The organism is Azospirillum brasilense, from assembly GCF_022023855.1.
Classification (GTDB): Bacteria; Pseudomonadota; Alphaproteobacteria; order Azospirillales; family Azospirillaceae; genus Azospirillum; species Azospirillum brasilense_F.
In genome coordinates, this window is record NZ_CP059455.1 from 1 (window position 1) to 54,188 (window position 54,188).

Consider the following 54,188-nt stretch of genomic DNA (forward strand, 5'->3'; position numbering starts at 1 on the left):
TCGCCAAGAATTTTAGGTAAGGGCAACACTCCGATCACTTCCGTTTTTATTCTGATTTTTTCGCAATTGCGAGAAGTTGCTTTCTGGAGCGAGGGGGTTGAAGGGGTGTATCGCCTGCAAAGGACTGAGAAAAACCACAAATCACAAGGCGGATGCTGATGAGGTCACTGAGCAGCTCATCGTCCGTCCCGCTGGGAGCATGGAATCGGTCCGGCGCCCTTGCGACATCCCGCCGCGGCTCACGGCGTGAACAATGCCGCCGCACAGGATTGCCGCGCCATGCAGCACCCTTCGGCTTCGAGAACCGCGTTCGAGGACACTCGGTCGTTCCATCCTATCCTTTTCCGCACTGGCCCAACGGTCCTGTTTGCGCTTCCACTGGTGTTGGACGCGTAACCTAACCGTGTAACGATAGCAGGGGGAGGTGATGGCCGAGCGGTTCACGAAATCAGCGGCGCGCAACATCTTCTACGGCGGGTCGCTCTTCTTCTTCGTCACCTTCGTCGCCCTGACGATTCACAGCCACTACTACATTCGAATGACCAGCACGGACGAGGCCACGCTGTCCGACAGCGTCGCACGCGGCAAGCACGTGTGGGAGAGGAACGCCTGCATCAACTGCCACTCGCTGCTTGGTGAGGGTGCCTACTTCGCCCCGGAGCTCGGCAACGTCTGGGTCCGCTACGGCGGGCGGGAGGACGCCGAAGGCGCGCGCACGGCGCTGATCGCCTGGATGCAGTCGCAGCCCAGCGGGGTCGAGGGGCGCCGCCAGATGCCGCAGTTCAACCTGACCGACGCGGAACTCAACGACCTCGTCGACTTCCTCGAATGGACCAGCCGCATCGACACGCAAGGCTGGCCACCGAACCAAGCGGGCTGAAGGGGAGGCATGGCATGAAATACGCGACCCAACGCATCGCCTATTGGTACTTCGCCTGCGCGATGGCCCTGTTCGTCGTCCAGGTGCTGGTCGGCTCGCTCGCCGGGACCGTCTACGTCCTGCCGAACTTCCTGTCCGAGATCCTGCCCTTCAACATCCTGCGCATGATCCACACCAACGCGCTGATCGTGTGGCTCCTGCTCGGCTTTTTCGGCTCGGCCTATTACCTGATCCCGGAGGAGGCGGAGCGCGACATCGAGAGCCCGATGCTCGCCTACGCCCAATTGGCCATCCTGATGGTCGGCGCGCTGGGCGCGGTGGTCGGCTACACGCTGGGCATCCACGAGGGGCGCGAGTTCCTCGAACAGCCGCTGTGGGTGAAGATCGGCATCGTCGTCGCGGCGTTGATCTTCCTCTACAACGTCTCGCTGACCGTGATCAAAGGCCGCAGGACGGCGATCACCAACGTCCTCCTGCTCGGGCTGTGGGGAATCGCGGTCTTCTTCCTGTTCGCCTTCTACAACCCGACCAACCTCGCGCTGGACAAGCTGTACTGGTGGTACGTCGTCCATCTGTGGGTCGAGGGCGTGTGGGAACTGGTGATGGCCTCTGTCCTCGCCTTCCTGGTCATCAAGATGACCGGCGTCGACCGCGAGGTCGTGGAGAAGTGGCTCTACGCCATCGTCGGCCTCGCCCTCTTCTCCGGCCTGCTGGGCACCGGCCACCATTACTACTGGATTGGTGCTCCGGGTTATTGGCAGTGGATCGGCTCGCTGTTCTCCACGCTGGAGGTCGCGCCCTTCTTCGCCATGGTCGTGTTCGCCTTCACCATGGCCTGGAAGGGGCGGCGCGACCACCCGAACAAGGCCGCTTTCCTGTGGACGCTCGGCACCCCGGTGATGGCCTTCTTCGGTGCTGGCGTGTGGGGCTTCATGCACACGCTGTCCTGGGTCAACTACTACAGCCACGGCACCCAGGTCACCGCGGCGCACGGGCACCTTGCCTTCTTCGGAGCCTACGTGATGCTGAACCTCGCGATCATCAGCTACGCCCTGCCGAGCCTGCGCGGCCGCGCGCCTTACAACCAGGTGCTCAACATGTGGAGCTTCTGGATCATGACCTCGGCCATGGCCTTCATGACCTTCACGCTGACCTTCGCGGGCGTCGTGCAGGTCCATCTGCAGCGCGTGCTGGGCATGACCTACATGGAGGTCCAGGAGCAGCTGGCCTTGTTCTACTGGATGCGCCTGGGTTCCGGCATCTTCGTGGTCATCTCGGTGCTCATGTTCGTCTATGCGGTGTTCGGACCGGCGCGCGGGCGGGTGCCCGCGCGCACCCAGCCCTCCGTCGCGCCGGCCGAGTGATGGCGGAGGAGACGTCCTCCCAGCATGGGACGGCGGGCGGCGCCGTCCCCTTCTACGCTCCCACCGGCAACGAGGTGGCGTTGTTCGAGCATGCCCACCGCAACCGTCTGCCGCTGTTGCTCAAGGGGCCTACCGGCTGCGGGAAGACCCGCTTCGTCGCGCACATGGCCGCAAGGCTGGGGCGTCCGCTCCACACGGTGTCCTGCCACGACGACCTGACCGCCGCCGACCTGACCGGCCGCTACCTGCTCAAAGGCGGCGACACGGTCTGGACCGACGGCCCGTTGACCCGCTCGGTGCGCGAAGGCGCGATCTGCTACCTCGACGAGGTGGTCGAGGCGCGCAAGGACGTCACCGTGGTGCTGCACCCGCTGACTGACGACCGCCGCCTGCTGCCCCTGGAGCGCACCGGCGAATTGCTGGAGGCCCCGGCGGCGTTCATGCTGGTCGTCTCCTACAACCCCGGCTACCAGAACATCCTGAAATCGTTGAAGCCCAGCACGCGCCAGCGCTTCGTCGCCATCGAGTTCGGCTTCCCGAAGCCCGATGCCGAAACCGGGATCGTCGTCCAGGAAAGCGGGCTGCCCGCAGACCGGGTCGCTCCGCTGGTGCGGCTTGGCAATGCCCTGCGCGCTCTCAAGGGGCAGGATCTTGAGGAAGGAGTGTCGACCCGGCTGTTGGTGTATTGCGCCTCCTTGATCCGCGACGGCATGCCTCGCGACGAGGCGATCCTGGCGTCGATGATCGAGCCGCTCACCGACGACCCGGAGGTCAAGAAGGCGCTGCTTCGGGTCGCCGAACTCACGCTGGGATGATCGCATGGCCTCCATCTGGGAACCCGAGGAGTTCGTCGGAGCCCTGTGGCACCGTCTGGTCGGTGACGCCGCGTCCTACCCGCGTCATCCCGACGCCGCGGTTCGCCTGGACGCGATGCGGGCGCGCCTCGGCGTGCTGTTTCGGGCGCTCGGCGGCCCCGGTGCCGTTCGCATCGCCGGGACCTCCGCCGAAACCTCCGGGCATCGCCTCGGTTTGAAGCAGCGTCTTGGTCTCGGGACGGAAAAGCTGGAGCGCGCCCGCTACGACGGCGTCACCCTCCAGCTTCCCGACCGCGTCGATGTCTTCCCCTCCCGCGAGGACAACGCGGCGCTCTACGAATGGCTCGCCATTTTTTTCGTCCAGGCCGAACCGCCTCCGGCGATGCCCGACGACCCGCTGCAGGCCGACCTCGTCCGCCTGCGTTCGGCCCGTCGGGCCACGCAACGGGCGCTCGATGAATGGCCGGGTCTGCGCCCGCTGCACGTCCGGCTCTGCCAAGCCATGCGCGCGGCCCGGCCCAAACGGCGGCTGCCCGGACAGGAGGCCGCCGTCGAGGCACTCGTTGGAACGCTCATCGGCAGCGGCGGCCCAGCCGATCCGGACCTGCTGGCCGCGGTCACCGACGCGACGGTCCCGCTCGACCGCTTCCGCGCCGCCTCCGGCTATCGGCCCTTCCTGCCGGTGCCGCTGTGGGGCGAGGTGTCCGCACCACCGGAGGGCGCCGCTTCCCCCGAGACGGATGAGGAGGGCGGCGCCGGGGCCGAAGGCGACGGCAAGCGCCGCAGGGCCAAGCGCCGCGACAACGACCAGACCCGGCGCGACGACCCGCTGATGCTGAACCGCTTCGAGAAGATTCTCGGGCTGGCGGAGATGGTCAATCTCAATCGCAAGGTTGAGGACGACGACGAGGAAAGCGCGCGCAAGGCCGCGGAGGACTTGGACGAGATCTCGGTGGGTCAGCACGAGCGCAAGGCGTCGACCAAGCTCAAGCTCGACCTCGATCTGGCCTCCGAGGACGCCGACGTCGCGCCATTGCGGGCGGAAATCACCTATCACGAGTGGGACTGGAAACGCCGTCTCTATCATCCCGACCATTGCCGCGTGATCGCCGAGCCGGCCGCGCTGGAGGGGGAGGAGTGGCGGCCCGACGACAACGCGCTGCGCCGCATCCGCCTGGTCCGCCGCCAGTTCGAGGCGATGCGGCCGCGCCGCCAAATGATGACCGGGCAGCCCGACGGTGATGACCTCGACCTGTCGGCTCTGGTCCGCTCGGTCGCCGACCGGTGCGCAGGCGGCATCGGATCGGATCGGGTCTACACGGCGGTGCGCAACGTCGCCCGCGACCTGTCAGTGTGCGTGCTGGTCGACGTCTCGCTGTCCACCGACAGCTGCATCGAGGATCGGCGCGTGCTCGACGTCGAGAAGGAGGCTCTGCTGGCGTTGACGCACGGGCTGACCGCCTGCGGCGACGAGCACGCCATCCTCACCTTCACCTCGCACCGGCGCCACCGGGTGGACATGCGCACCGTAAAGGACTTCGAGGAGCGGTTGGACGCCCGCGTCGTGCGCCGCATCCAGGCGCTCAAGCCGGGCAGCTACACACGTATGGGAGCGGCGCTGCGCCACGCGACGGCCCTTCTCAAGGACCGCCCGCACACACACCGGCTTCTGCTGGTGCTGACGGACGGCAAACCGAACGACACGGACCATTACGAGGGCCGCTACGCCATCGAGGACACGCGCGTGGCGGTGCAGGAGGCGCGCCGTGCCGGATTGCGGCTGTTCGGCGTCACGGTGGACGAGAAGGGGCGCGATTACCTGCCCTACATCTTCGGCCCCGGCGCCTACGCCATCTTCCCGCACGCCGCCCGCCTGCCCGCGGCGCTGCCCGCCATCTACCGCCAGCTGACCGGCTGAACGCTCAAGAAACAGGAGGCATCATGCTCAGGATCATCCTTGCCGCCATCCTCGGAGCCGTCCTGGTGTCCGGCTCTCCCTGGGCGCAGGTCAACATCCGGCCGGACACTACGCCCCGCCTGCCGCCGCAACCGGGGCAGTCCCTGCCCGTCGAGGATGCGCATTTCCTCAAGGAGGCGGCCGCGGCCAGCCAGAGGCAGGCGGAGCTCGGGCGTCTTGCGGCGGAGAAGGGGCCGGACGAGGCGTTCAAGACTCTGGCCAAAGGAATTGCGGAGACCCACACCACTTTGGGCGAGTCCCTGAAGCGGCTTTCTTCGGCCCGCCCCCTGCCGCCGGCTGACCAGTTGAAGCCGGAGCGCGCTGACGCCTTCGGTGCCGCTGGGGCGGTGACCAACCCGGCGAACGCCCAGGAGGGCATGACGCCGGACGCCGTCAAGGCGCTGTCCGGGGCGTCGGGCGATGCCTTCGCCAAGGGCTACATTGAGGCGCAGCTTCGCATTCATGACCGCATCGTCGACCTCTACCAGACCGAGGCGTCGAACACGCCGGACCGCGAGCTTGCCACCTTCGCGATCACCAGTCTGGTGTCCATCCAGAAGGACCGCGACGCCCTGCGGCAGATGGCCGGCCGCTTCGGGATCAGCGCTCCGGCCACGGGCCAGCCGGTCCAGTATGGCGATCCGACCAAGGCCCGTTGAGGCCGGCGGCCGCCATGGCGAACGGTGCGCCGCCGGTGACCGGGCAGTTTTCGTGCGTTTGCCCCTGGGCAAAGACGGCGACAACGCCTCATGTCATGATCCCCTCCGGTCATCATTCCAAGGACAAGCGAGGCGGACATGACGGAAACGCAACCACAGCCGGCAGCGCTGCTCGGAACCCAGGTTGCCGAGGTGGACGGAGCTGGGGATCTCGTGTTTGACGCCGCGATCGTGGGGTCGCTCCTCGGCCTCGAACCGGGCGCCTTCATGGAAGAACTGAAGAAGGGCATGGTCCATCAGGTTCATGAACAGGGAACGGGTGTGGACCATGGTCGGAGGCGGGTGACCTTCCGCTACCGGGCACGGCAATCGGTGCTGGTTCTGGACGCGCAGGGCCATGCACTTCATGTTGCATGAGGTCGAGGTGGATGGGAGGGCGCGAAGAGCGCGGCCATGTGAGCGGCGTGAGCCCGGACGACGGGTCCGTCGATCAAGGACCTCTGTTCAACCCCACACGGCAACCCGATCGTCGCGGCTTCACGGCGGTCGTCCCCTGACGATGCCAGGGTTGGGTCAGTAATCCCGATCCGGGTGATCGGACCAGTCGCCCAGATTCATCACGGCGACAGCCATCGCCACACCGCCAAACGTTCCGCAAACCGAGCCGAAGAGCAGGATGAAACCGATCAGCCAGTAGTCGGAGCCAAGGAGCAGTGTACGGAGACTGGCGACATCCAGCGCGAGAAGGCCGAGGCAAACGACAACGCCGGCCACGACCCCAATCGCCAGATGGGTCAATAGGAATGACACCAGATTATGCTTCTGCAAGAAAGCGGAGCGCCGTGGATTTCGAGGCATTACAGTGACTCCCTGCAGAGCAAAGGCGCATGGTGGCAATTGGAAGGCAGCATGCGCCGCGCCCTTGGCGGTCCCCCTGAACTGAATCGGCGCACGCCCTGAAACCTCATACGGCAAGCAGTTCGTCCGCTGGGCCAAAGAACTCGTAATGGATGCTGCCCAATGGCACACCCCGGCCGGCGAGGCCGCCGACCATAGCGCGCAGGAACGGTCGAGGGCCACACAGATAGTAGGCCGCCTCCTGCGTCGGGGTGTTGGCCACGATCCAATCCATGCTGATGAAACCTCGCTCATCGTAGTCGCGCCCCTGAACGTCGGCCGGGTCAGGGGCGTTGTAATAGGTGCGCAGCGTGATGTTGCGAGCCTGAGCGGCCAGTGCCCGGGAATGATCGCGCATCGCATGAACGCGGCCGTTCTCGGCGCCGTGGATGTACCAGGTCGGCCGGCCATCGCCGGAACCGACAATGCTCTCCAGCATGCTCATCATCGGGGTCAGCCCGACGCCGCCGCTCAGCAGAACGACCGGCCCGGCGGAAGCCTCGTCGAGGAAGAATTCGCCGGCCGGAGGCGCCACCTTCAGCACCGTGCCCGGCTTGACGTGATCGTGCAGCCAGTTGGAGGCCAGCCCCGCCGGCCTGCCCGAGCCCTCCTCCCGCTTGACGCTGATGCGGTAGGACCGGGAATCCGGAGCGGAGGAGATGGAATAGTTGCGCTTCAGCACACCGGCTCCCGGCATATCCAGCGCAAAGGTCAGATACTGACCGGGGCGGTGGCGGATCACACCGCGCCCGTCCGCCGGAACCAGGATGAAGGAGCGGATGATGTCGCTCTCCGGCGTCACGCTCTCCACCGTGAAGTCGCGCCAGCCGTTCCATCCGCCCGGCGCCGTGGCGAGCCCGGCGTAGACGCTGGCCTCCCGCGCTTTGAGCACGTCCGCCAGAAACCAATAGGCCTCGCCCCAGGCGTCGAGGACCTCGTCGGTCGCGGCGTCGCCCAGCACGTCCTTGATTGCGCCGAGCAGGGCATCGGCGACATAGGGGTAATGTTCGGGCAGGATGTTCAGCCCGACATGCTTCTGCGTGATCCGCTCCACCCGCGAGGCCAGCACACCCAGGTTGTCGATGTTGCGGCCATAGGCGATGATTGCCGCCGTCAGCGCCTTGGACTGCGACCCGGTCTCGCCATGATGAGATTGATTGAACAGGTCGCGGATTTCCGGGGTGCGGAACAATCGCTGATACATGCGGTCGGTGACCGCGGTGCCGCCTTTCTCCAGGACGGGAACCGTGGCCTTGACGATGTCGATGGTTCGGTTGCTGAGAGCCTCCGCCATGAATTGTCTCCGTGCTGCAATGGCGATTCAACCATCCGCCAATTCAACCGGTTCCGGCAAATTCCCCGGAACCGGACCGACCTCAAAAGGTTACGATTGCCCAGGCATAGGTCGTCAACGGCGCTGGAGTTCCTGCTGCGGAAGCGGCTTCCATGCGCTATATTTCGGGGTACGAAGCGCTCGTCCGCTTCTTCACGCCAAGGACTGTTGGCGTAACGAACCGCCTGGGAACCGTGGCTGATGCCCGCTGCCGATACCGATGCCCTGCAACCGTCCGCCCTGCGCGATGCCGACCATCTGACGGCGCTCGTCGATCTCAACGAACGCCTGTTCTTTGCCCATGACCTGCCGGCCGTGGTCTCCATCCTCCGGGCGGCCGCGCGCCGCCTGACCGGCGCCGACGGCGTCACCATCGTGCTGCGCGATGGCGACCTGTGCCATTACGTTGAGGAGAACGCGATCAGCCCGCTGTGGAAGGGGCAGCGGTTTCCCATGGGCACGTGCATCTCGGGCTGGGCCATGCTGACCGGGCAACCGGCGGTCATTCCGGACATCTACGCCGATCCGCGCATTCCACACGAAGCCTATCGCCCCACCTTCGTGCGCAGCCTCGTGATGGTGCCGGTCGGCGCGCCAGAGCCCATCGCCGCCATTGGTGCCTATTGGGCAGCGCGGCACACGCCCGACACGGGCACCGTCACCCTCCTGTTGGCGATCGCCCGATCGGCGGCCCTGGCGCTGTCCAACGTCCGCCTGCTTGAATCGTTGCAGGAGGCGGCCGAAGCCGCACGGACGCAGGCCAAGGAACTGGCGCGGGCCAACACGGCGCGCACCCGGCTCCTTGCGACGTTGAACCATGACCTGCGCCAACCGGTCCATGCCCTGACCCTCGCCACCCACGCCCTGTCGTCCCGGGTCACAGACCGCGGGGAAATCTACGTGTCGACGATGAAGCACTGCCTGGGCGTGGTGAAGCGACTGATGGATGGCGTGCAGGATCTGGTGGGGATGGACGACGGCACGATCGCCGTCCGGATCGAAGACGTCCCGTTGGACGATCTGATGACGCACGCCACAGCGACGTTCCAACTGGCCGCCGCAGCCAAGGGGCTCGACTGGCGCATGGAAGGGAGTGGCAGAGGGGTGACGGTGCGCACGGACCGGCTGCTTGCGTCGCGCATTCTCCACAACCTTATCGACAACGCCATCAAGTACACCGACCGCGGGGAAATCCGAATTGTTTGCCGCACTGCCGGCGGCAAGGTATGGGTCGACGTCTCCGATACCGGCCGAGGCATCCCGGAGAGTTCCCTGGCCGACATTTTCGAAGAGTTCTACCGCATCGAAGCCGGAGATGAGGTCGTTGGCCTGGGCCTTGGCCTGTCCATCGTGAAGACGCTGGCGGATCACCTCGGCTATCCGATCACGGTGGAATCCCGCCCAGGGGCGGGAACAACGATCAGCGTCGCCCTGCCAGTGGCTGGTTCTGTCGCACGTCCATAGGCGGGCGAGCGAGAGCCCTTGCCCGAGGGGGCACCGTGACCAGCGTCAGCGGCCAGCCACTAACCCGCTCGAAGGGGTATCGCAGAAATGCTGCTGGATGGCCGCGATGGCGCTCATGTCTGCAAGGAGAGCCGCGACGCAGTCCGGATTGAAACTTCCGGGCCGCCTGCTTCCAGAGGAAAGCCGCCGCGGCCTCGTTCGTCCACGCTCCCTTGTAGGGACGTTCCGACGTGAGCGCGTCGAACACGTCGGCGACCGCGACAATGCGCGCTTCCAGTGGAATGGCCACGCGGAAAGGCCGTTGGGATGCTCCCAGAACGCGCTTGGCGGCATGATCAATGGGCATGCCCTTGCCGTGCACAAAGCGAAGGCGTTTCCACAACGGCGTGATACGAGCAGGACGGCCTTTTCCAAACCCGATGCGGATCGAACCAACTCAGCGACAAGGTTGGATCAACTGCCGAGAAGCTCCTGCACAGCGGCAAGGAGTTGATTGGAGGCGACGGGTTTGCGGAGGAATGCCACACCGAGGGCCGTGGCGTGGCGTTCGCTGTCAGACCCCGTATCCCCGGTCAGAATGATGCCGGGTATCGGATGGCCAGCCTGTGCGCGGATGGAGGCGACGGCGTCCGTTCCGACTTCGCCTCCTCGCAGTCGATAATCCGCGACGACAAGGTCCGGCGCACGCGGCATGTCTCGCAGACCTTCGAGAGCCTGCGCCGCGGACCCGGCGATGACGACCTCGTAGCCCCACTCCATGAACAATGTCCGCAACCCGGAGAGCACGATCACGTCGTCATCGATCAGAACAGCCAAACGCCGTTGCCCGTCGGCCGTTACAACCGGCTTGGGCCGGGGCGGACTTGTCCCCGCGGCGCTCGCAAGGGGGACATCGACCGCAAAGGTCGATCCACGCCCCGGTTCGGAGCGTACGGTCACCGGGTGATCAAGCAGTTGGGAGAGCCGCTGCACGATGGCAAGCCCCAGACCCAACCCTTGGCTCCGGTCGCGTTCCGGGTTGTTGACCTGATGGAACTCTTCGAACACCCGACCCATCTGCTCGGCGGATATGCCGATTCCACTGTCGTGAACCTGGATGCTCACGCGGTCGGGAGCGATGTCGCAGACGACCCGCACATAGCCTTCAGGGGTGTAGCGCAAAGCATTCTCGACCAGATTGCGCAATATGCGACCGAGCAGCACCGGATCGCTTCGCACCGCCAGAGTTGGTCCGGGGTCGGTGACATGGAGTTCCAGACCCTTGCTCGCCGCGATCGGTGAATAAGCGGCTCGCATCTCATCCAGCAGCGACGCAAGCGGCATGTCACGGACCTGAGGCACAATCGTTCCGACATCCAAGCGAGAAACGTCGAGCAGGCTGTCGAGCAGGGCCTTCAACGTGTCCAAGGCACGCTCCAGGGCCATCAACGAGCGGCGGCCCCGGTCCTCGAGGGCATGAGACTGCAAAACGCCAGCGAACAGCAAAGCCGACTGGAGCGGTTGCCGCAAATCGTGGCTGGCGGCGGCCAGAAATCTGGACTTGGACTGGTTGGCTTCATCGGCCAGGGTCTTGGCATCCCGTAGAGCCTGCTCCATTGCCCGACGCTCGGAGACGTCCATGTTCATGCCGCTCAGGCGGACTGGACGACCGCTGCCATCATGTTCCGCCCGCCCCACTCCCAGTAACCAGCAGACCCCCTTTCCCGGATGCGAAATGCGAAACTCCGCCTGGTAAACCGGCCGCCGGCCTTCGAGCACGTCCTGCACGGCCTGCCGCAACACCGGGTGATCGTCCGCAACAACCAGGTCGTAGAACGCGGGTTCACTGGGGTGGAACGTCGTCGGATCGACACCCAACAGACGGTACATGCCGTCCGACCAGGTCACGACGCCAGTGCGGAGATCAAGATCCCACAGACCGGCGTTTGCGGCGTTCAAGGCAATGGCGAGATTACGTTCGCTCCGCTGCAAGGCCGCCTCCACGGACTTGCGCTCGGTGATGTCGATGTTCAGGCCGCTCATGCGCAACGGCGTGCCGTCCGTGTCGTAGTGGACACGTCCGGTGGATAACACCCATCGGACCGCCCCATCCGGGAGCATGATGCGGTATTCCAGTACGAGATAGGGCTTCCGCTCACCGAAGAGCTGCGCCTGAGCCGCGGCCGTGATGGTTTCGACATCGTCCGGTTTCACTGTACGGAGCCAGGACTCCAAGCAGGGAGCATCGCTCTCCGGGTCCAAGCCGAACAGGCGATAACTGCCCTCCGACCAGTGCCCGCGCCCAGTGCGCAAATCCCAGTCGAAACTGCCGGCCTGAGCCGACTGCAGGGCCAAGCTGAGGCGTTCGTTGCTTGCCCGAAGTTCCTCTTCGGCCATCGTCCGTCGGGAAATGTCCAACAGATGGACGGTCAGGCCCCTCGGGGTGGGAAACGCTCGGAGCCAGAACCAGCGGCCGGTCTGCGGACCGCGGAATTCGACGTCCACCGGAACCCGTTCGGTCATGGCCCTGCGCAACTCATCCGCCAGTTGGCCTTCGGCGAGTTCGGGAAAAGCGTCCCACAGCCGCATGCCGAGCAGGTCGCGGCCTTGAGCGACCAGGGTCCTGGCCATGTCGTTGAGTCCGAGGAATCGCCAGTCCCGATCGAACTCGATGATGCCATCCACGGTGTTGGCCAGCAACACGCTGACTTTGCGGGCGGAGTGCTGGGCCTCTTCGCGCACTCTCAGAAAACGGCGTATACCCCACAGGGCGCCGAGGCCCGTGGTCAGGAGCAGCCCAAGAAAGATGGCCACGGTCCAGAAGGTTGCGGTGTGGATGGGACGCATCGCCGTCGCTTTGTCGAGCCCGACGTGCAGATACAGACCCCGGGCACCCGACGTTGCCGGTGAATAGGCAAACACCCGTGGCCGACCGTCCATCCCCGCCAATTCAACCACACCTTTGGTCGCCTCGCGCAACAAAGCACCGAACGGTTCCGGCAACAAGCGGCCGGCCAGTTCCGGTGCGTCAGGGATGGTTGCGAGAACCGTTCCGTCACGGTCGGCGACAAGGAGACAGGTGTTGTCCGGCAAAGAGTCCTGTGTGAGGGACTCCCGCAGCCAAGCGGTGTCGAGAAGTGCCGCAATCACTCCATGATAATCTCCATCCTCCCGGCGATGGGCACGGGCGAAGGGAATGGCGGGTTGTCCCGTGATCGGCGATCGCATGGACTGGCCTGTGACGATGCCATCGGTGCTCGCCGCATCCTGGAGGAGCCGACCTGCAATCACCCGCCCCACCGTCATGGAGTCCGTCGAGCACCATACGGCACCGTTCGCGTCGGAAATTTCCATTGCCATGTAGCTCGGATACTTGGCCCTGATCCGGGACATGACCTCCTGGCAGGCCGTGGCGTCCATACTCCCCACCCCCGCTTCGGTAAGAGCGAACAGGATGTGATGGATGTCCTGTATGATCCGTCTTTGTTCCGCGTCCACAAGGTCGAGAAAGTGGCTGGCATCCTGTCGAAGCTCGGCCTCACGGGCCGTATGAAGCTGCATGATCGGAAAGAGCTCGAACGCCAGCAACGGAGCAGCGATGAGCAGGAGGAATGACAGCAGGCGGTTGGCTTTTTTACGAGGCGCTCGCTTCTGTAAGGACTTCAGCAATTCCTGTCTCCAAGGGCCGCCCTTTTCTTCCCTGGAGCATTATACAAAAATACACCGGTATGTGATTAGATAAAAATGCGGCCGCCTAAAGGATAGGCATCGGCGTATGCCTTGAGGCAGAGCTGTCAGTCCTATCATAAACCGTCTCTACTGCTTTCCCGCACTCCATCCGGAAAAACCCCTTCCTGTGAAAATCAATTTTCACTCCTGCAGGCTCGCAGAACTTTTTTGAGCAATTGTTTTGCTTCCCAGCGCTGGATTATATTTCCATGGCGCAGCACCATCTCGGCGTAATTCTTCGCCATAGAGGAAAAACACAGAATGCCTTCTTTTTGGGCAGCCTCGTCGGAGCATGCATACTGAGCCTGACGGAGGCATAAGTAAGCGGTCCGGCACCCATCGAGCGCTATGCTTGGCGGAAAATCGACCATCGTGCCGAGCCTCGTAGAAGTAATATTGAACAAATTTTGCGCAAGATAACCAGGATGGTGGCGAACGATTCAGCGTGATTCGCGTTTTCAGATGAGTGACCTCATGATTGCTACCTCTTGAGCTGCAACGCTGACCATCGCCCCGCCGCGAACCGCTCGTGATGAGCAGCTGCCTGTGAAGGCGCCTATTCAACTCCGGCGCATCGGGTGGTTCCCGCGAAAGAGCGTCGCATGATCAGACCATAGGCACCAAGCGGTGGTCCGGCCAGGACTCGGACTCAAGAGCTATCACACCGCTCGGCAGACCATCGCCGGCGAACAGATCGTCGCCATAGTCCGTTACGGGCAGGTCGCCGCTGCTCCCATCAACACCATACCGGCCCCGTCGCCCTTCATCGAGGCCCTGTTCGGCGCGATCACCTGACGGCGCCGATACCGCGGTCCCGCGTGCCCACCATCCGATGTGCGACCGAATCCGATGAAGTCCAGCTGCTTTTGACGACGATCAAGGCTGCCCGTTCTCCACGCTCGCAGCATCCATATCGCGCCCGAACCACCAACCGATTCGACGGAAGCGACAGTGCCAATGAATGAAGCCCAAATCGGACTGCTGATCGTCTCGCCGCTGCTGGTCGGCATGGTTGTACTGTTGTATCGCCAGGGTGTTATGACGCGAAGCGGCGCAGCGCTCGCCGCGCTGGCTTCAGTCGGCACGGTCGCGTGGCTCTTCTTTACTCAGTAAATTGTATCCGTTTTCGAGATGACAACGACAGGGGGAATGGTGGTTGCCCTCGTCAGAACGCAAACACTGCCGATCGTCGTTGTGACCAGTTGTGGGAGGTGGTTAAAGCGGCGATGCCAGCGGAGATCTTCGCACCACCCTGGACAAACGGCTCAATGGGATTTGCGGGCACCGTCAACTTGTTGACCCCCAGTTGCCGGGGCGGGCCGTGCGGGGTATGGGACGGCATGACGACGCGCCCCGATCCCCGCTACGCCGGCTACCGCTATCCCGCCGAGATCATTGCGATGGCGGTCTGGCTGTACTTCCGCTTTCCGCTCAGCCTGCGGATGGTCGAGGAGCTGCTGGCGGCGCGCGGCATCACCGTGAGCTACGAGACGGTGCGCCAGTGGGCTCGGAAGTTCGGCCCCGAGATCGCCACCCGGTTGCGCCGACGGGCGCCGCGCCGGGGCGACAAGTGGCACCTCGACGAGGTGGTCCTGACCATCGGCGGCCGCAAACATCACCTGTGGCGGGCCGTCGATCAGGACGGCTTCGTGCTCGACGTGCTGGTCCAGAGCCGGCGCGATACCAAGGCGGCCAAGCGTTTGCTGCGCAAGCTGCTGAAGAAGCAGGGCCGGGCGCCGCGGGTGCTGATCACCGACAAGCTGAAGGCCTACGCCGCCAAGCGGGCGATCATGCCGGGGGTGGAGCACGGCCAGCACAAGGGACTGAACAACCGGGTCGAGAATTCCCACCAACCCACTCGTCGGCGCGAACGGCAAAGAAAGCGCTTCAAAGACCCCGCCCAGGGCCAGCGTTTCCTCGCCATTCACGACCCGATCGCCAACCTGTTTCATCTCCGCCGCGACCACAGTCCCGTCACTGACTATCGGAAGGCCCGCGCCCAGGCGTTCCAGGTCTGGGCCGAAGTCGTCGGCGCACCACTGGCGGCGTAATCCGCAGACGGTTGCCGCCCGCCGTCCTCGCTCTGCCCGGTGTTCGATAAGTTGATGGTGCCTCCGCACCTTCTCCGATGGCGTGTAATTCCGCCGCCGCTCCGTTCCTGTCAGAACCTCGACCCGCTGATAAGCCATGACGTTTGCAACTCGTTTGCGTCCGCGCGATGACGCGCCACGCAAACCTCAGACGCCGGCCCCTACTTTGCCAAGGCGGTGCTTACCGGAGGCGTACGAAGGTTGGGGTGATCCAGGAGATGATCACCGGCGCCACCCGGTTTTTCGTGCCGCACGGCGGGCCGGGGGTGATGGCGAAGGTGATCCAGTTCCGGCCCGTGGTGGATGGGGGAATAGCGGGACGCTAAGCCCCGCTTCAAATTTGGGATACCGTGAACCGTCTCGCCAAACAGCTTTGCCTTACACGGCGGCTCGCCCCCGTTGGAAAGCCGCCGTGACAGTCTGCGCGCCTATCGCCGTGAGCGCAGACCGTTACCCTTTTCCTGTGCTCTCTCACCAGCGTCATGAGCGCTGCACGTCATGCCTTGCATGGCTCGCATGGCGATCTGGCTCATTCGCTCGCCCACTTCCATCATGGCCTGCATGTTGTCCTGCACATATCGGCTCTGCACCTCTACGAGTTGCATCGGGGTGGCGCTATGCGCAAAAGCTTGAGACGCACGTTTGCTCGTTTCAACAGACTTGTTCATCCAATCCATCCAGGCATCAACCACCTCGCGGGTGGCGTCGGCGGTCGCCATCGGCAGGGCGGCCATAGTCTGGATGGCGGCGCGAGACGGTAGCGCCGTATCGGCGTAGCTTCTGGCCGTGCGAGTCATGGTCGAGGCCGTCTGTTGTGCCGCCTGGCCGATGAGGCCCGCCGCTTGGCGCGAGGCTTCCGTAGCGACCTCAGCTCCGGCCTGCGTCAACGTCCCACCGGTCTTCAGCGCCTGCACGCTGCCCTCCGTCATCGCTTCCGCTGGGCGCGTCAGCGCGGCACTCGCTTCACGGATGCGTTGCCTTTCGGCCTCCGCTTCAGCCTCCACGCGCTCCGCCTCCTCGCGTTCGCGGCGTGCGGCGGCACGACGTTCTTCGGCTTCGTCGCGCTTGGCTTCTTCGATCCTGGCCCGGCCAGCCTCCAGCTTCTCGGTGACTGCCTGCGCTTCTTCCTCACTCAGCGCTTTGCGCACGGCCGGCAACAGCTCTTTGCGCTCGTCGCGTACGTGCTGCTGAAAGACCTTCTTCAGCGCCGTAACCTTTTGAGCGAAGCCATCATCGTCCTTGGGCGTACGCTCCAGGTCGGTCAGCAGCGCGCGAACCTGCTTGTTGTCGTTGATTGCGTCCGCCACCAAGTCCTTGGTTTCTCTGTGTTTCTTTAGGACTGGGAAGAGATGTTGCTCTTCCAGACGTGCTTGAACTTCCAACTCTTCCTTCAACTCGGCCAGCAGCTTCTCGCGGGTTTTCACCGCGCCGCTGGAGGTGTCGGACAGTTTGGCGAACAGCTCGTTTGCCTTGGCGGGACTGTTTTGAAGCAATTGCGTGATGGTCATCGCATCCTCCCAACCTGTCGGTGCGTCACACTTGCAGAGCAATGTTGCATCGCAACAAAAGCCCAACTCGGGAGCCCTTCAAGAGTTCCCACCTCCAACGGAGGGCGTGCCTCCCTTCGATCGAGGGCGAGGAGTGGGAAAGACCCGTCGTCGTGCCCTCCATCAGGGACTCCACCATTCTGTCCCCACCGACTGCGGGCTCCCGCCGGCTATCAGCCAATGCAGGATCAGAAAAGGGATAGCTGAATGGCTCTGCCCATGACCTTCTCGAACGTTTAGGTAGTGAGCTGGTCCCCGTTTCCCGGACAGTCGGATAAGCTTGGTTCGCCCATCAGGAAGGACGGACCCGATGACGGGGAAACGGAAACGGTATTCGGCGGAGTTCAAGGCGAAGGTGGCGCTGGAGGCGATCCGGGGCGAGCTGACGGTGTCGCAGCTTGTCGCGAAGCACGGGGTGCACCAGACGCTGATCAACGCCTGGAAGAAGCAGGCCATCGAGGGGATGGCCGGGGTGTTCTCCGCCAAGGCGGAAGTCGCCGAAGCCAGCCATCAGGGCGAGGTGGAAAAGCTGCACGCGATGATCGGCCAGTTGGTCGTGGAACGCGATTTTTTGCGCAAGGCCTCCGGTCGATGAGCGTCGGCCGGAGGCGGGAGTTGATCGAGCCGGAGCATCCGCGGTTGTCGATCACCCGGCAGTGCAAGCTGGTTTCCATCAGCCGATCCAGCTACTACGGGCCGGCCAAAGGCGAGCCGGCCGCGAACCTGGAGCTGATGCGGCTGATCGACGAGCAGTTCCTGGAAACGCCCTGGTACGGCAACCGGCAGATGACCCGGCATCTCCGTCGGCACGGCCACGAGGTCAATCGCAAGCGGGTTCGCCGCCTGATGACACGGATGGGCTTGCAGGCGGTCTACCAGCGCCCGAAGACGAGCGTGCCGCATCCCGAGCACAAGATCTGGCCATACCTGCTGCGCGACCTGACCATCGACGTAAGCGGAGCGTGATCGCACCGGATCAGGCGTTGACGGCCGGCTTCCAGTTCCACGGGAGCAGGTCGGCGACACGGCTGGCGGGATAGCCGTTCACCATGCGCTCCAAGATGTCGCGCAGGTAGGCGAACGGCTCGACACCGTTGAGCTTGCAGGTTTCTACCAGCGAGGCGATCACCGCCCAGCGGTGGCCGCCGCCTTCGGAACCGGCGAACAGGCTGTTTTTACGACTCAAGGCGATGGTGTGTTCATTGTGCCCCTCTTCTTCAAGTGTCTGGAAACATTGAAAGTTGATCCTCGGAAGCGAGGCGGCACGGTTCTCCCTTCCGCCCGATGGTGGCAAGAACCCGTTGCTCCCGAAGGTCGGAGGCGCGGATCTGGTAGGGAGCGCCGGGCACCACCTGCTCGGCGACGATCAGCCCGGCATCCATAAGGCGCCGAAGTCGGTGGCGCGAGATGCCGAGCGCCGCGGCGGCCTCGTACTGGGTCAGCCATTCGCCATCCTTCTCGGCCGACCGGTAGGCGCGGATGCCATGGACCCGGCGCAACGAGCTGACACGGTGCCCGGTCCAGGATTTCCCCTGCCCGGTGCGCATGCCCATCCGGTTCAGCTGCGCAGCGATGTCCGCATCCGACCAGCGCGTCGCCATGCTGCGGATCACCGCCATCGCTTCCTCCGGCGTCCGGCAACCGTGCTCCCCGGTTTGCGGCTTGGTGAGACGCAGCTGCGAGTGCTGGCCCCCGCGCCAATGGATGGTGAGGATGACCTCGCGCGCCGCCTCGTCGACGTCGGCGATGATGTTGACGATCAATGTCCGCAGCAGCCGTTGACGCGCCCTGGTGGTCACCCCCGGCGCGTTCCAGGCGGCCTGCAGGTCGTCCGCCAGCCCGGCGAAGTCCGGCGCCGCGGGAGCCGGAACGGGAGCCGACACGGACGCGACCCGCGCTTCGCACGCCTCGACACGCTGAAGCGCCGCCTCCCAGTTCTTTTCCAACTGCGCGGCGATCAGCCGATTGTCGGGATCGCAGGCGACATAGCGCCGTTCCGCCAGCGTCGCCTCGTAGCGCGCCTTCTGAAGATCCAACTCCGCCATCCGCCGTCGTTCGGTCTGGTGCTCCATATGCCTCCGCTCAGCTTCCAGCGCGGCCTCGATCGCCATCGGCTCGACGGCTCGCAGAAGTTCGCCGGCGACCGCCTCGTCCACCCGGGAACTTCCGAACCCAAGGCATCGTGGCAGCCCGAGCATCTGGTTCGGGCGGTCGCAGCGATAGCCGGCTTGGCTCGGGCTGCGGCCACGGTAGGACACCGCCAGCCGTCGCCCGCACCGCGCACAGCTCAGGACGCCGACCAGCAAGGCGCGCCCGCCGCGCCCCGACTTCGCGCCGCCGACCCGGCCGTAGGCGTTGGCGGCGAGCAGCGTCTGGTTGCGCTCGAACTCGTCCCAGTCCACGTAAGCCTCGTGGTGATCCTTCAGCAGAACCTCCCACTCTTCAAGCGGCTTGCCGTGGCCATAGCTCTTCCGCGCCCGCCCTTCGACGATTTCGGTGCGGTGCTGGCTCTTTCCGTAAACGTAGGCGCCGGCATAGAAGGGGTTCTTGAGCACACTGATGACATTGCGGTAGCGGATCGGCGTCCAGTCGAAGCTGATCAGTCTCTTGCCGTCAGACGGCCGCGGGAAGCAGACTCCTTCTGCTGCCAGCGACAGCAGGACCTGGCGCGCGCTGCCCAGCTCCCGGAAGCGGGTGAAGACGAGGCGGATCACCTCCTGAACCCGCAGGTCCGGATCGAATCCCAGACCGACCTCTCGGTGCCAGATGTAGCCGATCGGCACGCTGATGCGCAGTTCGCCTCGCCGCGCCTTGCTGCGGGCGGCATCAAGCATCCGGGTCCGCAGCACTCCCAACTCGAACTCGCTCATGCTGCCCTTCATGCCCAGCAGCAGCCGATCGTTCGGCCGCCCCGGATCGTAGATGCCGTCGAGGTCGATGACCCTGGCCTCGACGAGCCCGCAGAGTTCGAGCAGGTGGTGCCAGTCCCGGCCGTTGCGGGCGAGCCGGGAGGCGTCGAGGCACAGCACGGCGCCGATCTCGCCTGCACAGAGCGACGCCACCAGCCGCTCGAACCCGGGCCGCGCCATGGTGCCGCTGGCGGAGCGCCCGAGATCGTCGTCGATCACCTCGACCCGGCGGAAGCCTCGGCGCTTGGCCGCATCAACGAGTTCGTACTGCCGGCGTTTGCTCTCCAGGTTGGTCTGGACCTGCGCCGGGGAGGACTGGCGGACGTAGACCACGGCCTTGCGCTTGAGCACCGACGGCGGCAGGAGATCAGTGTTCGCCATCGTCACGCTCCCCGGTTCCGGCACCTGCGGCTTCCATCAGGAGAAGGGCCAATTGCACCACCGCCGCGGCGCGGTCGGCCGGGCTGATCGCCCGCAGCCTTGCGGTGTCGAAGGTCATGCTGAGCTGGCGCCGGGTCCTGGCCCGTCGTGTTGATGCTGACGGCGTCTTCATGTCGCTCCTCCGGGACGATGATCGCATCGCCTGGAGAGCTTCGCCTGAATCCGCTGTCGCTCAGCTGACGCTGAAGGTTGATGATCGCTTCCACCGCGACCCGCGGCGTACCGAGTACCATGCCGGCGCAGATGACAGGGTCCAGCATCCATTCCGGCAACACCGTGATGATGCCGGGCGCCGCCTCGACGAAAACCAGATGGCCAATGGCGCGCGCCTCGCTCCACATCACCCGTACGCGACGGCCATACAGCGGATGCCAGCGGTAATGGACGTCAACATCCTGCCCGGCATGGGCACAATGGACGGGCGATGGCCACGGGCCTGATGCAGCGTTCGACCGTGTTGGTGTCCATCTCGACCCGGCCGTCGTCCAGGTAGACGCACAGCGCCTTCCAGCGGCCGAGCGCATAGCGGATCGCCTCGGCCAGCTTGGAGCGGCCCGGCAGGCGTGGGAGTTCCCGCTCCAGCCATGCCTTCAGCTCCGCCACCTGCGCCGCGGCCTCGGCTTGCCGGAGCTGCCGTCGCTCGTTGGCCGTGCGGCCGCGGATGCGCTCCTCGATCGCGTAGAGCCGGGCGATGCGGCGCAGCGCCTCCGCCGCGATCGGCGAGCCGTTCTCGGCCAGATCGTAAAAGCGGCGGCGGGCATGGCTCCAGCACGCCGCCAGCACCACCCGGTTGCCGGCGGCCAGCCGCTCGAACCCGGCATAGCCGTCCACCTGCAGCACCCCGTGGAAATCCCGGAGATGGCCGGCCGGGCGCTCGCCCTTGCGATCGCTGGTGTAGGCGTAGACCACGGCCGGCGGGTCTGTTCCCTGCCAGGGCCGGTCGTCGCGGGCATAAGCCCAGAACCGGCCGGTCTTCACCCGGCCGGTTCCCGGCGCCAGCGTCGGCATCGGCGTGTCGTCGGCGAACAGCTTGGTCGAGGCGAACACCGCCTTCGCGAGTTCCTCCTGCACGGTCTCCAGCCACCAGCACGCCTGTCCCGCCCACCCCGCGAGAACCGAGCGATCCACAGGAAAGCCGTTGCGGGCCAGGATCTGTGCTTGGCGGTAGAAGGGCAGATGATCGCAGTAGCGGCTGGTGATGATGTGCGCCAGCATCGCCGGCGTGGCCATGCCCTTGGCGGCCGGCTTTTCCGGGACCGGCGCCTGGTGCAGCGTGCCGCAGCCGCGGCAGGCGTATTTGGGCCGGCGGATGCGCAGCACCCGGACCTGGGCCGGCACATAGTCCACCATCCGGGCGATGGTCTCGCCGGCCGCGTGCAGGGCGCCTCCGCAGCAGGGGCAGACACCGGCCCCGGCGTCCAACCCTTGCGGTTCCACGATGATGTCGTGATGCGGCAGGTGATCGGGCCAGTCGCGGCCGCGCCCCTCCCGCTCGTTCGCCGGTTCCGGCGCGGTGTCCGGGCGGTCGGCGGCGAGTTTGGCCTCGACCCGGGCGATGTCCGCCTCCAGGTCGTCCAGCCCAAGGTCGAGTTGGTCGGGATCGAGCCGTTCGGAGCGCCGCCCGAAAACAGTGCGCTGCATCTGCCGGAGTTGCTGGCGCAGGGACTCCAACTCCGCCAGATTGGCTTTCTGGCGCTCCACGACCTCGGCCAAATCGCGCACCAGCTGCTGGAGCAGGGCTGGATCGGCGGGCAGGTTGTCGAGGTCGAAGCGCATGGCCGATGATACCTCAGATCACCGATCCAGGCCAGCCAAGCCCGTGGATTTCCTCAACTTTCCTCCCGTTTACCCCGCCGCGGTCGGCCGGGATACCGGCACCGTATGGCGCCATTCCAGCCCCTCCAGAAGCAAGGACAACTCCGCCGGCGTCAGCACCACCGTGCCGCCCGGGGTCCGCGTCGTCGGCCAGACGAAACGGCCCCGCTCCAGCCTCTTGGCGAACAGGCACAGGCCGTTCTGATCGGCGTAGAGGATTTTCACGCGCCCACCGAAGCGCGTGACATAGTGCATCCCTCCTTTCAGAGTCCCGGCAACCGCATCATCTCATCTCTATGATAATCAACGAGGTTTTTCGGGCGCCGCGCCTTTATCTCGTTCACGCCCGTTCGTACGGCATCCGTGTCCAGGGCGGCGACTGGGATGTGCCAAGGGGCTGAGGGGACAAGCTGCGTTGCCGGCAGGACCCCACGTTGGATAAGGCGGAGCACGGATGGGATGGAGAGACCGAGCCGCTTCGCTGTCTTGTCGGCCGTCATCGTCTCGGGACGGGGCACGGTCGGGTCGAAGTCGGGAATGGACAATCGCTCCCGCAACAGCCGAACCGCCATTGCCGTCCAGGTCTCTCCGGTTTCGGTCCGGCACTTTATGCGGTTCAGCGTCATCGAGATTTCGCGGTCCGGCCAATGGCCGCCAAGTTTTTTCACCACCTCCACCGCTCCTGGATTGCCGCCCTCCTGCCGACGGCCGGTTCTGGCCCGTGGCACGCGCAGTTCGGTATGCCGCCCCCCAACCCAATGGATCAGAATGACGGCCTCGTGCGCCGCGTCGTCGAGGTCGATCATCACTTCCTCCACGAGCAGCCGGGTCAGACGCTGCCGGGTTCGTGCATCCGCTGTCGGTGCATTCCAGGCGGCCGACAGATCATGAGCCAACTCCAGAAGAGCCGCCTTGTCCACCCTTGGGCGCGCCGCGGCGCGCGCCTCAGTCTCAGCGATCCGGCGTTCGATCTGCGCCACCCGTTCCAGAGCCGTGTTCCACCGCGCTTCCAGCTCTCTGACGACATGGCGCTTTTCCGGCTCCACGAGGTCATACCGGCGAGCGGCCAGAGAGGCGTCGTAGCGGGCCGCCTCCAGTTCGCGCTCCAATGCCGCTCGCTCTTCCATTCCCGCCGCGGCCGCTTGGTCGGCGGCAAGCAGGGCCGCCTCCACCGCACGGGGAGAGACGGCTTCCAGCATTTGGGCCACGACCGCCCGGTCAACGCGGATACCGCCGATGCCGACACACAGACCGACCCCGACATGGGCGTCGTCGCCCCGGCACTGGTAGCGGTGCGCATGTCCAGACTGCATGCCGTAGAACACCCTCATCTTGCGGCCGCAGCGCCCGCACCGAACCAGCCCCGTCAACAGAGCCCGGCCACCCCGGCCAGCCTTGCGGGCGGCACGCTTCTGCATGTGGGCGTTTTCCTCCAGCATGCGCTGATGGTCCTCGAACTCGGCCCAGGTGATGTAGCCCTCGTGGTTGTCGCGCAGCAGGGTATTCCACTCAGTGCGCTCCCGCTTATGCCCGCTCGTCTTGCGGGCCCGTCCCTCGACGACCCGCGTCCGGTTGCCCCGCCGGCCGAACACGTAGGCGCCGGCATAGATCGGGTTCTGCAGGACCTGGATCACCGTGTGGTAGGCCGGCGGCTGCCAGAGGATCTTGCAGGCGGTGAGATTGCGCCGCACGACAGGGAGCGACAGTTCGGTGGCGCGCGCCCAGAGAAAGACCTGGCGGGCGCTGCCCAGTTCGCGGAACCTGCTGAACAGCATGCGGATGGCGCCGGCAACGCGCTCGTCAGGATCGATTTCGATCCGTCCGGCCTCGTTCCAGCAGTAGCCGGGCGGCAGCGTGAACCGCAACTCACCCCGCCGGGCCTTGCCATCCCGGGCTTCGATGCCGCGTTGGCGCAGCAGGCTGAGTTCGTACTCCGACATCGTTCCCTTCAGGCCGAGCAGAAGGCGGTCGTTCAGCAGCCTTGGATCATAGACACCGTCGGGATCGACGACCAGCGCCCCGGCCAGGGCACAGAGGTCAATGAGGTGGTGCCAATCCCGGCCATTGCGGGCCAGCCGCGAAGCCTCGATGCAATAGACCGCACCGACGGTACCGGCGCAGACCGCCGCCACCAGCTTCTGGAATCCGGGGCGGGATTCGAGGCCGGACCCGGAGCGGCCAAGGTCCTCGTCGATGATCATGACATCGACAAACCCCGCCGTGCGTGCGGCGTCGGCCAAGGCATACTGCCACCGGCGGCTTTCCGTATGATTGATCAGCTGGCCGGGTGTGGACTGGCGGACATAGATCGCGGCACCGCGGCCAAGGTGATCAGCGGTGATCTTGGGGCTCATGGCCGCCCTCCTTTTTCTCCGTGCCCAGCCGGGCTCCGACGGCTTCCAGGAGGAGGTCCGCCAGGACCTGCACGACCTCGTCCGGAACCACGAGACCCGGGAGCGGAACCGTGAGGGCAAGCGAGAGCTGGGATGTCGGCCGCGGTCGTCTGGTCATCGGCAACCTCCTCCGTGGGTGAGTTGTCCGATGCTGCGCGATCGCTGGCCGAGCGCCGTAAATCCGAGAGAACTGCCGCCAATGCGCCAAGGGCAATGATTGTGGCCTGCGGCGGCCCCAAGGCCGCCATATCAAGGCAGGACGCCGCGTCGCACATCCAGGCCGGCAATTCCCGCGCCGTTCCGGGGCGCTCTTCGAGCCACAAGACAGGGTGGCCACCGCGTACTGTCCGGTTCACGACCCGCAGCGTCTTCCCGTACAGCGGGTGCCACGGGTACTCAACCCGCGCCGACTCGAAACTGTATGCTGAATGACGCTCAGTCCGCCCCTTTTCCTCGGAAAATGTAAAGGTGGCCGCAGAACGGGTCTTTGCCGAGGGACTGCTGCACCAGCAGCGCCAGCCCATCGAAGCCGCGGCGCATGTCGCAGGGTTCCAACGCCAGGTAGATGCGCACACCGGCCGGGATCGACAGCATCATGGACGCTCCAGCACGCTCACCACCCGGCGCAGCGCTTCGGCATCGACGTCCCGCCCGACCCGCAGGCGCCGTCCACCGGCCAATTCGATCTCGATCATGCCGGCACCGGATGGCGCCGGTGGCGTGAGGGAGAGAACCGGCGTGGCGTCCGCCACCTCCACCGGTGCAAAGAGGGGCGGCGGCTCGGCCGGGGTGAGCATCTGGCGGCGCCAGCGGAACAACAGGCTGGGATCGACCCCGCGCCGGCGGGCGACCAGCGACACGCTTACGCCCGGCTCGCAGGTCTCCGCCACCAGTTGCTCTTTTTCCACCTGCGACCAGCGCCGCCGACGGGGAGCCGCCTCGACGATCTCCATCATCAAGGGAGCGCTCGCCGTCATAGGGACAGCACCAGGACTATCCCTATGACCCGGAGCGCTCACCTCCTCCACAGCGGCAAAGCGGCGCGACCACCGCCCCAAAGCCCACCGTCCAATTCCATGGGCCTCAGCATAGGCCTTCAGCGTCTGCCCGCTGACCTTCCATGCCTCGGCATGACTGCGCCAATAACTCTCCAGATCCTGGCCCGACATCCTCTTTCCCCGCTGATCTGTGACCAGCGGAATATTTCATGAACCAGGATCACGTCGGAGGTGTCGTCACGCAACGCTTACCCATCGACCGCCCCGACCAGGTGTGGTGCAGCGATATCACGTACATTCCCATGCGCCGCGGCTTCCTGTACCTGGTCGCCGTCATGGACTGGGCATCCCGCCGCGTTCTGGCATGGCGGTTGTCGAATACCATGGACGTCGAGTTCTGCATCGAGGCCGTGGAGGAGGCGATGGCACGGCACGGACGACCGGACATCTTCAACACTGATCAGGGCAGCCAGTTCACCAGCCCACGCTTCACCGGGCTCTTGACCGCGGCCGGCATTCGGGTGTCGATGGACGGGCGCGGCCGGTGGATGGACAACGTCTTCATCGAACGGCTGTGGCGATCGATGAAATACGAGTGCGTCTACCTCCACGCCTTCGAAACGGGCAGCGAGGCCAGGGCCGGGATCGGCCGCTGGATCGATTACTACAACGCCGACCGCCCGCACTCGGCGCTCGGCGGCAGAACCCCGGACGAGGCCTACCAGGGCACATCGGACCGGATCAGATTGGCGGCATGACACGAACCTGAACCAAGCTTATTCCAACCGCAAATCTGTCCGGGAAACGGGGACCAGCTCACAGTTCCCGGTTCTCGCGCTCCAGCGCCTTGATCCGCTCCTGTTCGTCCCTGCTCGGCCCCGGCCGCTTGCCCTGGTCACGTTCGGCCTGCCGGACCCAGCCGCGCAGTGTCTCCGCCGTGCAGCCGATCTTCGCCGCGATCGAACTGATCGCCGCCCACTGCGACGCGTGTTCACCTTCGTGCTCGAACACCATCCGAACCGCGCGCTCGCGGACTTCAGGAGCGTATTTGGGTGATGCTTGCTTCGTCATGTTGACCCCAGTCTCTCAAGAAACGGGGCCTCCGACAATCCCGGCGCGGTTCAAGCAGCCTCATTCAACTGTGTGCGCAACGTTTCGACCAAGAGCTTGGCCGAGACCGGCTTGTGCAGGATGAGAAGTCCATGGGCTGCCGCCTCACGCAAACTCTCCGTACCGGTTTCCCCGGTCAACAGGACCCCGGGGATGGCGTGCTGGCAGTAATCCCGTATCCGGGTGACCGCCTCCGTTCCCAGACGCCCTTGACCCAACCGGTAGTCAGCCAAGATGACATCAGGGCATCGTCCGGCAACGCGCAGGCGATCGATGGCCTGATCGGCACTCGACGCAACGACAACGGTGCAGCCCCAGTCTTTGAGCATCGCCTGCAAGGCCATAAGCACCATCACGTCGTCGTCGATGACAACGACAAGCCACTCCCGGCTTGGCCGTGCGGTCCCCGCCTCTTCGACCGGACCAGAGGGCAATGCGGCGGCTCCGCGCGGCACCGCAAAGGTGAACGTCGAGCCATGACCGACTTGGGATTGGACGTTGACCTGATAGCCAAGCAGGGTGGCGATCCGTTGCACGATCGCGAGGCCCAATCCGAGCCCCTGCTGCCGGTTGCGCTCGACGTTGGCAACCTGATGGAACTCGTCGAAGATGCGGTCGAGTTCCTCCGGTGGAATGCCAATTCCGGTGTCTTCCACCTCAATCCGGACGTGCTCCAGCTCCGGCACGCAGCGGACCGTGACACCCCCGCGCTCGGTGTAACGCACCGCGTTCTCGATCAGATTGCGCAGCAGGCGCCCCAAAAGGACACGGTCGCTGCGGACCGTCTCGAAACAGTCGAGCATATGCCATGTCAGCCCCCGGCTCTCGGCGACCGGCTGGTAGGCCACTCGGAGTTCGTCGATGACGGTGTTCAAGGGGAAATCCTCAAGCGTGGCCTTCACCAAGCCGGCGTCAAGCTTGGACACGTCGAGCAGGCTGTCGAGCAACCCCTTGAGGGCATCCAGACTACGCTCCAGATGGACCAGTTTCTCCCGCCCCGACCCGTCGAGGTGCCGTTCCAAAGCCCCAACGAACAGGAACAGCGACTGCATGGGCTGGCGAAGGTCATGGCTGGCGGCGGCCAGGAACTTGGACTTCGCCCGCGAGGCTGCCTCGGCTTCCCGCTTGGCGGCATCCAGCGACCGCTTGGCCCGGCGCTCCTCCGTCACGTCACGGACAATGACGCCGACTGCAACGACCGCGCCGTCGGCCCCCTTTAGAGGGTAGAAGTCCTCGATCCAGTCGAGCTCGATGCCGGGGTGGCGATTCGTCGTGCCGTGCAGTTCAGCGCCGCGGACGGGTTCTCCGGTGTCGAGGACTTGGCGAAGCAGGGGCTCCGCCGTTTCGCGCAGGGACGGGACAACGTCCCATGCATGCCGTCCGATGTGGTCGGCGGCCGGCACGCCGTTCATCTCGGCCAGAGCCTCATTGACGCGGACGAAGTTCAGGGCGCGGTCGAACACGGCAAGGCCGATGGGGGCGGTGTGGTAGAGGCTTTTCAGCTCGTCAAATTGCCGGCGCTGAGCGGCTGCGGCCTGTTCGGAGCTGGTCTTGGCGCGCTTGAGTTCCTCCTCGGTGCGCTCGCGATAGCGCAGGTGACGGCGCAGCACCCATGACACCGCCAGGATCGAGCCCAGGAGCACGGTTGCGGAAATCAGCAGCGACCGTAGCATCGCGGCGTCGGCCGCCGCCATCCTGCCATCTCGATCGATATTCAAGATGCTGCGGGTTTCCCTCACGCCGACTTCCGGCGGCGAATGGGCCGTAATCAGATGTCTGCCCCGGCCGTCATTGATGTCAGTCACCCCGCGTTGCGTTTCCGCGAGCAGCGGCTGCAGGAACTCTGGCAACCCTCCCGGTGGGGCGCTGCCTTCCGGAGCACGCGCGAACACCGTCCCCGCCCGGTCCGCGATCAACAGGCTGGCATGCGGAGGCAAGGGCTTGCGCTGCAGGAGATCTTCAAGCCAAGCGATGTCGATCACCGCGTTGACGGTTCCGGCAAACCGTCCGGCCTCATCCATGTACCGTCTGACCAATGGGATCATCGGCTTGCCAGAATACTCTGATGGTCGGCTTAAGCCCTGAATGATCTCGTCAGTGATGTGGGCTTGTTGGAAGGTGGACCGATCCGCAATGGAATGACCGAGCGCCAAAGGTTCGGTGGAACATCGAATGACACCATTGGCGTCGCTAACGGTGAACATTAAGTGACGTGGGTAATATGTTCTCAGACGCGCCAGGACAGTGGCGCATCGGGCCGGGCTCATCGCCCCGACCCCGGCGTCGATGAGCGCGCTCAACGCGCGGCTGGCTTCGCCGAAGACATGCTTCTGCTCGTCTTCGATGTTGATGAGCCAACGGTCGGCCTCTTCGTAAAGTTCGGCTTCCTGCTCGGTCCTGACGCTAAAAGCACTGGTGAGGATGACAGCGAACAGGGGGGCCGCGATCAGAAGCAGAAGCAGCGGGACCCACGTGGAGGCCTTTTCGGTCGTGACTAGGCCGAGCCACCTGTCAGTCGTCACGAGAGGCATCGCCTTCGGTGCCGAGACAAGGCGACGTCGGATGGTCGTTGGGCATGTGGTGGCTTGATAGCGAGAAGTCCGAATGTCCCATGATCGTATTGGGTCTCGTGGGTGACGTCGATCATTCAATGGGTATATGACGGGTCGACAGCGGCGCGGGAACGGAGATGGCGCTTCGCACTCAACAAACACGCAACTCGTGCATGCTGGCGCAGTCGTGGCTTGCCAAACGGCCATGGCCCGCTTCCAGAAGGTGCGGCGGGTACCCCGTCGCGTGCACCCGACGCTCCAGTCCGGCCCGACGTGGAGTTGCCCCGGCTCGGTGGCCACCATCTGACTTGCGCAGGAGGTGTTGACCGATGCCGGAAACCCGTCCCCTTTCCGCCGGAATTCCGGCAGCACATGGTCGAGTTGGTCCGCTCTGGACGCGATCCAGCCGACTTTGCCCGTGAGTGACGCTGTTGCACCGACCTGCAGGCTCCAACTCTCGCTGCCTCGGTGCAACAGCGTCACACGGCGGCACAGGTCTCACTAATCCTTGGAGCCACCGCAGAATCCAGCAGAGCCGCGAAGCTCACCAGAAGCTATGGGTTTCCCAAACGGACACGCCAAAAATCCCACAACATTTTCGAGGGTTAATCTGTTTAACTAAAAATAAATAGGAGATTTATAGATTGCGCTTTCTTTTTTCTCGAGAGGTGCTGGTGTTGTGAGTGTCATTTCAACACCTCAAGATTATTTCATTATTGTCATTGATCCGCATACGCAAGTATGCGAGGCCCTTCGCGCCACCCTAGATTACTGGGGGTTCCAAGTGCTTCCAGTCAACACAATTAGAGAAGCAGAACACCAAATGCAAATCCATAACTTTATCCCACATGTTGTAATTATCGACCTTCCATTATCGGAAGCGGAGGGCGATATCAGCTTCGTTATGGGCATAGAAGAGTTCTTGGAGCGATGCGATCTTTCTATTCCGGTTATCACAATGACTGGAAATGCTGACGACCAATACCGTGCTGCTGTAGAGGACAAAGGGTGGGCATATTTGCTAAAGCCATTCACAGCAAACGCGTTATTCTCTGCGCTGACTGCCATTGCCGGTTGGCGCGTGCACTGAATTAATGGTCGGTCCCGTTTAGGTTTGGTCTGTAACTTTTGAGGGAACCATGAAGATGATGGCCCTTGCAGAATTCCCGGGCGCTACAACCCAACTATCCGGATGGCTGGGTCGGTTCTGGGGCGATTGCCTCGCACTGATTGGCTTCGGCTCACATTGCTAGAACAGATACGGCAAGGCGCTATGGTCCACCATTTTCCGGTAAAGCCGTTATCGATACTATCCCGCATCACTACCCGATATACGATCATCGCTAGTCCAGGTTGCGGTCCAAGGTGACGTAAGTGTAGGGCACCTGCACGTAGTTCAGCACGCCGCCCGTGTTGACATGCGGCGACAGCAGTTTGGTCAGGTTTAGCCCGAGGCCGATGTAGAGGTGCCGTTCCCGCTGGTCGACGGAGCCGGGCTGGTATTCGGCGTAGTTGCGGGCGTAGTAGCCGACGTGGAACTCCAAGTGCTTCAGCCAGGGGTTCTCGATCGCGTCGAAGCCGTCCGCCTTCACCGCCAGCAGGTATTTGGTGCGCTGGTAGTCGGTGGTGATGTCCACCTGGCGCTTGCCGCTCGGGAATGGGTCGTATTCGGCGCGGAAGTCTACCTTGCGCTTGATCTCCGGATATTCCCACAGCACGTAGCCCAGCGCCGCCCCCGCCACGTTGAACAGCATGTCCTGATAGGAAAAGCCGTAGTCGTCGCTGAAGGCGTCGCCGACCTCGATCAGCCCCATGACGCCCAGCGACGATAACGCGCCGTAGCGCGCCGCCTCGGTTCGGCTGTAGCCGAAGTGCTCGTAGCGGTTGGCGAACAGGTGGCTGATCGCATAGCCCGACCACGCGTGCCCCAGCTTGTCGGCCCCGCCTTCCGCCGTCGTTCGGCCAAACCAGCCCTCATCCTGGAAGCGCGGCCCGGACGTTCCCCAGTCCCAAGACCAAGCGCCCCACCCCAGCGCCACCGCGCCGACGCCCACATTCAGCCAGAAGGTCTTATCCTCGCGGGTCCAATCCGAAAAATCCCCGCGGATCCAATCCGCAGACCACGCCCACCCTGGTCTGCAAATGAGGGCAAGCACAAGGAAAAGCCAAGCCAGACGTTGCATCCCGCCTCATCGCCAAATGGCACCACCCTCCACAAGTAGACCGGAGAAGATTTCGCATGTCCAGGGTTTGCGGCTTTGCCGCTGATCGGCCAAAAAGCGAATTCTCTCTTGCACCGGTAGGTACTGAGCCAGCCGACAAAGTTCGTTTCATGCCTACGCCATCGATTGAGCGGTGCTCGGCCACGCCGGTTTGGCGCCAAGCAAACTCTTCGCCAACTCCACCGTCAATTCGTACTCAAATGGTCCAATTGTTCCCTGATCGGCTTCGTGCCCATGCTGATCCTGTCGCGCAATCCAGATGTCAGGACAGCCATGACCACGGTCTTGCTGATCGATGACGATCCCCTGATCCTCATGGCTTTGGAATGGCTCATGGTCGAATGGGGTTTCCACGTCGTTGCGGCTGGATCGCAAGAGGAGGCCTCAGAGAAGCTTGGGCAGAGCTGCCCACCTGCTCTCATGGTTGTTGACTGGCGGCTTCCGGGCAGCCGCACCGGCGCCGACGCGATCGCCTGCGTCCGTAGCCTGCTCCAACAGAACATCCCCGCCATCATCGTGACCGGCGAACCATCGAACAGATCAATGCGGAGCGTTGAGGATTGTGGCTGCTTGGTACTCCAGAAGCCGTTTTCGCCTGCGATGCTGAAGGCAGTTGTCGATGATGTTCTCGCTGGTGCCGAAAAAGCGGATCGCCGCCAAGCAACTAAGGCACCGTTATCTAAACGTACCATCAGATCCGAATGACCACCTCTTGACCGATGACGTGACGAAGCTATCGACATCTATTGCAACGACCTATTGCTTCCTCAGCGCAACGGCGGTGGCAAAGAAGCTGGCCTCCACCGTAAGATGCTGCGCACCGCGTACAGAGCACTCTGATTGTCCTCAATGGAAAAGTAGCGGTGCAGTTCCGCAACGGCCGCCCATTCGCCGCCCTCCTCATACGCCCGGCAGATCGCCGCGCGTTCGTCCTCGCTCACCGTGAACATGCCGCATCCTCTGCTTCGTTGCCGTCGTCGGCCGGGATGGCTTCCGCATCCACCCCGGCCTCGGCAAAGGCGCGGCGGAGGGAGGCGAGAACCGCCGCACTGGCGGGCTTCTTGCCACGCTCGAACTCACCAACAACGGTGGGGCTGCGCATGGCTCGATGCGCCAACTCCTCGATGGACCAGCCAAGCCTCCGGCGAGCTGTTTTGCACTGGGTGGGGGTCATGACGCGATCTCGATCAAGGCTGGTCTCCGATGTAAGGCTATTCCACCGCAGTGCTAGGCTGTCCGTCCAGCAAGCCTTGCTCGCGGGCGCGGTCGAGCAGCGCCTTGACGCTCGACGGCGCCCAGGTCCGCGCCCCGGTCTTGGTGAGAACGCCTTGGCGTTCCAACTGTCGGCCGATGCGGGTGAGGGTCGGCTTTTCGCCGTCGGCGGCGTTGTGGATGGTCGCGACCAGCTCCACCAAGCGCTTGTCCTGGGCGATTGCCTTTTTGGCGCGGCGTGGTGCGGCCTTGAGCAGATCGGGTTCGGCCAAGCCGTCGGCGACCAGGCGGCGGACGGCGCGGATCAGCGCGTCGCGTGTCCAGGGCGCCGGGTTGTCGCCGGGGCGCTTCTTCACCGCGGTGTTGAGGACGTCGACGACACGGTCCCAGGGCTGGGCCGGCCGCAGGCGGCGCACGACGGGAAGGAACTCGCCGGCGCCAGCGGCCACCCGCTCGCTCCGGCGGTCGTCCCGCGCCCGGGCGACCCGCCGGCGGGTGAGCGGGTCTTTGGCGACCAGGCCGGGGTTGCCCGGCTGCTTGCCAACCGCCTTGGCCGCCCGCACGCCAGCCTTGGTGCGCTCGCGGATCAGGGAGCGTTCGAATTCGGCGACCGCCCCGAGAATCTGCAGGGTGAACTTGCCCTGCGGGCTGCCGGTGTCGATGGGATCGCCGAGCGACTTGAAGGCCACCCCCTTGCGCTCCAGCGTGTCGATGACCGCCAGCAGGTGGGCGAGCGAGCGGGCCAGGCGGTCGATGCGCACGACGACCAGCGTGTCGCCCTTCTTCACCCGGGTCAGCACGGCCTTGAGCTGCGGACGCTCGCGGTCGGCGCCCGAGGCGTTCTCGCGAAAAATCTCGGTGCAGCCGAATTTCCTCAGATCGAGGATCTGCGCCTCGGTCGACTGGTCCTCGGTGGAAACGCGCGCGTAGCCGATGAGCGCCATGGGGCCTGCCTTTTCCTGTCCATGCGGCGCATCCGGCCCAGAGTTCGGTCATCAAGCCTGTCGCCGCAGAGTCATTGATGCGAAAAGTGGGTGAGGAATTCTGCGGTGGTTAAGCCCTTTCCTCAGAGCGGTTCATGCGAAAAGCAGAGCTATTCTGGTGAAAAGCCGAGAGTGGATCGGGTGAAACGTGCAGAACCATCCACGCGGGGACCAGCCGCTGACGGGCGTGCCGGACGAGATCTGGGAGATCGCTCGAGAGCGTGAACGCGTGATCCGGCGGCTGGTCCTGGAGCCACCCGCCTACGGTGCCCGCAGCGAAGTGATGGCCGCAGCAGCGGCCGAATTGGGATTCAGTCCCCACCATCTCTATCGGCTGCTCAAAGCCTACGAAGCCGATCCCCGAACCCGGTCACTGGTGCCGAAGACGCCGGGTCCACAGGCCGGCGCCCGCCGGCTCGCTCTGCGCGTCGAAACGATCATCGAGGAGGAGATCCAGACCCGCTACATGGATCTGCTCAAGCCGAAGAAATCACTCCTGATGAAGGGCATCCATGCCCGGTGCGCCGCCGAAGGGCTGGGCAAGCCGGCCCGTGAAACCGTTGAAGCCCGCCTGGCGGTCATCAGCAAGCGGGAGCAGACCAAGCGTCGCCACGGCCCCAAGAAGGCGCGCGAGGAGTTCAACCCGATCCGCGGATCGCTGGAGGCCGAACGCGCCCTGGAGATCGTCCAGATCGACCACACCCCGACCGACGTGATGGGGGTGGAGCCCGACACGCTGGAGGTCATCGGGCGCCCGTTCATCACCCTGGCGATCGACATCCGAACCCGGATGTACTGCGGTTTCTACCTGACCTTCGATCCGCCCAGCGCGTCCAGCGTGGCGGCCTGTGTCGCCCACGCGGTGATGAACAAGAGTGACTGGCTGTCGGCGCGCGGTCTTCCGGCCAAATGGCCAGTCGCGGGCCTGTGCGAGGTCATCCATGTCGACAACGGCAAGGAGTTCCACTCCAAGGCCTTCACCCGGGCCTGCGAGGATTACGGCATCGAGGTGCGGTACCGGCCGCCGGGAACGCCGCACATGGGCGGCCACGTCGAGCGGCGCATCGGCCACCTCATGCAGGAGCTGCACCTGCTGCCCGGCACCACCTTCTCCACCATCAAGGAACGGGGCATCTACGATCCGGCCGGCAACGCCTGCCTCACCATCGCCGAGATCGAGTGGCTGGTGGCCAGCATCATCCTGGAGCATCACGCCAGCTTCCACGAAGGCATCGGCACGGCCCCGCTCGCCAAATGGACCGCCGACACGGAGGGGCGGACCTTCCGCACCCCGGCCGACCTGCGGACGTTCCACCGCGACTTCCTGCCGTTCGAGGATCGGAAGGTCCAGCGGGACGGCATCCACCTCTTCAACGTCCTCTACTGGCACGACGCGCTGACGCCCTTCCTTCACGACAACGCGTGGGTGACGGTCCACTACGATCCGGCCAACCTGTCCAAGGTCTTCGTCCGGGGCGTGTCGGGGGAGTACCTGGAGGTGCCCTACCGGAACCTGCGCCGTCCGGCCATCTCCAAGTGGGAGCTGAAGGCGGCCACCCGCGCGCTGCGCCGGCAGGGACGGGCCGGCGTCGACGAGGCGATGATCTTCGAGATGGTGCTGGCGCGACGCAAGCTGGTCGACGAGGCCCGCGGCCGCAGCCGGCGGGCGCGGCTGGAGCATGCCCGCGGCGCCCGGCCGGGATCGGGACCGGCGCTGCCGGCCCCAAACCCGACGCGGACGATCGACGCGGAGTTCCAGGTCATCGCCGAGGACGCCGACGATGTTCCTCTCGACCTGCCCTTCTACGAGACCGAGGAGTGGGATGACTGACGCACACGGGCATCTGGGAACCTCGGCGCGCGATGTGATCGGGCTGTCCCCCGAGGAACGGATCGCCCGGATGCAGAGCCGCCGCTTCACCGAGTACCCGCGCTGCCGCATGGTGCTCGATCTGCTGAGCGACCAGGTCAACCAGCCGAGCGGCGTGGTGAAGCCCAACCTGCTGGTCTGGGGCGAGTCCGGACAGGGCAAGTCGACCATCATGAAAAAGCACCTGCGCGACCACCCGGCGGTCTTCGACAAGCAGACCGGCGTGCGGCGCGCGGCGGTGGTTGGCCTGGAAATGCCGCCGATGTGCGACGTCAAATGGTTCTACATCAAGCTGCTCGGCGCCATCGACGCGCCGGTCAGCGAATCCCGCAGCAGCCTGCCGGTCCTGGCGGACCGGGTGGTTGCCCTCTATCGCCTGATGGGCGTTCGTCAGATCCTGGTCGACGAGGCGCACAACATGCTGATGGGCAGCGTGCGGCAGCAGCGCATGATGCTGGCGGTGATCCGGAATCTGTCCAACGAGCTGGGCATTCCGCTGGTGCTTTTCGGCATCCAGGACGCCCGCGAGGCCCTGATGCACGACCGTCAGCTGACACGGCGTTTCCGTTTCATCGAACTGCCGATGTGGGGAGCCGGGGAGGAGTTCCAGTCCCTGGTCGGCAGCATCCTGCGCTCCTTGCCGCTGCGCCGCCCTTCGCCCCTGACGACGCGCGCGCTCAAGACTCTGCTGACCCACAGCGACGGCGGGACGGCCAAGCTGTTCGAAACCTTCATCGACCTCGGCATCGACGCCATCCGCTCCGGGGAGGAGCGCATCACGCCGGAGATGATCAAGGATTACGTCAGCCTGCCGGCCCTGGCGTGACCGGCGGGCCGCTGTTCACCACCGTGCCGGGGTTGCCGGTGGTGCCGCTCCCGGCCAAGGGAGAAGCTCTGAACAGCTGGATCTGGGCGATCGCACACATCTACGGGCTGACACCGGTGGCTTATCTTCGGCGGTTGGGCATTCCGCATCGCTGGGTGACCAAGGCGATCAAACAGGATCTGGTGATCCAGCCGATGCCGAGCGTGATGGAGCGGCTTCAGGCTGACACCGGGATGGCTCCGGACGTGGTTTGGGGCATGACCTTCGTTGGGCTGGACCGCGAACTGGAGAACGCCTGCCGACGCCACCACGCCCCTTGCGCAGCGTGTGTGAACGAAGCGTCCCGGCAGGCGGGGCGACCTGTTGAGTTGCTTCATGCGCGGGCCGCGTGGCGGATCGTCTGCCCCGATCATCTGCCCGACCCGAAGCCGATGGAGATGACGGACGGTCTCCCGCTGGCGGCCTTCCATGGCCAGGTGCGAACCATCATCAGGTTTCTCGACCGGGCGGCGTTCGATCCGCAGGCCTTTGAAGGCATCGTCGGCACACGGATGGCGCCAGCCTTCACGGTCACGGTCTTCCTGCGCTTCGTGTTTCTGCTGAACACGCATCTCAGCGTCCGCATCACCGAGTTCGATGAACTGCGTGACTGGGCGGGGTTCCGCATCCGGCGGGCCTTCACCCGGAACGCGGCCGGCGAACCGACGCGGCTTCCGCCGCCGGAACGGAACAATCCGGCCATCTCCCTGGTTCTGGCGTGGCAGCTCGTGACCGCTCCGCTCCGTACGCTGCTGGCCGGTCTGCACACCGTCAATCCGGTTCACCGCAAGACAGCACGGGACACAGGACAGCTCATCGCCCTGGCCTGTCTCCTGCTGGAGTTTTGGCCGGGCGAGATGCTGACCCCGCTGTTGACTAGGCTCGCCTTGTCCCGCCAGGACTGGAACGGCGATGGCGGCCGCACCGGGCTGGCCATCGCCACGACCGCTCCGTGGAGCAACGACCCGAGCCATTCCGCGCGCTTGGCCGAGGCGCACTGGACGCACACCGCCTGGACCCGCGTTCTGTTCTCCAATGCGATCTGGAACCGCCATCACCGGCGGGTTTCCCAGTTCCCGGTCGCCGGACCGTTCCGCGGGCGGTTGTTGGCTGCCAACGGGCAAGCGGCGCCCCTGATCGGGGAGATCCGCCGCGAGGCGGGACAGAGCGGCCGGAAGAAACCTGCCGGTTTGGGGCGGTTCCAGGCAAAACCGGCGCCGGCGGTCCAAGAGGCGCACGCAGCGCCGCCGCAGCCGGTGTCGGTGCCCGCCGTCCCAACGCACATCGCCCAGGCTGTCCAGTTCGCCTTGGACGCCCATGGCCCCTTGCCGACCGGAAAGCTCAGCGTGCGCCAACGGCGTGCGGTGCTGCGCAAGCTGTCCGCCGCCGCGGTTCGATGCTTGAATCAAGAGGCGTGGTGCGGGTCCCCGGCGCCCCCCACACGACCCGCCACCCCATCCCTGAAGACGCGTTGATACCAAACCGCCGTCACGATCCTTGCGAGGACAGCATCACCGGAACGTTAAGCGGCGTGCCCGTCACAGTGGCCAACCCGGCGCCGGGGCCAACTCGAACAGGCTGATGGCGGTCGCCGCGGCAAGTTCGTAGACGTTGCTGGCGCCGATGAGCGCTGACGGGGCTGCGGCGCATTCGGACAGGCGCACCGCCGTCTCCCGACAACCGGCCAGGATCTGCTTGCCAACGCCGGTGCCGGTTCCCATGTGGAAAACATCAAGCTTGCTCCGGGGCCTGTTATCTCCAGCCCCGGCCCCCGGTCTGGGTCTCTTTTCCCGAAGTGAATTTGATCCCCTCCCGATGTCGGGCGGGGCACCACCAAACAAGGGAACAGGCCCATGGCCATCGGCACCGTGAAGTGGTTCAACTCCACCAGGGGCTACGGCTTCATCCAGCCGGAGGACGCCTCGGCGAACGTCTTCGTCCACATCTCCGCCGTCGACCGTTCCGGCATCGGCCATCTCAACGAAGGACAGAAGCTGTCGTTCGAGGCCGTCCGCGACCCGCGGCGGGGCAAGGTTCCGGCCGAGGGTCGGCGCGCGCTTTGAGCGCCGAGGCTGCCGAAATTCAACAGAAACGGCAACGGCCGGCGGACTTTGTCCGCATCGGCCGGAGGACCCTCATGACCACCCAACCTCCTTCGACCGGGACCACCCAGGTCGCCCGCCCCCGGCTTTGACCAGGCATGGGCGCCGGGATGGCCCCGTTTCACCCCGCGCGAGATCCGCCGGATCGCTCTCGACCCTCTGGGCTGAGCGCGTCTCACGCCGAACAGCCTCCACTCCAAGAACAGCCGGAAACAGCGGTCCGATCCGCGACAACGGTGTCGGGAGCGCCCTGCGGGTTCTGGAAAGATGCAGCGCGAGGGGTTTTTTGATCGCGACCGCCGGTTCCACAGGCCGATCGGCGGCCTCAAGGTCGTCAGGCCCCATTCCGGAGCTTTACCGGACCAACCATTGGAGACGGGACACAGCCAACCCCTACGATGCGAACCCGGTCCGCGAAGGCCCGTGCATCAACCGGAACATCACGGCACGCACGGTGCGGCCCGTCACCGCCGTTTGACGACATGGCCGGCGGGACGTCGGTTCGCAAAGCCTGACGGTCGGGGAGCGGAAACCGGTGCGGCCCGCTCAAACCGGCCGGCGCATGCCGTGCCAATCCAACGGGACCCGCCGCCACGACGAAGGCTTTCGGATGAACGCGCCGTCGACTCCTCCTGTTCACATCCTTCTGGTCGAGGACGAGGCTGTCGTGGCCATGGCCATGGAGGACACGCTGGTCTGTGCGGGGTTCCGTGTCACGGTCACGCACAACGGCCGGGACGCGCTGGAAGCCGATGCCAAGGACCGGGCCGATCTGTTGCTGACCGATCTCAGGATGCCCATCATGGACGGGAAGGTCCTGATCCAACGGTTGCGTGGCGGCCGGCCCGGTCTTCCCGTCGTGGTCGTGACCGGGACGCCGCCGGAGGACGGCGTGGCCAGCATTCAAAGGGGCGACCCCGGTCGCATGCGGCTCCTTGTGAAACCAATTTCGATGGCGGACCTTGTCGTCGCCGTCCAGTGGGTGATCGAGCCGGCATGATGCCTGCCGGACCCGCCGATCGTGCTCCTCACCGGAGCCTCGGCGTCGGTCCGGGCAGCGGTGTCGTCATCCCGGAAACGTGACCGTCACGGCGACACCGGAATCGTGGCCGATGTCCATCTCGCCGTCGATCTGTTCGACGAGGGAGCGGACGATCCCATAGCCAAGGGCACCTTCGCGATCGCCGGACATACCCACTCCGTTGTCGCGCACGCGCAGCATCACATGGCTGGCGCCCGACCGCCGGGCCGTCACCTTGATGTGCCCCGTTCGAGACGACGGAAACGCGTGCTTCACGGCGTTGGTGACCAGTTCGTTCACCACCAGCCCCAGCGCGATGGCGTGGTTGGCCGGCACGTGAATGTCCTCGTCCGCCTGCGCCTCGATCCGGATGCCGGTGTTCGTGCCGGCCGCCGTCATCAGGGACGCGCAGAGATCCCTCAGGTAGGGAGCGAGGCCGATCCGGCTGGGGTCCCGGGATTTGCTGAGCAGATGGTGGGCCTGCGCCATCGCCCCCAGCCGCTCCTGCGTTTCCAGGAAGAGTGCCCTGACCGTCGGGTCCGCTTGCTGGTAGGCCTGGGTGATCAGCAGCGACGATGCGATGGCCAGGCTGTTCTTGGCCCGGTGGTCCACCTCGCGCAGCAGCACCCCGTTCTCCGCCAGAAGGCGGGACAGGCGCGCGTTGGCCGCCGTCAACTCCTGCGTCCGCTCGGCCACGCGCCGCTCCAGGTCCCGGGTGAGGTGCCGCAGTTCGTCCTCGGCGACGCGGCGGCGCGTGATGTCCAGGAAGGACAGGAAATGGTGGACGACCCGGCCGCTGGCATCGGCCCAACCGCCGACGAACAGCGCTGCCCACAGTGTGCCGCCGTCCTTGCGGTACTGCAGGACTTCCAGCGTTTCGTCGCGCTGCTCGGCAAGGGCCGCCTTGAACCGTTGGATCGTCGCGGGATCGGTGTCCGGCCCGTCCAGGAAATGCGGCTCCTGCCCGAGGACTTCGTCCATGGTGTAGCCGGAGATGTCCAGAAAGGCGTCGTTGGCGAAGATCACCGGATTGCCCGGCAGCGTTGCATCGGTGACGATCATCGGCATCCGCGTGACCGCAACCGCCCGGGCGAAGATTCCTCCCTGCCGCTGCACCGCGTCCACCTGCCGCTCCGCATCGGAGCGCTCCGTTGTGCCGGGCAGGTTTGGCCGGAAGCCGTTCATGATCGGCAGCATGGCACGGGCATCGGACGGCGAAGCCCAATTTCAGCCGATCGAGCGGGTTTCCGCGACGCGTCCGGCCACCGTCCGTCCGCCAAGAAGTCACCCGTGTCGCACCTGGCTCCACCACCACGGTGCCGATGGCTGGCGGTCATCGGGCCGACGGGAACGGACATGGGTTCGCTCCGCTCTACGGGACGTCCGGGAACACAAACCGCTCACGCACGCGGGACGCGATGCGCTCGTCGGTCACCGGTGGGCCATATCCGGCGAGTGCGGCGCGCATCATGTCGTTCACGCCGTCGCCGGGCCGTCGCGTCCAGAGCGCAACGTCGAAGGTGCAGCCGAACACCGTCTGGTAACGTCCCAGAAGTTCGCGGTCGATCATGGAATTCCTCCTGGTTCGCGCCGCCACGGCGCAAGCACCGCCGGGCGCGGCCGCTTGGGGCGTGGTTTCGGCGCCATGATCCGCAATGGCTCCACCCAGCGTGGGGGATAGCCGTCAGCCCCGAAGGACCAGACGATCCGCGCAATGCCGTCCACGGCGCGCAGCGACACACGGGCGTCGTGACCGTCCTTGCCGGCTTGATGCGCGGCCTGCACGGCGGCGGTCAGAGCGCCGTCCCGTCCGCTCGGGAAGGGACCGTACCGGTTCTTCTCCAGAAAAATGAACCAACCGGCTCCACGTTGCGTGACGAGATAGTGCGCACGCGCCATGCCTCACTCCTCCCGCCGGTCCGGCAGGCGTGTGTCCGGATCACCCAGGGCGTTGGCGAGCTGATCGCCCATAAGGCCGGTTGCGGTCCGCAGGTCGGCACCGTGCAACCGCGCTCCCCACAAACTGGTTTCGGTGCAATCCGCGTCCGACAGGTCCGCGCCGGACAGGTCGGCATGATCAAGGTTCGCATTCCGGAGGTCGGCTTGACACAGGCGGGCCGCGCCGAGCCGGGCGTTCCACAACGAGGCCCGTTCCAGGCAAGCGCCGTCAAAGTTCGCGCCCGAAGCGTCGACATGGTCGAGGTCGGCGCCCCTCAGATCACAGCCATCGAGCCGCGCCCGGCGCAGGTCGGCGCGCCACAGCGACCGGCCGGACAGATCGGCATGGCGCAAGTCGGCTTGACGGCCCTCCTGCCCCACGCTCTCAAGCCACAGGCGGTGAGCGGCCAACACGGCGTCGAGTGCTTCGGCAGACGGCCGTACTCTCTCCGCCGGCGTGGATTCATGCCTGGCAGAGATGCGGAAACGCTCCGACATGATGTTGTCCTCTCTGCGGGTGTGGTCGGGACCAGGATGCACCTGCCCGAGGGGGCTCGGTGAACGGGGGCCGAGTCGCAGCGGAACCGGAAGCTCAGCGAAGGGCCAACTTCAGAAAATCCGCCGCTTTTTCCTGGGCGTCCGTTTCGGTAGACTTTTCACGACGATGGCCGGCCTGCGGCATCCGCTCTCATTCGGCGGATTTCATGTGCGGCGTCGCGAGCTTGCCGCCCATTGGCCATTGCTTCATCGGCACGGATGCGAGCCTCTACAGCCGCGCTCAGGAGTTCTTCAGATCTGATCCTGGCCCGGCAAGCCATTGCCTGAAGGCGGATGGATTTTTCCCGGAGTTGTTGGAACTGCATCGGCAATCTTTCTCTGTTGCGTTCACTTCCACCAGGGCCGATGCAGACCCGACCTGGACACCCAAGGGGGTGCCTAGGTTTCCGGTTCCTCCGCTAGCCGGATCCTTGAACCGGGTCGGTTGAGCGCCGCACCGCAGGGCTGCCTGGCCGGAAGGCAACAAAGTTGTGGCGTCCCGGAAAACACGACGATGCTCCTGCCAGCGTCGTTCGGCGACCGTCCAAGGCAGGCGCTCACGCAGAACATCGGCACCCTCGGGTGCAGGTCCCGCGAAAACCATGAAGCGCGAATCCATGATCACCCTCCTTCGATGCGGAAGCACCCTGCATCGCACGGGTCCGACCGGGAGCCATCACCCGAGCCGTTCCCAGCATCGGCGTTCGGCCTCCAACTCACTCTTCTCCGACCCGACGAAATCGACGCAGGAAATCAACCCGACGACCTGCCCGTCATGGACGACCGGCAAATGCCGGTACCCTCCGTCCTCCATCATCTAAAGGCCCGCGAGCGCGAGGTCCGTGGCGGGGATCGTGTCCGGATGCCGGGTCATGACTTCGGCTACGGTGACGCGCTCCGCATCCCGCCGCTCGGCGACGACGCGGCGAACCACGTCCTGCTCGGTGAGGATGCCGTCCAGCCGGCCGGCGGTCATGGCGAGCACCACGCACTGCCGCCGCTCCTTCATCGCCACCGCCGCGGCGTGGACCGTGGCCGAGGGAGGCAGGATCACCGCGTCAGTGGCGGGCATCGCTTCGAAGATTCGGCGCGGCATGGCGGGACTTCTCCACGGCGTTTGATGGGCAGGGTTCAATGGACAGGCATAGCGGCCATGGGGCCTCACAGGACCATCGGATTTCGGACGAGCGGGCCTGTTCCGGCGGAAACCACCAGCAATTTCTTGGCGCTTCTGAAATAGTTAAAAACGATATGGGGTGCTTCAACCAAATTTCCAGGAAAAATACAGGGGGTCTTCTCCAAAGTATAGTCCAAATGACTTTATTGCATTGTAACGCGGCGCAATACCATTCACCCCGGCATGGGGCGACGGCGTCGATGCTGTGACCACTGTGAATTTGAAAAAGGCGGCGTTTCCAACGAGTCAGGCTTATGAATACATACCCGCTCCGCCGTTCCCAAAGTTGTCCGAAGTCCAGGGTGCAGCCCCGCTTGGAATGGCTCTCGGATCTTTGTCTCGAACCGAGATGTGATGCCAATGCGACTGTTGGCAACATTGGTGATGCACAAGCGCTCACTATGGAGCAAGCGGGAGCATCCGACCGCTCATTCCCGGTACAAAAGGGCGGCAATCAGCCTTGAACGATTGATGCGGGCGGCCTGCTGGATGGATGCCGTCGTTGCCCGGCCCGTACTGGGGCAAGACTCCCGAACGCAATCCAGGCGCCATCAACCTGCAACGTCGCGCAACCAGTTCCTGAGAGGCGCTGAAGGTGATCGGCACATTGAACCATGCGTTGAGCATTCTGCTTCTTTCGTCCTCAGTGACGTTGCAGGCAGGATTTCTGGTGCTTGCCACGATGTCGGGGGCGGTTTCGGCCACAGACCTGCACGGTGTCTGGCTGACGGAGGACAAGGACGCCGCCCTCAAAATTTCTGAATGCGCTGGTCAGCTTTGCGGCCGAATTGTCTGGTTGGAGAGTTCGACGGAACCGGGTGGATCGCTTCGACTGGACCGGAACAATCCCGATCCTGCCAGGCATGCACAACGGATATGTGGGCTTGTTGTCATAACCGGCCTCAGATCCACCGGCGCCGATACGTGGGACGGGTCAGTCTACAACCCGCAGGATGGCCGGACCTACCGCGGCACCATCACCGCTTTGTCGGATCAGACATTGAAAGTTCACGCCTATATCGGCCTGCCGATCTTCGGCAGAAGCCAAACTTGGACACGGGTGAGAAACTCGTCCGCAAACGATATAGAATACAACTGTCGCAGCGGCCGATAGGATTTACTCTTTAACAGGGCGCTATCCACCCCTCATCCTTCTTCCGTGGCTCATGGGTTCATATGCCGGAATTGCCACGGTGCGAAGCTCATTTCAGCACCACGTCTTCCATGAAGCCCATCGCAGTCCCTTGATCAGCCTCGTTTGGAGGTGCAATGGCGATGAGGACGCCGCCAGGGCATACCCGATGCGGTCTGCCGACCATACGGAGCATGACCATGATCCTTCAAACGCCCACACCCCCCGGCTCTACAACCTTTTGGAGCGCTGCAATGGGGTATTTTGTGCCGCCGCTGGTGATCCCGGTCGCCGTCGTGCTGGCGGTCGTTCTCTTCGTCTTGATTCATGGGCCCGTGGCCTGAACCGCCCGTGGCCTGAACCGGAGGAATCGCCATGCTCAGGAATGTCGAGAGGGAAGCCTTCGAACGGTGCGTTGCCCACGTCACGCTCCGCCCGGACGATTTCAGAATGAAGGACCGCGTCGAGGCCCAGGTCGTCAGGGGCGGCACGGTCCAGTTCCACACCATCACGGTGACCTATGCGCCGACCCGAACCTGCCGGGTCTACTATTCGTCGCTCCCCTCCGCCTGGTGCGGACCGTTCAGAAAGGATCTGGACGACGGGGTGTTCTACTGATCCGGCGATCAACCGGTGCAGGCCGTGAGGTGGCCCGTGTCACCGCCGGCGTTCGAGCGTGCCCTGGCGGCGTCCCTCGCCGTCTCGGATGACCAGCTCACCATCGGAGAAGCCGCGCTCGACGCTGCCGATGTGGCGTCCGGCGTTGTCGCGCAGCACATGGCTTCCATCAATGTCCGCCTCGATACGCCCGATGGGCCGGTTTCCCCGGTCGCGGACGACGCCGGCGGCATCGACGTGATCCCCGGGGGCGAAGAGGTGCGTGGGGGTGCGCTCACCGGCCGCGGCGGAGACGACGCCAATGGCGAAGGAAAGAAAAAGGGCTATGACGGCGGGCTTCATGGTGTCCTCAAGGGCAACGTTCGAGCCGCGGCCCTCCCTTATGTGGCGCTCCGCCCTCCATCTTGCGAGGGTGCGCACCGGACCCCGCGCATTTTGTCAGCCGCCCGGCGTCTTCAGTTCCGATTGGCGTGAAGATCGGTCACGTACCGCATCAGACACTCCGCCAGATACTCCGCCTCGGCGAAGGACAAACCACGCTGAACCGCCTCACAGACCAGTTCGCCGTTCACCACCGTGGTGTCGATGACCATCCAGCCATCGAAATCAAAGCGAAGCCCATATTCTATCATCATCCAATGGACATGGAGACGCGCGAGGGCACAGGCGACGGCGCAGACGAACACCTGCCGTCCGTACGGCCATGCATCGCACCGCCCGGGGCCGGACAAGGATCGCCATGCCGCACGAGACGACATTCATCGCCACCATCGTCGTGGGCTTGGTTCTCGCCTTCCTGGGCGGCCTTCTCGCCAGCAAGCTCCGGTTGCCTCCCCTTGTCGGCTATCTGCTGGCCGGTGTCGCGGCCGGCCCCTTCACGCCCGGCTTCGTTGCCGACGAGGGGCTGGCATCCCAGCTTGCCGAGATCGGCGTCATCCTCCTGATGTTCGGGGTCGGCCTCCATTTCTCGATCAAGGATCTGCTCGCCGTCCGCGCCATCGCGATCCCCGGCGCCCTCGGCCAGATCGTGATGGCGACGGCGCTCGGCATCGGCGTCGCGCACATCTGGGGCTGGCCGTTCGGCGCGGGCCTGGTGTTCGGGTTGGCGCTGTCGGTCGCCAGCACCGTGGTGCTGCTGCGCGCCCTTGAGGAGCGCAACATCCTGGATTCGCCGAACGGACGGATCGCCGTCGGCTGGCTCATCGTCGAGGATCTCGCCATGGTGCTGGCGCTGGTGCTGTTGCCGGCTCTGGCGGGCGTGCTCGGCGGTACGCCGCGCGGCGCGGCGGACGAAGCCGGCGGCGGCGTCCTGGCCGCGACCCTGGCGCTGACGCTGGGCAAGGTCGCGGTGTTCCTGGCCCTCGTGCTGGTGGTCGGTACGCGCGCCATCCCGTGGCTTCTGATGCAGGTCGCCCGGACCGGCTCGCGCGAGCTGTTCACGCTCTCGGTGCTGGCGACCGCGCTCGGCATCGCCTTCGGCTCGTCCGAGCTGTTCGGCGTCTCCTTCGCGCTGGGAGCCTTCTTCGCCGGCGTCGTCCTGAGCGAAAGCGATTTCAGCCATCAGGCCGCGGCCGACGCGTTGCCGCTTCAGGACGCCTTCGCGGTGCTGTTCTTCGTCTCGGTCGGCATGCTGTTCGACCCGATGATCCTGGTCCATGAGCCGTTGGCCGTGCTCGCCGTCATCCTGGTCATCGTCCTCGGCAAGACGCTGGTGGCGTTCGGCATCGTGATGGCGTTCGGCTATCCGGCCTCGACCGCGCTCACCGTGTCGGCCAGTCTGGCGCAGGTCGGCGAGTTCTCGTTCATCCTGGCCGGCCTCGGGGTGACGCTCGGGCTGCTGCCGCCGGAGGGGCGCGACCTGATCCTCGCGGGCGCACTGCTCTCGATCACGCTCAACCCGTTGGTGTTCGCCGGCCTCGACCGTCTCTCCGGCTGGCTGCGCCGGAGGCCGGGCATGCTGGGCCGTCTCGAACGCCAGAGAAACGACAGACTGTCCGTGCTGCCTCCGGCCCACGAAGGCCCGCGGGACCATGCGGTCATCGTCGGTTACGGACGGGTCGGCAGCGTCGTCGGCAAGGGCTTGAAAAGCCAGAACCTGCCGATCGTGGTCATCGACCAGAGCCGCCGGCGGGTCGAGGCGTTGCGCAAACGCGGCGTGCCGGCGGTCTATGGGGACGCGACGACGCCGGGCGTCCTGGAGGCCGCCGGCACCCGACGGGCGCGGCTCATCGTCGTCGCCACACCCCAGGGCTACCAGACACGGCGCGTCCTCGATCTCGCGCGCCGGATCAACCCCTCCATCGACACGGCGGTGCGGACCCACAGCGAGGCGGAGGTCGCCCACCTGGAAAGGCAAGGCGTGGGTCTGGCGATCATGGGGGAGCGTGAACTCGCCTTCGGGCTGATGGACTACGCCCTGCGCAGTTTCGGTTCCTCGGACGACAAGGCGCGGGCCGTGGTCCAGGGGGTTCGGGTCGCGGGCGAGGGCGGCGTCTACGAGCGGCGGCACGGCGAGCCTTGGCGCGAGGCGCCGGAACTGCGCCAGCACCGCGACGAGGCCCCGCCACCCGATTGACAGACATCGAAGCGGAGGGAAATTTGGAGTTTTGAGCGAATCCACCGCTGAGAAAATAAACGCCATGCCCCTCATTCAAGAAGACGAACCTTATAAAAATCCCTGCCATGAGATTTCTTTAAAAACCTATCATTCAACAAATCTCATCAGTGCGCCGCTGATTTTTCCCAAGTGGCCGCCATATACAGGAGCAGAACATAAAATTAATGGGAGGTTGATATGCCGTTGCGCCCTGAATACACCCTGCACCAATCCGATCTGAACGAGTTCCTGTCCGCCCCGCTGTGGGACGAGGAGAACGGAAGCCGCCTCAGCGTTCTGTCCGCGCTCGCGCGGCTCGGCATTGATCCTTGGGCCGAGGCGGCCCGCCTGGCGGCGCTGCCGAGGGACGCCGCGGCATCGGCGTTGGCCGTCATCCTCCGCCGACTTCCGGCCCAACAACCCGAAGCCCCGGACGCCGTCGCGACGGCGGATCGCTTGGTGAGGCTACTGCCGGAAGGGGGGTCGGCCACGGCCCCGAACGGCGAGGTCGTCGACCGGAACCGCCGCACGGGCATCGCCACCCCCTGGTTTTTGCTTCTGCTCACGGCGGCGCTCGTCGCCTGGGGGATGATGAGCTTCTGGTCCTGACCACCCGTCCGCGCCCGCGGGGAAGCGGGGCGGGCTTACTTTTCCAGGACATAGGTTCCGGGCGCGTCGGCGAGCGCCGGGTGCGTCGCGCTGCCCAGCGCCGGCGGCTTTCCCTTTCGACCCGACCGTTCAGCCAACCATGACGTCCAGTCCGTCCACCAGCTGCCGCTGTGCGCGGTGGCCTTCCCGCGCCACGCCTGCGCGGTCGCGCCGGGCTCTCCGGCATCGTTGGTCCAGTAGGTGCCCTTGCCGCCGGGCGGGTTGATGATGCCGGCGATGTGCCCGCTGGACGCCAGCACGTAGCGCACCTTGCTCCCCTTGAGCAGCTGCGTGACGCGCCACGCGGAGTCCCAGGGCACGATGTGGTCCTTCTCCGCGCCGACCGCGTAGACGTCCTGAGGGATGCGCCCGAGGTCGATGGCCTCGCCCTTGAGCCTGACCTTGCCCGGAGCGATCAGGTTGTTCTCGACATAGGTGTTGCGCAGGTACCAGCTGTGCGCCGCCCGCGCCATGCGGGTGCCGTCGCTGTTCCAATACAGAAGATCGAAGGCCGGGGGCTTGTTGCCCATCAGGTAGTTGTTGACGACGTTCGACCAGATCAGGTCGTTGGAGCGCAGGAGGTTGAACATGTTGCTCATCTCCCGGCTGTCGAGGTAGCCGCGCTCCATCATCTGCTGTTCGATGAAGTCCACCGCCGGTTCGCCCATGAACACCGCGGTGTCGCCGACATGGGAGAAATCCTGGAGCGACACCATGAAGGTGGCGGCGTTAAACCGGGTGTCGCGCTTCGCCGCCAGCCAGGCGAGCGTAATGGCGAGCAGCGTGCCGCCGATGCAGTAGCCCATCACATTGATGGAGGTGGCCCCGGTGATGTCGCGCACCACGTCGGCGGCCTCCAGCGGGCCGAGGTCCATGTAGTCCTCGAAGCCGACACCGTCCATCGAGGCGTCCGGGTTCTTCCACGAGACCACGAACACCGTGAAACCTTGCTCGACCAGATGGCGCACCATCGAGTTCTTCGGCTGGAGGTCGAGGATGTAGTACTTGTTGATCCACGGCGGCAGGATGAGGAGCGGCACCGCATGCACCGCCCCGCCCGCCGGCTGATACTGGATCAGCTCGATCAGCCGGTTGCGGTGGACGATCTTGCCGGGGGTCGTCGCCAGATTGCGCCCCGGTTCGAAGGCGGTGGCGTCCACCATGCTGAGGCGGCCCTCCCGCAGGTCCGAGAGCAGGTTGCGCGCGCCGTCGGCCAGGCTGACGCCACCGGTTTCCAACACCCGGCGCAAGGCGGCCGGGTTGGAGAACAGCAAAAGCGTCGGGCTCATGGCGTCGACGAACTGGCGGAGATGGAAGGTCAGCCGCCGCCGTTCGGCGTCGTCGAGGCCGTCGGCCTGCTCGCCCTGCTCCAGCAGCCAGTCGGAGGCCAGCAGGTACACCTCCTTGAGCGTCCGGTAGGCCGGGTTGGTGTGCCATTCCGGTGCGGCGAAGCGCTTGTCGCCGTGGGGCGCCGAACCCGATCCGGCGGTGTCCGTCCCTTTGCCGTCGGCCAGCCCCCACCAGCGGCGGCCTGCGTCGTTCCAGGCCTCCATCGCGGACGTCCAGACGCCCGCCTGGGCATCGGCGGCCCTGCGGAAGGTCCTGTCCGGGCGGCTGAGCGACTGCATCCACACGGTCCGGAGCGCGTGGGCGACCTCCGCCCAGTCGACCGGCACGATGGTGCGGAAGGGATTGGCGTTCCACAGGCCATCGATGGACCGAAGCACCGGGTCGTTGGCGAGGACGTCGTTGAGCCGCCGGGTTCCGGCGTCCAGCAGGGTGCCGGTGAGATCGTTGGGCGAAACCTGCCACCATGGCCTGACGGCTCCGCTCCAATCGCGGACGGCCCCGACGTTGGCCTCCAGCCAGGATGTCCAGAGTCCCAGCGCCATGTCGGGTCTCATGGACAGCCGGTCGTGATTGTCGTCCGTGCCGGTCTTCCGCTTTGTGGCTTCGCCGTCTCCACGGGATTGGTCGCGTCGGCGGCGATGTTCCGTTCCTCTGTCAGTGCCCATGGGAAAAGCCTTTCGTTCGTTTGGCCCAACGCCCGGTCCAACGCCCGGGGAACCCGTCACGGACTGGCGAGCATCCACGCCACCACGGCGGCGATGCCGATCAGCACGCCGCCCAACCCGGCCTCGCTGAGGCGGCCGCGCCGGTACAGGGCGACGGAAACCGCGATGACCGAGGCGGCGGCGATGAACAGGCCCGCCTGTGATTGGTTCATGGCCTCTCCCCCCACCCCGCACGTTTCACCCTTCCGAGCCGCTTGCCCGTCCCCATCTCCCGAGGGGTCGACCGTCCAAGGGGCATTCTCATGATCGCGCGTGCGCCCACATCCGTGGTGCTGAACGGGGTTCTCGGCGAAGCGCCCGCGGAGCATGTGACGCTGGACTGGCTCATCGGAAGGCTCGGCCTCCGTTCCTTCGGTGTCATCCTCCTTCTCCTCGCGCTCGTCGGCGTGCTTCCGGGCGTGTCGGCCATGGCCGGCGTGCTGCTCACCATCGTCGCGTTCCAGATGATCCTGGATCGTCCCGGTCCCGCCTTTCCCCGCCGCATCGCCAGCCGCCATGTCGAGACCCGCCGGCTGGCCGCGATCATCGGCCGGACCGTCCCGGTGTTGCGCTACCTGGAACGCTTCATCCGCCCGCGCTGGGCCACCCCGTTCACGGCAACCAAGCGGGTGGTCGGCGGTGTCGTCCTGCTGCTCGGCGCGAGCCTCCTCATCCCTGTCCCCTTGAGCAACCTTCCCCCGGCGCTGCTCATCGTTCTGATCGCCTTCGCCTATCTGGAGGAGGACGGCGCGCTGCTCTGCGTCGCGCTGGTCGGCACGCTCCTTCTGTCCGTGATCGCCGCGGGAGCGGCCTGGCAGGCGATGAGCGCGGCCGGTTGGCTGCCGAGCGTGCTGTAGGAGATCCCCGCTCCCGACCGGGCCGAAGGATCATCCCGCGCATCATGCCCGCGGCGTCCCCTATGCGGTCGTCTCAGCCATGGCCGCGTCGGCCTGCTCGGCTCGTTCCAAGTCCAGGGGGGCGACCGTGATGGCCTGGGCGAGGGTCATTCCGCCGGCGCGCACCGGAAGCAGGATCACCGTCGCGACACGCCGATAGGCTGGGAAGGACAAGCCGTCGACCAGCTCCTCGTCGGTTTCAACAATGTAGGCTCCCGCCGGCTGCACGCCGTCGATCCCCTCCAATAGGAAGGGGTGCGAGAAGGTCACCGTTCTGCGGCTGGTGCGTGTGAGCATCGGACGTCTCCTGGGGCTTGATCGGCGTGGTGCGAAGGGGGAGGAGATGCGGGAGGCGACGAGGGCCAACCTTCCGACATGGCGGCGTTCCAAGACCCGTTGTCGTCCGCCCTGGACCGCCGTTCGATGGAGGGAACCGCCGGACGGCCCTCGCCCCTCGCAGCGCCGTCCGGAATCGCGACCGATTTCTGGTCTTCATGCAAAATATTATTAATGAGATCGTCAATCATCATGTCCTCCGATCCGCAGCGATGAAATTTTCCTAAGTCGCCGCTTCGGTATTTTCATATAAGCAATGCCGCGAAGCTTTGGTGAGATTGCGGACGAAAATTCGGGACATGCCACTTTGTTTCTGCAGACAGACTCGGAAACGCGGCAATTTTTCTGAAATTCGGCGACGGGAGCGGTGACCGCAGCTGGGGCCAGTCGGCTTCACCCCACCGGATTGAGCCGGCCCAAGGCGCCTGCTCCTTCGGGGAGCAGGCGTTCGCTGGCAACAATTGGCGCTTGGGGTCAGCGCTTGGTGGCGGGGCGGTCGCCGGTGGGCTTGACCTTCACATCGGTGCGCCGCGCCGAGGCTTCCACGGTCTTGTCGTGCTCGGTCGCCTTCTTGGACAGCACGACTTCCTCGACCACGCGCGCCTCCTTGGTCACCTCCGGCGTCTCGGAGGTGGCCGTCATCTCGACGGTCTTCTCCTCGAAGGCGGCGTCCGCCTCACGGGCGCCGAGAGCCCGGTCGGCCTTGTGACGTTCGACATCCACCTTTTCCTCGCGCAGCCGGACGGTCTCCCGAACCGGCGTCTCGGTCACCTCCGTCGTGACCTGCACCCCGCCTTTGCTGACACGGCGCTTGCCGATCTCCACCTGCTCTTCGACCACGGGAACGGTCTCCTCCTCCATGTCCGTGCCGCTGCCCACCGTTCCTTTATCCGTCTTTCCGCTGTCCGCCTTCGCCGTTTTTTTCGACTGATGCGAGGAGGCGTCGGGCAGGTCGATGGCGCCGTTCTCGTCAAGAATGGCCTCCGCGGCATCCGCGTCCTGATCGGCGATGTCGGCCGCCACCAGGGTGTGGCCCTGCTTGATCGCGGCGGCGTACCGCTGCGCGATGTCCTTGGTGAAGCCGTGGCCCAGCAACTCCTGTGTCGCCTTGTCGGCGTTGCCGGCTCCGTCGAAGGTGTCGATGTCCTTCTCCCGGCAACCGGCCGCAATGAGGGCCTGGAAGGCCTTCTGGGCGGCGCGCGGCTCCTTGTACAGTCCTACGACGATGGTGCTCATGATGGTCTCCGTTGAAGTCAGATGATGGCGAGGCCGGTCAGACCTCGGTGTCGGGCGGGGGGTGCATCCGTTCGATGATGATGTCTTGGCGGCGAACCGTGACCGTGTCGTCGAACCGGCGGGTGGCGGTGTCGCGGGTGATGCGCACCTCCTCCACCAGCTTCAGCCGCAAGGTCACGGTCGCGACCTCCTCGACGACCGAGATGATGGTCGTGTCGCCCTCCTGGCGGTCGGCGATCGGGTGATCGACGAACCGGTCGCACGGCACCCGCTCGATCCGGATGGTCTGCACCGACAGGTCGGCTTCGACCGGCTGCTCATGCTCGTGGGTGACGGTGTGGGCCTGGAGCGTTTCCGTGACCCGCTCACGCTTGCGGATGCTCACCTGCTCCTCGACCACCGGAAGCGTGTTCTGTTCGTTGATGGGCGCCTTCACGGGGGTCCTCCTGCCGCTGGATGGGGTGGCATCACCGTCCCCCGAACGATCGGCGGATGGTTGGACGGCTGCCGGGCGCGTCAGACCGGGTGCCGGTTCCGCTTGCGATCCGCCTCGTCTGCCGTATGGGCCGAAGCCCGGGCGATGCGGCCGTTGGCGTCGAGGAAGGCTTGCAGCCCGCCAAGCATGTAGCGGTTCCCGGCGAGCAGGATGTCGCTCGGGCTGCGCGCCCGGAGCATGTCGGTCATCATCTCGCTCTGGCGCTGGGCCGCTTGCTGCATGTACCGGACGATCTCGGAGCACGCCGCCTCATAGCGCGAGGTCATGGCGTTGCCGAACCCCATGGCGGCCGTGAGGTTCTGTTCGGCAGGATGGGCCGCGTCCTGAACCATGCGGCCAGCCAGTTCGCCACCGGCGGCGAATTGCTGGGCCGCCCGCTCGGTCGCCCGTTCGGCGGAGCCGCCGCCGGCTTGTGCCTTCCGGCCTTCGAAAGAGCGGGCCGACTGGTCGTGGGGCTGCCTGGCCTCGGGCTTGCCGGACCTCGTCGCCCCCTCGTCGCTGGCGCTGCGGATGCTGTGGGTTTTGGGGCTTTCCGTCTTCGCGGCTGCCTCGTCGCTGGCGCTGCGGATCGTGTGAACGGGGGACGTGCCGTCGGCCATGTTGAACTCCAATAACTGATCAATGATTGATTGGGGGCCAGGGAGCAGGTGGGCTCGACCTGTTGTGTCCTGCATCTATATTATGACGCATCGCACAATAACAAGGATCTTGAAAAGGAATATACCAATTGGAACCAGAATTATCGATATTAAGAGAATGTGCATTGACAGGATTTCTGATAATTACAAGGCGCACGCAACCTGAATTTTTCATTTTCTCATGACTGCGACGGACCTGGGAAAATACGTTGATCCTTTTTCTGGTCCGAGCGGGACGAAGCCGGTCAAGAAAGAAGGGAGCCCGCCACGCGCCGCGATTTCGGGCTCCACGCCGCCGTTAACGGCGGTGGCCGGTCATCATTGCCGGTCGGTTTTATCGAACGACGCGCTGGGTCACCCGCAGCCGGCGCTGCACGGCCAGGGAGCCGCCGACCGCCGCGGCAACGGCGCCGAGCAGCAGGACGGCAAAGCCGGCGAAGGAGGTCCGGGACGCCGCCGACGCACTGGCGTCCGCCGTGTCCTTGGCGGTCTGCACGGCCTTGTCGCGGGCCTGCTGCAGCTTGGCTTGACCGTCTTCGAAACGCTGGGCGGCTTCGTCGTGGCTGACCTTCATCTGGGCCGCCATGATGGTGATGATCCGCTCCTTGGCCGCCGCCGCCTCGCCGCCGCCGCCCGCATAGGTGACCAGTTCGGTCGCGATCACCTTCTGGGCGTCCTG

The 54,188-nt window shown here is 65.1% G+C and carries 55 protein-coding genes and 9 pseudogenes (1 of these 64 running past the window's edge); 27 read left to right on the forward strand and 37 right to left on the reverse strand.

Going from position 1 to position 54,188, the window contains the following annotated elements; genetic code table 11:
• The first annotated feature begins 427 nt into the window (after positions 1-427).
• From H1Q64_RS33335 to H1Q64_RS33360, 6 genes are all read left to right on the forward strand, one after another.
• Complete coding sequence (locus H1Q64_RS33335) at positions 428-880, forward strand: c-type cytochrome (protein ID WP_174436167.1); 453 nt, start codon at positions 428-430, stop codon at positions 878-880.
• 14 nt (positions 881-894) lie between these two features.
• A complete protein-coding gene (locus tag H1Q64_RS33340) occupies positions 895-2,244 on the forward strand; it encodes a cbb3-type cytochrome c oxidase subunit I (protein WP_174436168.1) in 1,350 nt (449 codons plus the stop codon).
• Complete coding sequence (locus H1Q64_RS33345; protein WP_174436169.1) at positions 2,244-3,059, forward strand: CbbQ/NirQ/NorQ/GpvN family protein; 816 nt, start codon at positions 2,244-2,246, stop codon at positions 3,057-3,059. The genes H1Q64_RS33340 and H1Q64_RS33345 overlap by 1 nt, the downstream gene beginning before the upstream one ends.
• 4 nt (positions 3,060-3,063) lie before the next feature.
• On the forward strand, positions 3,064-4,977 hold the full coding sequence (locus tag H1Q64_RS33350; protein ID WP_174436170.1) for a nitric oxide reductase activation protein NorD: 1,914 nt from the start codon (positions 3,064-3,066) through the stop codon (positions 4,975-4,977).
• Positions 4,978-5,000: 23 nt separating this feature from the next.
• Positions 5,001-5,675, forward strand: a complete 675-nt coding sequence (locus tag H1Q64_RS33355; protein ID WP_059399807.1) for a DUF4142 domain-containing protein — start codon at positions 5,001-5,003, stop codon at positions 5,673-5,675.
• Positions 5,676-5,813: 138 nt separating this feature from the next.
• Entirely contained in the window at positions 5,814-6,092 is a 279-nt protein-coding gene (locus H1Q64_RS33360; protein WP_174436171.1) for a DUF6522 family protein, read from the forward strand.
• Positions 6,093-6,248: 156 nt separating this feature from the next.
• Here H1Q64_RS33360 and H1Q64_RS33365 read toward each other — a convergent pair whose 3' ends face one another.
• Together H1Q64_RS33365 and hmpA are read right to left on the reverse strand one after the other, a co-directional pair.
• The gene (locus H1Q64_RS33365) at positions 6,249-6,503 is read right to left on the reverse strand and encodes a hypothetical protein (RefSeq protein ID WP_035683801.1); all 255 of its coding nucleotides are present in this window, start codon (positions 6,501-6,503) and stop codon (positions 6,249-6,251) included.
• A 136-nt stretch (positions 6,504-6,639) separates the two neighbouring features.
• On the reverse strand, positions 6,640-7,866 hold the full coding sequence (gene hmpA, locus H1Q64_RS33370; RefSeq protein WP_174436172.1) for an NO-inducible flavohemoprotein: 1,227 nt from the start codon (positions 7,864-7,866) through the stop codon (positions 6,640-6,642).
• 240 nt (positions 7,867-8,106) lie between these two features.
• Here hmpA and H1Q64_RS33375 point away from each other — a divergent pair, with 240 nt between their 5' ends.
• Positions 8,107-9,369, forward strand: a complete 1,263-nt coding sequence (locus H1Q64_RS33375; RefSeq protein WP_174436173.1) for a GAF domain-containing sensor histidine kinase — start codon at positions 8,107-8,109, stop codon at positions 9,367-9,369.
• A 45-nt stretch (positions 9,370-9,414) separates the two neighbouring features.
• On the opposite strand, the pseudogene H1Q64_RS33380 reads toward H1Q64_RS33375, so the two are convergent.
• Positions 9,415-9,655: pseudogene (locus H1Q64_RS33380) on the reverse strand (HD-GYP domain-containing protein); the annotation flags it as partial.
• Between the two features lie 167 nt (positions 9,656-9,822).
• Entirely contained in the window at positions 9,823-13,017 is a 3,195-nt protein-coding gene (locus tag H1Q64_RS33385) for a PAS domain-containing protein (RefSeq protein WP_237908323.1), read from the reverse strand.
• Positions 13,018-13,704: 687 nt separating this feature from the next.
• Here H1Q64_RS33385 and H1Q64_RS33390 point away from each other — a divergent pair.
• The 3 genes from H1Q64_RS33390 (at position 13,705) to H1Q64_RS33400 (ending at position 15,128) form a co-directional block, all read left to right on the forward strand.
• Complete coding sequence (locus H1Q64_RS33390) at positions 13,705-13,872, forward strand: hypothetical protein (protein ID WP_158282575.1); 168 nt, start codon at positions 13,705-13,707, stop codon at positions 13,870-13,872.
• A 162-nt stretch (positions 13,873-14,034) separates the two neighbouring features.
• Positions 14,035-14,190: a hypothetical protein gene (locus H1Q64_RS33395; protein WP_199230072.1), complete on the forward strand. Its 156-nt coding sequence runs from the start codon at positions 14,035-14,037 to the stop codon at positions 14,188-14,190.
• A 227-nt stretch (positions 14,191-14,417) separates the two neighbouring features.
• Positions 14,418-15,128, forward strand: coding sequence for an IS6 family transposase (locus H1Q64_RS33400; RefSeq protein WP_237908324.1), 711 nt, complete (start codon positions 14,418-14,420; stop codon positions 15,126-15,128).
• Positions 15,129-15,595: 467 nt separating this feature from the next.
• Here the strand turns inward: H1Q64_RS33400 and H1Q64_RS33405 are convergent, their stop codons facing one another.
• A complete protein-coding gene (locus H1Q64_RS33405; protein WP_237908325.1) occupies positions 15,596-16,675 on the reverse strand; it encodes a hemerythrin domain-containing protein in 1,080 nt (359 codons plus the stop codon).
• A gap of 349 nt (positions 16,676-17,024) precedes the next feature.
• On the opposite strand from H1Q64_RS33405, the pseudogene H1Q64_RS33410 reads away from it, so the two are divergent.
• Positions 17,025-17,665, forward strand: a pseudogene (locus tag H1Q64_RS33410) (IS3 family transposase); the annotation flags it as partial.
• Between the two features lie 25 nt (positions 17,666-17,690).
• On the opposite strand, the pseudogene H1Q64_RS33415 reads toward H1Q64_RS33410, so the two are convergent.
• From H1Q64_RS33415 to H1Q64_RS33945, 3 genes and pseudogenes are all read right to left on the reverse strand, one after another.
• Positions 17,691-17,906, reverse strand: a pseudogene (locus tag H1Q64_RS33415) (transposase domain-containing protein); the annotation flags it as partial.
• A 25-nt stretch (positions 17,907-17,931) separates the two neighbouring features.
• Entirely contained in the window at positions 17,932-20,004 is a 2,073-nt protein-coding gene (locus H1Q64_RS33420) for a recombinase family protein (protein WP_237908326.1), read from the reverse strand.
• Positions 19,991-20,122, reverse strand: a complete 132-nt coding sequence (locus tag H1Q64_RS33945; protein WP_269145450.1) for a hypothetical protein — start codon at positions 20,120-20,122, stop codon at positions 19,991-19,993. The genes H1Q64_RS33420 and H1Q64_RS33945 overlap by 14 nt, the downstream gene beginning before the upstream one ends.
• Here H1Q64_RS33945 and H1Q64_RS33425 point away from each other — a divergent pair.
• Entirely contained in the window at positions 20,121-20,504 is a 384-nt protein-coding gene (locus tag H1Q64_RS33425) for a hypothetical protein (RefSeq protein WP_237908327.1), read from the forward strand. The two genes, H1Q64_RS33945 and H1Q64_RS33425, sit on opposite strands and share 2 nt — an antisense overlap.
• On the opposite strand, the pseudogene tnpC reads toward H1Q64_RS33425, so the two are convergent.
• From tnpC to tnpA (H1Q64_RS34200), 6 genes and pseudogenes are all read right to left on the reverse strand, one after another.
• A pseudogene (gene tnpC, locus H1Q64_RS33430) lies at positions 20,482-21,840 on the reverse strand (IS66 family transposase); the annotation flags it as partial. The gene H1Q64_RS33425 and the pseudogene tnpC sit on opposite strands and share 23 nt — an antisense overlap.
• 69 nt (positions 21,841-21,909) lie before the next feature.
• Positions 21,910-22,119, reverse strand: a pseudogene (gene tnpB / locus H1Q64_RS33435) (IS66 family insertion sequence element accessory protein TnpB); the annotation flags it as partial.
• Between the two features lie 23 nt (positions 22,120-22,142).
• The gene (locus H1Q64_RS33440; RefSeq protein WP_237908328.1) at positions 22,143-24,233 is read right to left on the reverse strand and encodes a recombinase family protein; all 2,091 of its coding nucleotides are present in this window, start codon (positions 24,231-24,233) and stop codon (positions 22,143-22,145) included.
• A gap of 474 nt (positions 24,234-24,707) precedes the next feature.
• Positions 24,708-24,869, reverse strand: coding sequence for an IS66 family insertion sequence element accessory protein TnpB (gene tnpB / locus H1Q64_RS33445; RefSeq protein ID WP_330874681.1), 162 nt, complete (start codon positions 24,867-24,869; stop codon positions 24,708-24,710).
• Positions 24,866-25,249 carry an IS66-like element accessory protein TnpA gene (tnpA, locus tag H1Q64_RS34195; RefSeq protein ID WP_419468881.1) on the reverse strand — a complete coding sequence of 128 codons (384 nt, stop codon included), beginning with the start codon at positions 25,247-25,249 and terminating at the stop codon, positions 24,866-24,868. The genes tnpB (H1Q64_RS33445) and tnpA (H1Q64_RS34195) overlap by 4 nt, the downstream gene beginning before the upstream one ends.
• Positions 25,250-25,291: 42 nt before the next feature.
• A pseudogene (tnpA, locus tag H1Q64_RS34200) lies at positions 25,292-25,441 on the reverse strand (IS66 family insertion sequence element accessory protein TnpA); the annotation flags it as partial.
• Positions 25,442-25,518: 77 nt separating this feature from the next.
• On the opposite strand from tnpA (H1Q64_RS34200), the pseudogene H1Q64_RS33455 reads away from it, so the two are divergent.
• Positions 25,519-26,028, forward strand: a pseudogene (locus H1Q64_RS33455) (IS3 family transposase); the annotation flags it as partial.
• A 61-nt stretch (positions 26,029-26,089) separates the two neighbouring features.
• Here the strand turns inward: H1Q64_RS33455 and H1Q64_RS33460 are convergent.
• A pseudogene (locus tag H1Q64_RS33460) lies at positions 26,090-26,341 on the reverse strand (transposase); the annotation flags it as partial.
• Positions 26,342-26,391: 50 nt separating this feature from the next.
• Positions 26,392-28,911, reverse strand: coding sequence for an ATP-binding protein (locus H1Q64_RS33465; RefSeq protein WP_237908329.1), 2,520 nt, complete (start codon positions 28,909-28,911; stop codon positions 26,392-26,394).
• A gap of 700 nt (positions 28,912-29,611) precedes the next feature.
• Between H1Q64_RS33465 and H1Q64_RS33470 the strand changes: the two genes are divergently transcribed.
• Entirely contained in the window at positions 29,612-30,022 is a 411-nt protein-coding gene (locus H1Q64_RS33470; protein ID WP_237908330.1) for a response regulator, read from the forward strand.
• A 253-nt stretch (positions 30,023-30,275) separates the two neighbouring features.
• Here H1Q64_RS33470 and H1Q64_RS33475 read toward each other — a convergent pair whose 3' ends face one another.
• A complete protein-coding gene (locus H1Q64_RS33475) occupies positions 30,276-30,986 on the reverse strand; it encodes a DUF2279 domain-containing protein (protein ID WP_237908331.1) in 711 nt (236 codons plus the stop codon).
• Between the two features lie 402 nt (positions 30,987-31,388).
• Between H1Q64_RS33475 and H1Q64_RS33480 the strand changes: the two genes are divergently transcribed.
• Positions 31,389-31,859 (forward strand): response regulator, encoded by a 471-nt coding sequence (locus tag H1Q64_RS33480; protein ID WP_237908332.1) that lies wholly within the window; start codon positions 31,389-31,391, stop codon positions 31,857-31,859.
• 62 nt (positions 31,860-31,921) lie between these two features.
• On the opposite strand, the gene H1Q64_RS33485 is transcribed toward H1Q64_RS33480, so the two are convergent.
• From H1Q64_RS33485 to H1Q64_RS33495, 3 genes are read right to left on the reverse strand one after another with little or no spacing between them, the layout of a single operon-like run.
• On the reverse strand, positions 31,922-32,104 hold the full coding sequence (locus H1Q64_RS33485; RefSeq protein WP_237908333.1) for a hypothetical protein: 183 nt from the start codon (positions 32,102-32,104) through the stop codon (positions 31,922-31,924).
• Positions 32,092-32,328 carry a helix-turn-helix domain-containing protein gene (locus H1Q64_RS33490; RefSeq protein ID WP_237908334.1) on the reverse strand — a complete coding sequence of 79 codons (237 nt, stop codon included), beginning with the start codon at positions 32,326-32,328 and terminating at the stop codon, positions 32,092-32,094. The genes H1Q64_RS33485 and H1Q64_RS33490 overlap by 13 nt, the downstream gene beginning before the upstream one ends.
• A gap of 37 nt (positions 32,329-32,365) precedes the next feature.
• Positions 32,366-33,310 (reverse strand): recombinase family protein, encoded by a 945-nt coding sequence (locus H1Q64_RS33495; protein WP_237908335.1) that lies wholly within the window; start codon positions 33,308-33,310, stop codon positions 32,366-32,368.
• A gap of 187 nt (positions 33,311-33,497) precedes the next feature.
• On the opposite strand from H1Q64_RS33495, the gene H1Q64_RS33500 reads away from it, so the two are divergent.
• From H1Q64_RS33500 to H1Q64_RS33510, 3 genes are read left to right on the forward strand one after another with little or no spacing between them, the layout of a single operon-like run.
• Positions 33,498-35,180 carry a Mu transposase C-terminal domain-containing protein gene (locus H1Q64_RS33500; protein WP_237908336.1) on the forward strand — a complete coding sequence of 561 codons (1,683 nt, stop codon included), beginning with the start codon at positions 33,498-33,500 and terminating at the stop codon, positions 35,178-35,180.
• Positions 35,173-36,045 carry a TniB family NTP-binding protein gene (locus H1Q64_RS33505; protein ID WP_237908337.1) on the forward strand — a complete coding sequence of 291 codons (873 nt, stop codon included), beginning with the start codon at positions 35,173-35,175 and terminating at the stop codon, positions 36,043-36,045. The genes H1Q64_RS33500 and H1Q64_RS33505 overlap by 8 nt, the downstream gene beginning before the upstream one ends.
• Positions 36,042-37,559 carry a TniQ family protein gene (locus tag H1Q64_RS33510; RefSeq protein ID WP_237908310.1) on the forward strand — a complete coding sequence of 506 codons (1,518 nt, stop codon included), beginning with the start codon at positions 36,042-36,044 and terminating at the stop codon, positions 37,557-37,559. The genes H1Q64_RS33505 and H1Q64_RS33510 overlap by 4 nt, the downstream gene beginning before the upstream one ends.
• Before the next feature lie 13 nt (positions 37,560-37,572).
• On the opposite strand, the pseudogene H1Q64_RS33515 reads toward H1Q64_RS33510, so the two are convergent.
• A pseudogene (locus H1Q64_RS33515) lies at positions 37,573-37,742 on the reverse strand (arsenical-resistance protein); the annotation flags it as partial.
• A gap of 195 nt (positions 37,743-37,937) precedes the next feature.
• Here H1Q64_RS33515 and H1Q64_RS33520 point away from each other — a divergent pair.
• Together H1Q64_RS33520 and H1Q64_RS33525 are read left to right on the forward strand one after the other, a co-directional pair.
• Positions 37,938-38,147, forward strand: coding sequence for a cold-shock protein (locus H1Q64_RS33520; protein WP_237908311.1), 210 nt, complete (start codon positions 37,938-37,940; stop codon positions 38,145-38,147).
• A 649-nt stretch (positions 38,148-38,796) separates the two neighbouring features.
• Positions 38,797-39,186, forward strand: a complete 390-nt coding sequence (locus tag H1Q64_RS33525; RefSeq protein WP_237908312.1) for a response regulator — start codon at positions 38,797-38,799, stop codon at positions 39,184-39,186.
• 66 nt (positions 39,187-39,252) lie between these two features.
• Here H1Q64_RS33525 and H1Q64_RS33530 read toward each other — a convergent pair whose 3' ends face one another.
• The 7 genes from H1Q64_RS33530 to H1Q64_RS33560 all read right to left on the reverse strand — a co-directional run bounded on the left by H1Q64_RS33530 (position 39,253) and on the right by H1Q64_RS33560 (position 42,778).
• Positions 39,253-40,404 carry a sensor histidine kinase gene (locus H1Q64_RS33530; RefSeq protein ID WP_237908313.1) on the reverse strand — a complete coding sequence of 384 codons (1,152 nt, stop codon included), beginning with the start codon at positions 40,402-40,404 and terminating at the stop codon, positions 39,253-39,255.
• A gap of 175 nt (positions 40,405-40,579) precedes the next feature.
• The gene (locus tag H1Q64_RS33535) at positions 40,580-40,777 is read right to left on the reverse strand and encodes a hypothetical protein (RefSeq protein ID WP_174436303.1); all 198 of its coding nucleotides are present in this window, start codon (positions 40,775-40,777) and stop codon (positions 40,580-40,582) included.
• On the reverse strand, positions 40,774-41,106 hold the full coding sequence (locus H1Q64_RS33540) for a hypothetical protein (RefSeq protein WP_174436304.1): 333 nt from the start codon (positions 41,104-41,106) through the stop codon (positions 40,774-40,776). The genes H1Q64_RS33535 and H1Q64_RS33540 overlap by 4 nt, the downstream gene beginning before the upstream one ends.
• 3 nt (positions 41,107-41,109) lie before the next feature.
• Positions 41,110-41,643, reverse strand: coding sequence for a pentapeptide repeat-containing protein (locus tag H1Q64_RS33545; protein WP_237908314.1), 534 nt, complete (start codon positions 41,641-41,643; stop codon positions 41,110-41,112).
• Between the two features lie 280 nt (positions 41,644-41,923).
• Positions 41,924-42,301 carry a hypothetical protein gene (locus tag H1Q64_RS33550; RefSeq protein ID WP_174436306.1) on the reverse strand — a complete coding sequence of 126 codons (378 nt, stop codon included), beginning with the start codon at positions 42,299-42,301 and terminating at the stop codon, positions 41,924-41,926.
• A 57-nt stretch (positions 42,302-42,358) separates the two neighbouring features.
• Entirely contained in the window at positions 42,359-42,499 is a 141-nt protein-coding gene (locus H1Q64_RS33555; protein ID WP_237908315.1) for a hypothetical protein, read from the reverse strand.
• Positions 42,500-42,778, reverse strand: a complete 279-nt coding sequence (locus H1Q64_RS33560; RefSeq protein ID WP_237908316.1) for a CBS domain-containing protein — start codon at positions 42,776-42,778, stop codon at positions 42,500-42,502.
• A 676-nt stretch (positions 42,779-43,454) separates the two neighbouring features.
• Here H1Q64_RS33560 and H1Q64_RS33565 point away from each other — a divergent pair.
• The 3 genes from H1Q64_RS33565 to H1Q64_RS33575 all read left to right on the forward strand — a co-directional run bounded on the left by H1Q64_RS33565 (position 43,455) and on the right by H1Q64_RS33575 (position 44,609).
• Positions 43,455-43,973 carry a DUF2147 domain-containing protein gene (locus H1Q64_RS33565; protein ID WP_174436308.1) on the forward strand — a complete coding sequence of 173 codons (519 nt, stop codon included), beginning with the start codon at positions 43,455-43,457 and terminating at the stop codon, positions 43,971-43,973.
• A 218-nt stretch (positions 43,974-44,191) separates the two neighbouring features.
• Positions 44,192-44,335, forward strand: a complete 144-nt coding sequence (locus tag H1Q64_RS33570; protein WP_237908317.1) for a hypothetical protein — start codon at positions 44,192-44,194, stop codon at positions 44,333-44,335.
• A gap of 31 nt (positions 44,336-44,366) precedes the next feature.
• On the forward strand, positions 44,367-44,609 hold the full coding sequence (locus H1Q64_RS33575; RefSeq protein ID WP_183182275.1) for a hypothetical protein: 243 nt from the start codon (positions 44,367-44,369) through the stop codon (positions 44,607-44,609).
• A 39-nt stretch (positions 44,610-44,648) separates the two neighbouring features.
• Here H1Q64_RS33575 and H1Q64_RS33580 read toward each other — a convergent pair whose 3' ends face one another.
• Both H1Q64_RS33580 and H1Q64_RS33585 read right to left on the reverse strand, forming a co-directional pair.
• On the reverse strand, positions 44,649-44,951 hold the full coding sequence (locus H1Q64_RS33580; protein WP_174436311.1) for a hypothetical protein: 303 nt from the start codon (positions 44,949-44,951) through the stop codon (positions 44,649-44,651).
• Positions 44,952-45,064: 113 nt separating this feature from the next.
• Positions 45,065-45,202 carry a hypothetical protein gene (locus H1Q64_RS33585; RefSeq protein WP_174436312.1) on the reverse strand — a complete coding sequence of 46 codons (138 nt, stop codon included), beginning with the start codon at positions 45,200-45,202 and terminating at the stop codon, positions 45,065-45,067.
• A gap of 146 nt (positions 45,203-45,348) precedes the next feature.
• Between H1Q64_RS33585 and ybaL the strand changes: the two genes are divergently transcribed.
• Genes ybaL through H1Q64_RS33600 form a run of 3 tightly spaced genes read left to right on the forward strand, consistent with a single transcriptional unit; the run spans position 45,349 to position 47,814 of the window.
• A complete protein-coding gene (ybaL, locus tag H1Q64_RS33590; RefSeq protein ID WP_174442002.1) occupies positions 45,349-47,184 on the forward strand; it encodes a YbaL family putative K(+) efflux transporter in 1,836 nt (611 codons plus the stop codon).
• Between the two features lie 31 nt (positions 47,185-47,215).
• Complete coding sequence (locus tag H1Q64_RS33595) at positions 47,216-47,446, forward strand: hypothetical protein (RefSeq protein ID WP_174442001.1); 231 nt, start codon at positions 47,216-47,218, stop codon at positions 47,444-47,446.
• Positions 47,404-47,814, forward strand: coding sequence for a hypothetical protein (locus H1Q64_RS33600; protein ID WP_174436314.1), 411 nt, complete (start codon positions 47,404-47,406; stop codon positions 47,812-47,814). The genes H1Q64_RS33595 and H1Q64_RS33600 overlap by 43 nt, the downstream gene beginning before the upstream one ends.
• 35 nt (positions 47,815-47,849) lie before the next feature.
• On the opposite strand, the gene H1Q64_RS33605 is transcribed toward H1Q64_RS33600, so the two are convergent.
• Positions 47,850-49,745 (reverse strand): PHA/PHB synthase family protein, encoded by a 1,896-nt coding sequence (locus H1Q64_RS33605; protein ID WP_211105293.1) that lies wholly within the window; start codon positions 49,743-49,745, stop codon positions 47,850-47,852.
• Positions 49,746-49,924: 179 nt separating this feature from the next.
• A complete protein-coding gene (locus tag H1Q64_RS33610) occupies positions 49,925-50,080 on the reverse strand; it encodes a hypothetical protein (RefSeq protein WP_174436316.1) in 156 nt (51 codons plus the stop codon).
• A 90-nt stretch (positions 50,081-50,170) separates the two neighbouring features.
• Here H1Q64_RS33610 and H1Q64_RS33615 point away from each other — a divergent pair, with 90 nt between their 5' ends.
• Entirely contained in the window at positions 50,171-50,764 is a 594-nt protein-coding gene (locus H1Q64_RS33615) for an exopolysaccharide biosynthesis protein (RefSeq protein WP_183182277.1), read from the forward strand.
• A 60-nt stretch (positions 50,765-50,824) separates the two neighbouring features.
• Here the strand turns inward: H1Q64_RS33615 and H1Q64_RS33620 are convergent, their stop codons facing one another.
• From H1Q64_RS33620 to H1Q64_RS33640, 5 genes are all read right to left on the reverse strand, one after another.
• Positions 50,825-51,100, reverse strand: a complete 276-nt coding sequence (locus H1Q64_RS33620) for a hypothetical protein (RefSeq protein WP_174436318.1) — start codon at positions 51,098-51,100, stop codon at positions 50,825-50,827.
• A 513-nt stretch (positions 51,101-51,613) separates the two neighbouring features.
• Positions 51,614-52,375, reverse strand: coding sequence for a YsnF/AvaK domain-containing protein (locus H1Q64_RS33625; protein WP_174436319.1), 762 nt, complete (start codon positions 52,373-52,375; stop codon positions 51,614-51,616).
• Between the two features lie 37 nt (positions 52,376-52,412).
• Positions 52,413-52,811 (reverse strand): YsnF/AvaK domain-containing protein, encoded by a 399-nt coding sequence (locus H1Q64_RS33630; protein ID WP_174436320.1) that lies wholly within the window; start codon positions 52,809-52,811, stop codon positions 52,413-52,415.
• Positions 52,812-52,891: 80 nt separating this feature from the next.
• Positions 52,892-53,470, reverse strand: coding sequence for a phasin family protein (locus tag H1Q64_RS33635; protein WP_174436321.1), 579 nt, complete (start codon positions 53,468-53,470; stop codon positions 52,892-52,894).
• Positions 53,471-53,843: 373 nt separating this feature from the next.
• Positions 53,844-54,188, reverse strand: the end of a protein-coding gene (locus tag H1Q64_RS33640; protein WP_237908318.1) for a hypothetical protein. It continues 585 nt past the right edge of the window; 345 of the gene's 930 nt are visible here — the last part of the coding sequence; its start codon lies off the right edge, out of view; the stop codon is at positions 53,844-53,846.

Excerpts from the sequence above, each read along its gene's own strand:
- H1Q64_RS33580 (WP_174436311.1), bottom strand. The coding sequence starts at position 44,951 with ATGAAGCCCGCCGTCATAGCCCTTTTTCTTTCCTTCGCCATTGGCGTC.
- H1Q64_RS33615 (WP_183182277.1), top strand. The coding sequence starts at position 50,171 with ATGATCGCGCGTGCGCCCACATCCGTGGTGCTGAACGGGGTTCTCGGC.
- H1Q64_RS33575 (WP_183182275.1), top strand. The coding sequence starts at position 44,367 with ATGCTCAGGAATGTCGAGAGGGAAGCCTTCGAACGGTGCGTTGCCCAC.
- H1Q64_RS33405 (WP_237908325.1), bottom strand. The coding sequence starts at position 16,675 with ATGACCATCACGCAATTGCTTCAAAACAGTCCCGCCAAGGCAAACGAG.
- H1Q64_RS33600 (WP_174436314.1), top strand. The coding sequence starts at position 47,404 with ATGCCGTTGCGCCCTGAATACACCCTGCACCAATCCGATCTGAACGAG.
- H1Q64_RS33505 (WP_237908337.1), top strand. The coding sequence starts at position 35,173 with ATGACTGACGCACACGGGCATCTGGGAACCTCGGCGCGCGATGTGATC.
- H1Q64_RS33480 (WP_237908332.1), top strand. The coding sequence starts at position 31,389 with ATGCTGATCCTGTCGCGCAATCCAGATGTCAGGACAGCCATGACCACG.
- H1Q64_RS33585 (WP_174436312.1), bottom strand. The coding sequence starts at position 45,202 with ATGGTCATCGACACCACGGTGGTGAACGGCGAACTGGTCTGTGAGGCG.
- H1Q64_RS33345 (WP_174436169.1), top strand. The coding sequence starts at position 2,244 with ATGGCGGAGGAGACGTCCTCCCAGCATGGGACGGCGGGCGGCGCCGTC.
- H1Q64_RS33395 (WP_199230072.1), top strand. The coding sequence starts at position 14,035 with ATGAATGAAGCCCAAATCGGACTGCTGATCGTCTCGCCGCTGCTGGTC.
- H1Q64_RS33350 (WP_174436170.1), top strand. The coding sequence starts at position 3,064 with ATGGCCTCCATCTGGGAACCCGAGGAGTTCGTCGGAGCCCTGTGGCAC.
- H1Q64_RS33335 (WP_174436167.1), top strand. The coding sequence starts at position 428 with ATGGCCGAGCGGTTCACGAAATCAGCGGCGCGCAACATCTTCTACGGC.
- H1Q64_RS33420 (WP_237908326.1), bottom strand. The coding sequence starts at position 20,004 with ATGGCGAACACTGATCTCCTGCCGCCGTCGGTGCTCAAGCGCAAGGCC.
- H1Q64_RS33425 (WP_237908327.1), top strand. The coding sequence starts at position 20,121 with ATGCTGAGCTGGCGCCGGGTCCTGGCCCGTCGTGTTGATGCTGACGGC.
- H1Q64_RS33375 (WP_174436173.1), top strand. The coding sequence starts at position 8,107 with ATGCCCGCTGCCGATACCGATGCCCTGCAACCGTCCGCCCTGCGCGAT.
- H1Q64_RS33550 (WP_174436306.1), bottom strand. The coding sequence starts at position 42,301 with ATGGATTCGCGCTTCATGGTTTTCGCGGGACCTGCACCCGAGGGTGCC.
- H1Q64_RS33485 (WP_237908333.1), bottom strand. The coding sequence starts at position 32,104 with ATGTTCACGGTGAGCGAGGACGAACGCGCGGCGATCTGCCGGGCGTAT.
- H1Q64_RS33635 (WP_174436321.1), bottom strand. The coding sequence starts at position 53,470 with ATGGCCGACGGCACGTCCCCCGTTCACACGATCCGCAGCGCCAGCGAC.
- H1Q64_RS33610 (WP_174436316.1), bottom strand. The coding sequence starts at position 50,080 with ATGAACCAATCACAGGCGGGCCTGTTCATCGCCGCCGCCTCGGTCATC.
- H1Q64_RS33570 (WP_237908317.1), top strand. The coding sequence starts at position 44,192 with ATGATCCTTCAAACGCCCACACCCCCCGGCTCTACAACCTTTTGGAGC.
- H1Q64_RS33440 (WP_237908328.1), bottom strand. The coding sequence starts at position 24,233 with ATGAGCCCCAAGATCACCGCTGATCACCTTGGCCGCGGTGCCGCGATC.
- H1Q64_RS33400 (WP_237908324.1), top strand. The coding sequence starts at position 14,418 with ATGACGACGCGCCCCGATCCCCGCTACGCCGGCTACCGCTATCCCGCC.
- H1Q64_RS33625 (WP_174436319.1), bottom strand. The coding sequence starts at position 52,375 with ATGAGCACCATCGTCGTAGGACTGTACAAGGAGCCGCGCGCCGCCCAG.
- H1Q64_RS33535 (WP_174436303.1), bottom strand. The coding sequence starts at position 40,777 with ATGATCGACCGCGAACTTCTGGGACGTTACCAGACGGTGTTCGGCTGC.
- H1Q64_RS33605 (WP_211105293.1), bottom strand. The coding sequence starts at position 49,745 with ATGGCGCTGGGACTCTGGACATCCTGGCTGGAGGCCAACGTCGGGGCC.
- H1Q64_RS33620 (WP_174436318.1), bottom strand. The coding sequence starts at position 51,100 with ATGCTCACACGCACCAGCCGCAGAACGGTGACCTTCTCGCACCCCTTC.
- hmpA (WP_174436172.1), bottom strand. The coding sequence starts at position 7,866 with ATGGCGGAGGCTCTCAGCAACCGAACCATCGACATCGTCAAGGCCACG.
- H1Q64_RS33360 (WP_174436171.1), top strand. The coding sequence starts at position 5,814 with ATGACGGAAACGCAACCACAGCCGGCAGCGCTGCTCGGAACCCAGGTT.
- H1Q64_RS33530 (WP_237908313.1), bottom strand. The coding sequence starts at position 40,404 with ATGCTGCCGATCATGAACGGCTTCCGGCCAAACCTGCCCGGCACAACG.
- H1Q64_RS33520 (WP_237908311.1), top strand. The coding sequence starts at position 37,938 with ATGGCCATCGGCACCGTGAAGTGGTTCAACTCCACCAGGGGCTACGGC.
- tnpA (WP_419468881.1), bottom strand. The coding sequence starts at position 25,249 with ATGACGGCGAGCGCTCCCTTGATGATGGAGATCGTCGAGGCGGCTCCC.
- H1Q64_RS33465 (WP_237908329.1), bottom strand. The coding sequence starts at position 28,911 with ATGCCTCTCGTGACGACTGACAGGTGGCTCGGCCTAGTCACGACCGAA.
- H1Q64_RS33495 (WP_237908335.1), bottom strand. The coding sequence starts at position 33,310 with ATGGCGCTCATCGGCTACGCGCGCGTTTCCACCGAGGACCAGTCGACC.
- H1Q64_RS33490 (WP_237908334.1), bottom strand. The coding sequence starts at position 32,328 with ATGACCCCCACCCAGTGCAAAACAGCTCGCCGGAGGCTTGGCTGGTCC.
- H1Q64_RS33560 (WP_237908316.1), bottom strand. The coding sequence starts at position 42,778 with ATGCCGCGCCGAATCTTCGAAGCGATGCCCGCCACTGACGCGGTGATC.
- H1Q64_RS33355 (WP_059399807.1), top strand. The coding sequence starts at position 5,001 with ATGCTCAGGATCATCCTTGCCGCCATCCTCGGAGCCGTCCTGGTGTCC.
- tnpB (WP_330874681.1), bottom strand. The coding sequence starts at position 24,869 with ATGATGCTGTCGATCCCGGCCGGTGTGCGCATCTACCTGGCGTTGGAA.
- H1Q64_RS33555 (WP_237908315.1), bottom strand. The coding sequence starts at position 42,499 with ATGATGGAGGACGGAGGGTACCGGCATTTGCCGGTCGTCCATGACGGG.
- ybaL (WP_174442002.1), top strand. The coding sequence starts at position 45,349 with ATGCCGCACGAGACGACATTCATCGCCACCATCGTCGTGGGCTTGGTT.
- H1Q64_RS33340 (WP_174436168.1), top strand. The coding sequence starts at position 895 with ATGAAATACGCGACCCAACGCATCGCCTATTGGTACTTCGCCTGCGCG.
- H1Q64_RS33945 (WP_269145450.1), bottom strand. The coding sequence starts at position 20,122 with ATGACCTTCGACACCGCAAGGCTGCGGGCGATCAGCCCGGCCGACCGC.
- H1Q64_RS33525 (WP_237908312.1), top strand. The coding sequence starts at position 38,797 with ATGAACGCGCCGTCGACTCCTCCTGTTCACATCCTTCTGGTCGAGGAC.
- H1Q64_RS33545 (WP_237908314.1), bottom strand. The coding sequence starts at position 41,643 with ATGTCGGAGCGTTTCCGCATCTCTGCCAGGCATGAATCCACGCCGGCG.
- H1Q64_RS33540 (WP_174436304.1), bottom strand. The coding sequence starts at position 41,106 with ATGGCGCGTGCGCACTATCTCGTCACGCAACGTGGAGCCGGTTGGTTC.